The organism is Candidatus Nitrospira nitrificans, assembly GCF_001458775.1.
In the GTDB taxonomy this organism is placed as follows: domain Bacteria; phylum Nitrospirota; class Nitrospiria; order Nitrospirales; family Nitrospiraceae; genus Nitrospira_D; species Nitrospira_D nitrificans.
In genome coordinates, this window is record NZ_CZPZ01000001.1 from 346,029 (window position 1) to 403,699 (window position 57,671).

At 57.1% G+C, this 57,671-nt stretch carries 48 protein-coding genes and 2 tRNA genes (1 of these 50 only partly in view); 8 read left to right on the forward strand and 42 right to left on the reverse strand.

Annotation, left to right across the window (positions count from 1 at the left end; translation table 11 throughout):
- A protein-coding gene (locus tag COMA2_RS01480) for a PilZ domain-containing protein (protein WP_175304327.1) crosses the window boundary here: on the reverse strand, window positions 1-318 show its 5' portion. It extends 81 nt beyond the left edge of the window; the window shows 318 of its 399 coding nt (coding positions 1-318); its start codon is at window positions 316-318; the stop codon falls past the left edge of the window.
- A 292-nt stretch (window positions 319-610) separates the two neighbouring features.
- Window positions 611-1,897, reverse strand: a complete 1,287-nt coding sequence (locus COMA2_RS01485; protein WP_090894005.1) for a DEAD/DEAH box helicase — start codon at window positions 1,895-1,897, stop codon at window positions 611-613.
- Window positions 1,898-2,947: 1,050 nt separating this feature from the next.
- On the opposite strand from COMA2_RS01485, the gene COMA2_RS01495 reads away from it, so the two are divergent.
- Window positions 2,948-3,211: an RNA recognition motif domain-containing protein gene (locus COMA2_RS01495; RefSeq protein WP_175304328.1), complete on the forward strand. Its 264-nt coding sequence runs from the start codon at window positions 2,948-2,950 to the stop codon at window positions 3,209-3,211.
- Window positions 3,212-3,281: 70 nt separating this feature from the next.
- Here the strand turns inward: COMA2_RS01495 and COMA2_RS01500 are convergent, their stop codons facing one another.
- The 8 genes from COMA2_RS01500 to COMA2_RS01540 all read right to left on the reverse strand — a co-directional run bounded on the left by COMA2_RS01500 (window position 3,282) and on the right by COMA2_RS01540 (window position 18,235).
- Window positions 3,282-3,683 (reverse strand): hypothetical protein, encoded by a 402-nt coding sequence (locus COMA2_RS01500; RefSeq protein ID WP_139076966.1) that lies wholly within the window; start codon window positions 3,681-3,683, stop codon window positions 3,282-3,284.
- Window positions 3,684-3,868: 185 nt separating this feature from the next.
- Window positions 3,869-12,670 (reverse strand): GH36-type glycosyl hydrolase domain-containing protein, encoded by an 8,802-nt coding sequence (locus tag COMA2_RS01505; RefSeq protein WP_217490573.1) that lies wholly within the window; start codon window positions 12,668-12,670, stop codon window positions 3,869-3,871.
- Window positions 12,671-12,734: 64 nt separating this feature from the next.
- On the reverse strand, window positions 12,735-13,415 hold the full coding sequence (locus COMA2_RS01510) for an MlaC/ttg2D family ABC transporter substrate-binding protein (RefSeq protein WP_090894015.1): 681 nt from the start codon (window positions 13,413-13,415) through the stop codon (window positions 12,735-12,737).
- A 1,041-nt stretch (window positions 13,416-14,456) separates the two neighbouring features.
- Window positions 14,457-15,125 (reverse strand): Crp/Fnr family transcriptional regulator, encoded by a 669-nt coding sequence (locus COMA2_RS01520; RefSeq protein WP_090894019.1) that lies wholly within the window; start codon window positions 15,123-15,125, stop codon window positions 14,457-14,459.
- 74 nt (window positions 15,126-15,199) lie between these two features.
- Entirely contained in the window at window positions 15,200-15,403 is a 204-nt protein-coding gene (locus COMA2_RS01525) for a hypothetical protein (RefSeq protein WP_090894020.1), read from the reverse strand.
- Between the two features lie 989 nt (window positions 15,404-16,392).
- Complete coding sequence (gene nuoI / locus COMA2_RS01530; RefSeq protein WP_090894022.1) at window positions 16,393-16,965, reverse strand: NADH-quinone oxidoreductase subunit NuoI; 573 nt, start codon at window positions 16,963-16,965, stop codon at window positions 16,393-16,395.
- Window positions 16,962-17,603: a phosphate-starvation-inducible PsiE family protein gene (locus tag COMA2_RS01535; RefSeq protein ID WP_090894023.1), complete on the reverse strand. Its 642-nt coding sequence runs from the start codon at window positions 17,601-17,603 to the stop codon at window positions 16,962-16,964. Before COMA2_RS01535 ends, nuoI begins: the two co-directional genes overlap by 4 nt.
- A 332-nt stretch (window positions 17,604-17,935) precedes the next feature.
- Entirely contained in the window at window positions 17,936-18,235 is a 300-nt protein-coding gene (locus COMA2_RS01540) for a hypothetical protein (protein WP_090894025.1), read from the reverse strand.
- A gap of 621 nt (window positions 18,236-18,856) precedes the next feature.
- On the opposite strand from COMA2_RS01540, the gene COMA2_RS01545 reads away from it, so the two are divergent.
- Window positions 18,857-20,671 (forward strand): APC family permease, encoded by a 1,815-nt coding sequence (locus tag COMA2_RS01545; RefSeq protein ID WP_090894026.1) that lies wholly within the window; start codon window positions 18,857-18,859, stop codon window positions 20,669-20,671.
- A 23-nt stretch (window positions 20,672-20,694) separates the two neighbouring features.
- Window positions 20,695-21,732, forward strand: a complete 1,038-nt coding sequence (locus COMA2_RS01550; RefSeq protein WP_090894028.1) for a PKD domain-containing protein — start codon at window positions 20,695-20,697, stop codon at window positions 21,730-21,732.
- 256 nt (window positions 21,733-21,988) lie between these two features.
- On the opposite strand, the gene COMA2_RS01555 is transcribed toward COMA2_RS01550, so the two are convergent.
- Window positions 21,989-22,579: a DUF2059 domain-containing protein gene (locus COMA2_RS01555; protein ID WP_090894030.1), complete on the reverse strand. Its 591-nt coding sequence runs from the start codon at window positions 22,577-22,579 to the stop codon at window positions 21,989-21,991.
- Window positions 22,580-22,695: 116 nt separating this feature from the next.
- Window positions 22,696-24,252, reverse strand: a complete 1,557-nt coding sequence (locus tag COMA2_RS01560) for an aKG-HExxH-type peptide beta-hydroxylase (RefSeq protein ID WP_090894032.1) — start codon at window positions 24,250-24,252, stop codon at window positions 22,696-22,698.
- A gap of 502 nt (window positions 24,253-24,754) precedes the next feature.
- On the opposite strand from COMA2_RS01560, the gene COMA2_RS01570 reads away from it, so the two are divergent.
- On the forward strand, window positions 24,755-26,185 hold the full coding sequence (locus tag COMA2_RS01570) for an Rqc2 family fibronectin-binding protein (protein WP_090894035.1): 1,431 nt from the start codon (window positions 24,755-24,757) through the stop codon (window positions 26,183-26,185).
- A 155-nt stretch (window positions 26,186-26,340) separates the two neighbouring features.
- Window positions 26,341-26,847 (forward strand): response regulator, encoded by a 507-nt coding sequence (locus tag COMA2_RS01575; RefSeq protein ID WP_175304329.1) that lies wholly within the window; start codon window positions 26,341-26,343, stop codon window positions 26,845-26,847.
- Window positions 26,848-26,937: 90 nt separating this feature from the next.
- Here COMA2_RS01575 and COMA2_RS01580 read toward each other — a convergent pair whose 3' ends face one another.
- The 12 genes from COMA2_RS01580 to COMA2_RS01630 all read right to left on the reverse strand — a co-directional run bounded on the left by COMA2_RS01580 (window position 26,938) and on the right by COMA2_RS01630 (window position 36,647).
- A complete protein-coding gene (locus tag COMA2_RS01580; protein WP_090894037.1) occupies window positions 26,938-27,600 on the reverse strand; it encodes a 2OG-Fe(II) oxygenase in 663 nt (220 codons plus the stop codon).
- A gap of 133 nt (window positions 27,601-27,733) precedes the next feature.
- Window positions 27,734-28,078: an RNA recognition motif domain-containing protein gene (locus tag COMA2_RS01585; protein ID WP_090894039.1), complete on the reverse strand. Its 345-nt coding sequence runs from the start codon at window positions 28,076-28,078 to the stop codon at window positions 27,734-27,736.
- Between the two features lie 226 nt (window positions 28,079-28,304).
- On the reverse strand, window positions 28,305-29,096 hold the full coding sequence (locus COMA2_RS01590) for an ABC transporter permease (protein ID WP_090894041.1): 792 nt from the start codon (window positions 29,094-29,096) through the stop codon (window positions 28,305-28,307).
- Window positions 29,093-29,503, reverse strand: coding sequence for a hypothetical protein (locus COMA2_RS01595; protein ID WP_090894043.1), 411 nt, complete (start codon window positions 29,501-29,503; stop codon window positions 29,093-29,095). The genes COMA2_RS01590 and COMA2_RS01595 overlap by 4 nt, the downstream gene beginning before the upstream one ends.
- Complete coding sequence (locus COMA2_RS01600; protein ID WP_090894044.1) at window positions 29,500-30,237, reverse strand: ABC transporter ATP-binding protein; 738 nt, start codon at window positions 30,235-30,237, stop codon at window positions 29,500-29,502. Before COMA2_RS01600 ends, COMA2_RS01595 begins: the two co-directional genes overlap by 4 nt.
- Window positions 30,238-30,256: 19 nt before the next feature.
- Entirely contained in the window at window positions 30,257-30,967 is a 711-nt protein-coding gene (locus COMA2_RS01605; RefSeq protein ID WP_090894045.1) for a cytochrome c3 family protein, read from the reverse strand.
- Window positions 30,951-31,469 (reverse strand): molybdopterin-guanine dinucleotide biosynthesis protein B, encoded by a 519-nt coding sequence (gene mobB / locus COMA2_RS01610; RefSeq protein ID WP_090894047.1) that lies wholly within the window; start codon window positions 31,467-31,469, stop codon window positions 30,951-30,953. The genes COMA2_RS01605 and mobB overlap by 17 nt, the downstream gene beginning before the upstream one ends.
- Before the next feature lie 80 nt (window positions 31,470-31,549).
- Window positions 31,550-32,848, reverse strand: a complete 1,299-nt coding sequence (locus COMA2_RS01615; protein WP_217490575.1) for a molybdopterin molybdotransferase MoeA — start codon at window positions 32,846-32,848, stop codon at window positions 31,550-31,552.
- Window positions 32,845-33,816, reverse strand: a complete 972-nt coding sequence (locus tag COMA2_RS01620) for an Mrp/NBP35 family ATP-binding protein (protein WP_175304330.1) — start codon at window positions 33,814-33,816, stop codon at window positions 32,845-32,847. The genes COMA2_RS01615 and COMA2_RS01620 overlap by 4 nt, the downstream gene beginning before the upstream one ends.
- A 15-nt stretch (window positions 33,817-33,831) precedes the next feature.
- Window positions 33,832-33,987, reverse strand: a complete 156-nt coding sequence (locus COMA2_RS20005) for a hypothetical protein (protein WP_175304331.1) — start codon at window positions 33,985-33,987, stop codon at window positions 33,832-33,834.
- 111 nt (window positions 33,988-34,098) lie between these two features.
- Entirely contained in the window at window positions 34,099-35,100 is a 1,002-nt protein-coding gene (tatC, locus tag COMA2_RS01625; protein ID WP_245630800.1) for a twin-arginine translocase subunit TatC, read from the reverse strand.
- A gap of 38 nt (window positions 35,101-35,138) precedes the next feature.
- A complete protein-coding gene (locus COMA2_RS01630) occupies window positions 35,139-36,647 on the reverse strand; it encodes a Do family serine endopeptidase (protein WP_090894048.1) in 1,509 nt (502 codons plus the stop codon).
- A 266-nt stretch (window positions 36,648-36,913) separates the two neighbouring features.
- Here COMA2_RS01630 and COMA2_RS01635 point away from each other — a divergent pair, with 266 nt between their 5' ends.
- The 3 genes from COMA2_RS01635 (at window position 36,914) to COMA2_RS01645 (ending at window position 39,557) form a co-directional block, all read left to right on the forward strand.
- Window positions 36,914-38,776 carry a caspase family protein gene (locus COMA2_RS01635; RefSeq protein ID WP_090894050.1) on the forward strand — a complete coding sequence of 621 codons (1,863 nt, stop codon included), beginning with the start codon at window positions 36,914-36,916 and terminating at the stop codon, window positions 38,774-38,776.
- 76 nt (window positions 38,777-38,852) lie between these two features.
- Entirely contained in the window at window positions 38,853-39,116 is a 264-nt protein-coding gene (locus COMA2_RS01640) for an AbrB/MazE/SpoVT family DNA-binding domain-containing protein (protein ID WP_090894052.1), read from the forward strand.
- A 6-nt stretch (window positions 39,117-39,122) separates the two neighbouring features.
- Complete coding sequence (locus COMA2_RS01645; protein ID WP_090894054.1) at window positions 39,123-39,557, forward strand: PIN domain-containing protein; 435 nt, start codon at window positions 39,123-39,125, stop codon at window positions 39,555-39,557.
- Window positions 39,558-39,855: 298 nt separating this feature from the next.
- Here the strand turns inward: COMA2_RS01645 and COMA2_RS01650 are convergent, their stop codons facing one another.
- From COMA2_RS01650 to COMA2_RS01735, 18 genes are all read right to left on the reverse strand, one after another.
- Window positions 39,856-40,683 carry a hypothetical protein gene (locus COMA2_RS01650; RefSeq protein WP_090894056.1) on the reverse strand — a complete coding sequence of 276 codons (828 nt, stop codon included), beginning with the start codon at window positions 40,681-40,683 and terminating at the stop codon, window positions 39,856-39,858.
- A gap of 565 nt (window positions 40,684-41,248) precedes the next feature.
- A complete protein-coding gene (locus COMA2_RS01655; protein ID WP_139076972.1) occupies window positions 41,249-43,087 on the reverse strand; it encodes a hypothetical protein in 1,839 nt (612 codons plus the stop codon).
- 357 nt (window positions 43,088-43,444) lie between these two features.
- Window positions 43,445-43,891, reverse strand: a complete 447-nt coding sequence (locus tag COMA2_RS01660) for a c-type cytochrome (RefSeq protein WP_090894060.1) — start codon at window positions 43,889-43,891, stop codon at window positions 43,445-43,447.
- A 391-nt stretch (window positions 43,892-44,282) separates the two neighbouring features.
- The gene (locus tag COMA2_RS01665; protein ID WP_090894062.1) at window positions 44,283-45,203 is read right to left on the reverse strand and encodes a helix-turn-helix domain-containing protein; all 921 of its coding nucleotides are present in this window, start codon (window positions 45,201-45,203) and stop codon (window positions 44,283-44,285) included.
- Window positions 45,204-45,210: 7 nt separating this feature from the next.
- Window positions 45,211-45,894 carry a tetratricopeptide repeat protein gene (locus COMA2_RS01670; RefSeq protein WP_090894064.1) on the reverse strand — a complete coding sequence of 228 codons (684 nt, stop codon included), beginning with the start codon at window positions 45,892-45,894 and terminating at the stop codon, window positions 45,211-45,213.
- Window positions 45,891-46,805, reverse strand: a complete 915-nt coding sequence (locus tag COMA2_RS01675) for a PfkB family carbohydrate kinase (protein WP_090894065.1) — start codon at window positions 46,803-46,805, stop codon at window positions 45,891-45,893. Before COMA2_RS01675 ends, COMA2_RS01670 begins: the two co-directional genes overlap by 4 nt.
- Window positions 46,806-46,807: 2 nt before the next feature.
- Entirely contained in the window at window positions 46,808-47,707 is a 900-nt protein-coding gene (gene mtnP, locus COMA2_RS01680; protein ID WP_090894067.1) for an S-methyl-5'-thioadenosine phosphorylase, read from the reverse strand.
- Window positions 47,708-47,720: 13 nt separating this feature from the next.
- A complete protein-coding gene (miaA, locus tag COMA2_RS01685) occupies window positions 47,721-48,722 on the reverse strand; it encodes a tRNA (adenosine(37)-N6)-dimethylallyltransferase MiaA (protein WP_245630801.1) in 1,002 nt (333 codons plus the stop codon).
- Window positions 48,723-48,805: 83 nt separating this feature from the next.
- Window positions 48,806-50,578 (reverse strand): DNA mismatch repair endonuclease MutL, encoded by a 1,773-nt coding sequence (gene mutL / locus COMA2_RS01690; RefSeq protein ID WP_175304333.1) that lies wholly within the window; start codon window positions 50,576-50,578, stop codon window positions 48,806-48,808.
- 64 nt (window positions 50,579-50,642) lie between these two features.
- Window positions 50,643-51,404 carry a tol-pal system protein YbgF gene (gene ybgF, locus COMA2_RS01695; protein WP_090894072.1) on the reverse strand — a complete coding sequence of 254 codons (762 nt, stop codon included), beginning with the start codon at window positions 51,402-51,404 and terminating at the stop codon, window positions 50,643-50,645.
- A 4-nt stretch (window positions 51,405-51,408) separates the two neighbouring features.
- Window positions 51,409-52,809 carry a tol-pal system protein YbgF gene (gene ybgF / locus COMA2_RS01700; RefSeq protein ID WP_090894074.1) on the reverse strand — a complete coding sequence of 467 codons (1,401 nt, stop codon included), beginning with the start codon at window positions 52,807-52,809 and terminating at the stop codon, window positions 51,409-51,411.
- Between the two features lie 64 nt (window positions 52,810-52,873).
- Window positions 52,874-53,587 carry a peptidoglycan-associated lipoprotein Pal gene (gene pal / locus COMA2_RS19665; protein ID WP_139076974.1) on the reverse strand — a complete coding sequence of 238 codons (714 nt, stop codon included), beginning with the start codon at window positions 53,585-53,587 and terminating at the stop codon, window positions 52,874-52,876.
- Window positions 53,588-53,666: 79 nt separating this feature from the next.
- Entirely contained in the window at window positions 53,667-55,007 is a 1,341-nt protein-coding gene (tolB, locus tag COMA2_RS01710; RefSeq protein WP_090894076.1) for a Tol-Pal system beta propeller repeat protein TolB, read from the reverse strand.
- Between the two features lie 3 nt (window positions 55,008-55,010).
- The gene (locus COMA2_RS01715) at window positions 55,011-56,105 is read right to left on the reverse strand and encodes an energy transducer TonB (RefSeq protein WP_139076976.1); all 1,095 of its coding nucleotides are present in this window, start codon (window positions 56,103-56,105) and stop codon (window positions 55,011-55,013) included.
- A gap of 13 nt (window positions 56,106-56,118) precedes the next feature.
- Entirely contained in the window at window positions 56,119-56,562 is a 444-nt protein-coding gene (locus tag COMA2_RS01720) for an ExbD/TolR family protein (RefSeq protein ID WP_090894079.1), read from the reverse strand.
- Window positions 56,559-57,260 carry a MotA/TolQ/ExbB proton channel family protein gene (locus COMA2_RS01725; RefSeq protein ID WP_090894081.1) on the reverse strand — a complete coding sequence of 234 codons (702 nt, stop codon included), beginning with the start codon at window positions 57,258-57,260 and terminating at the stop codon, window positions 56,559-56,561. The genes COMA2_RS01720 and COMA2_RS01725 overlap by 4 nt, the downstream gene beginning before the upstream one ends.
- A 73-nt stretch (window positions 57,261-57,333) precedes the next feature.
- Window positions 57,334-57,411: transfer RNA gene (locus tag COMA2_RS01730), tRNA-Asp, on the reverse strand.
- Between the two features lie 131 nt (window positions 57,412-57,542).
- Window positions 57,543-57,618 (reverse strand) — tRNA-Val (locus tag COMA2_RS01735).
- Between the last annotated feature and the right edge of the window lie 53 nt (window positions 57,619-57,671).

A 57,671-nucleotide genomic window follows, 5' to 3' on the forward strand; every position in this document is an offset into this window, starting at 1 on the left:
TTCAAACTCGACTCCGTAGGTGTGTTCTTTCGCCCACCGAACCGTGGCGGTTTCGATGACCATCGATGCCGCCTGATTGGGCAATCTCAACCTCATGGCGATTCGGTCGCCTGGCGTGATCACCGCTTCCGTCATGACGCGCGCTCCTTTTGCCGACACGTCGTAGACAATCCCCAGCCCCTGTTCGACCACCCCTTTCCTCAGCAATCCGACCCTGGCCAACGAACAGGGAAACGGAGCCGACACACGCACCCGAGGATATTTGCGCAATTGTGGGGTACTCTGTCCGGTGATGACCTTACAGTCTAGATCGTCCATGTTGTTTTCTCTTTCGCCGGGCCTGTGACATTGTTGTACTTGGTCGACCGTGTACATGACGACCGAGCCGGCCTCGTGAATGCCAGCCTGTCGACGTGATTCTTATGTCAGGCGGACAGCGGCGAGTGCGATCGCGGAAGAAACCGCGCTCTTGGGCAAGTGAGCGAGACCCGATCACCGGGCTCCATCGACACTTCAGTGCCCGCTTGTATGCCGCTAAAGACCTGCGCAAATCCACCTCGTGAGACACACCGTATCTCACGAGGTATCGTTTGGGAACTATTTTTTAACTTTATGCATGTATTGAAGGCGAAGCCTTGCGCGGGGATGAATCGGCATGAGCCACTCGAGGGTTGGGACGTCGGTGTCGGTTGGAAAACCTTGATCGACTTGGAGTAGAGCGCTCGTCCCGATGCGCCGAACCGTCTTCGCCCTGAATCGCCGGCAACGAAGCACCGCTTCCCGGAGCGAGCGGGACGGCATGTCCCAGGAGACGCTCGATATCTCGAAGTTGCTGCCGGTCTTCGCCTGTTACAAAACTTGTGGCGCGACCGGTCGTCTTCATTCGAGCCGTGCGGCCGATGCGATGGACGTAATCTTCCGGGCAATTGGGCAGATCGAAATTGATCACGTGGCCGATGTTCGCGACATCGATCCCTCGTGCGGCAATATCCGTCGCGACCAGCACACGAAATGACCCGCGTCTAAAACCTTCCAGCGCGGCGCGTCTCTGCGAGAGACTTCGGTCTCCATGCAGCACGGCCACTCGATGGCCTGCGCCACCCAGCATACGTCCCAACCGATCGGCACGGTGCTTGGTCCTGGTGAAAACCAGAGCCGTATCCTGATCGGCCTTCAATAACGACAAGAGAAGATCGGGCTTCTCGGCATGGGATGTGTAATGGATCGCCTGCGTGACCCCATCGGCTGTTGTGGCCGACGGCGCGACCATGACGCGCACCGGATTGTTCACACTGGCTTGAGCCAATCGAGCCAGATCCGTAGGGAGGGTGGCCGAGAAGAGAAGAGTCTGTCGCTCTTCAGGCAATGCGTCAAGAATTTGATTGATTTGAGGGGCAAAACCCATATCCAACATCCGATCCGCCTCATCCAACACCAAGATCTTAATGGCGGACAAGACAATCGTGCCGTTCCACATATGATCAAGGAGACGGCCCGGCGTCGCTATCAAGATGTCCGGTCGTTGTCGCAAGCCCCGCACTTGGGCTTGCATATCCGCGCCGCCGACTATGACGGTGGCGGAAATGCGGCGACTGCGGCCGAGTTTCTCGATCGTAGTCAGGGTCTGCAGTGCCAACTCACGAGTCGGCGCTAAGATCAATGCCTGCGGCTGCCCCTTCGGCAACGCGGCGAGTCGTTCGACGATCGGAATGACAAAGGCTGCGGTTTTACCGGTCCCGGTCTGAGCACATCCGATGACATCTCGCCCGGCGAGCGCGGGCGGAATAGCTTGTTCTTGAATGGGCGTGGGTGATGCGAACCCGGCATCAGCCAGGTCCCGGAGAAGCGCCTCGGACAAACCGAGCGCGTGAAAATTGGCGTGAACAGACGTAGTCACTACGTTATCCTTTCAGTATGATCGCATTATGACGGGATCAGAGAACCGAGGGGAGAGACAACCGAGAAGGGTGCAACTCCAAACTGGACCTGGTCGCGATGCGATCGCGAAGTCCGATATAGTTTGAACATCTCCTCGCCGGACCACCACGAGGTAAATGTAGCGTTACCATACAGCATGGCCCGCCCAACGTCAACCGGTTCTTCGGAATGCGAGGGAGGGCAGACCATTGACAAGCCAATGCCTTGTCGCGTGTCCTACACAATACTGAGCCGCGCGAGGAGGTTTGACTCCTTCAGAAATTACATGTTAGAGTGAACCTCGTTGTACGCTATTTCCTCTCCGGGCACTCCTCGTACTCACTCCCAGTGTTGACACGATAGTCTGTGTAATGTCACCAAGCTGATGCTCCTCCGCCTGAACGGCAGAGGCCTGGCATCCTGATAGCTTGGCCAGTCCGTTGGTGGAGCTGAAACAGAGCTATTGAGTTTCTCTGTCAGGCAACCACTGACTTGAGCTTCGTGTTTCTATAGAAGGGCGATCCATGAATCTCGCTTCGGTTTGGAAAAGTCGTAAAGCAGGAAAGAAAAAGTCCGCCCATAAACCGAAAATCCGCTGGCAACTTCTCGGGTTGACTGATCCCAATTCGGTCGACAATACATCCTCAATCGACGTCATCAGACGCGAAGTCGCCTCGTTGGCGAGACATAGCTTTGGAGAAGATACCCGCTTGCGTTCCACCACCAAGACAAGCAAATCCCCAGAGATGAGGAAGAAATCATTCAGTACCAGGCGCCGTGGAGATACGGACCAAACAGGGAACGGCGCCTGAGCGATACCGTACCGGTACATAGTGAAGAGAGAAGACGTGCCCATATCGACTGTTCAAAGCTTCGTCCAATGGCTCATCCACAATCCTCTCGGTGCGGGCCGCATGGTTGTCTATCGCAGAAATAATTGGTGCCCTCCTCCATAACCACGTTGAACCGCGAGACGAGCATGAGACCTTATCTATAGAGATGCTCGTATCATCCAACATGATACATGATCATGAGTAACTGCATCTTGTATGTCGGTGGCCTTGCGGAAGCGACTTCCGACCGTCAACTCCGCGACTTATTCGGAACCTATGGCGCCGTCGTGCGCGTCCATGTCGTCCGATACAAACGCAGCGGAAAATCAGCCGGTTATGGTTTTGTGGAAATGGGCTCGGACAAGCAAGCGAGCCACGCCGTCAGTGCCCTAGAAGGCGCATCGTTTGCAGGCAATTGCTTGCGACTCTATGTCACACCTTATGCATCCATTCTTGCCTAAGGTTCCCCTCAGATTAAGGACAGGGCGATTTACCCATGCGTCACCTGAACGTCGAGCCACAATCGACACGCTATTTCATTTTTCTGCAAATCTCGACGGTCGCTTCAACTTGACCATCTCTTGGACTGACCATCAACAGCATCCCTTTGTGCTCCAGGGCTCTCTTAAACAACATGGCATAACCGGCATCGTATTGGCGTTCCTCGATCGTGGTCTCGCCGCTTTTGCGATCGTATGAACGTTCGAAGACAAATGCGTCCACTGTCTGCGTGCCATTCCCGCGCGCTTTGCTCGTGACGCGCCAGAAACGATTCTCCGGATCGATTATCCCGTTCGAGGTGTCCAGGGCGGCATTGGAACACAGCTTGACACCCTTCGACACCTCCACATATTCACCTCTATCCACGAATTGAGCGAAGCCTGACAAGGGAAATCCAATAATCATTGCAAGAACGAGTAAGTGGTTAGACATGTGATCCTCCGTCGTCGAGATAGTGGAAAGCCATTTCAGCGGAGCGGACACATGCAAAGATGTAGGAACATGACCGCACCCCCCATACAGTCGCGCTCACTCCATCCACTAACGCCCCGCACCCGCACCAATACGAGATTCTTGGCAACCAAACCGTAGGCTTATCTTGTGCCTTAGAAGGTCGATCATCCGAGCACAACGCGAATGTGGTGCTCGCCTTCCTTGACGAGAGGGATATTGTCGCGGCTGATTATTTGCTTTCCATCAAGCTCCGCCAGTATCACGCCGCGGCTCACATGGCGCGGGTTTTCCACCGCGATGTCATAGACCGCCGAATGATACCGGAAACGAATCGAGTACCCCGGCCAGTGGCGCGGAACACAAGGATCGACGGAGAGCGTGGCGCCGCGCAAGCGGAAACCGAGCATCCATTCCATACCGGCCCGGTAGAGCCAACCCGCCGCCCCGCTGTACCAGGTCCATCCCCCACGTCCTACATGCGGGGGCTCGCCGTACACGTCGCCGGCGACGACGTAAGGCTCGACTTTGTAGCGCTGGACGCTCGCTCGCGAGGAAACCCGATGAACAGGATTCAACAGACGAAACAACTCGCCGGCCTTGTCACCTTCACCCAATGCCGCGAAAGCCAGCACGGTCCAGACCGCCGCGTGGGTATACTGACCGCCGTTTTCTCGGACGCCGGGGACATAGCCCTTGATATAGCCGGGATCCCTCGGCATCTGATCAAAGGGTGGTGTCAACAGACGGATCAGCCCATCCTGCCGGTTCACAAGATGCCGTTCCACCGCGGCCATGGCGCGCGCGCCGCGGTCCGGATCCGCCGCGCCGCTGATCACTCCCCAGGTCTGAGCAATGGAATCGATGCGACATTCCGGGTCTGCAGCGGAACCGAGCGGCGTCCCGTCATCGAAGTACGCGCGACGATACCACTCCCCGTCCCACCCATCTCGCTCGATCGCGGCCTTCAACGCACTCACATGCAGCCGCCACGTTTCGGCGCGAGCACGCTCCCCGCGCTGAGCCGCCACCTTCGCGAACTCCCAGAGCACCGTGTGCAAAAACCACCCGAGCCAGACACTCTCCCCTCTGCCCTGCTGGCCCACACGACTCATCCCGTCATTCCAGTCTCCGGTACCCATGAGCGGAAGGCCATGACTGCCGACGACCAGACTCCGATCCAACGCACGCGCACAATGTTCAAAGAGGGTGGCGCTCGTCCGGGACACACGCGGCTCAAAGTAGGATTCAGATTGCCCCTCAGCCAATGCCGGTCCTTCCAGAAAGGATACTATTTCGTCCAGCACGGTCATATCGCCGGTCACTTCAAGAAATTGGATCACCGCGTACGGCAACCACAGCAGATCGTCGGAAATGCGGGTACGCACACCGCGTCCGGACGGAGGATGCCACCAATGCTGGACGTCGCCCTCGACAAACTGCCGCGCGGCCGCCCGCAGCAGATGCTCGCGCGTGACATCGGGTGCCGCCACACTCAGGGCCATGACATCTTGAAGTTGATCCCGGAACCCATAGGCCCCGCTCAACTGATAGAACGCCGCGCGTGCCCAGACGCGGCACACCAGCGTTTGATAGAGCACCCATCGATTCAAGAAGATATCCGTCGCGCGCTCCGGCGTATGGACCTGTACGACACCCAAGAGGTCGTCCCATCGGCGGGTGACCTCTCGCAAGAGCCCGTTCACGTCCGCCCCACGATAGCGATCGAGCAGGAAACGAGCCTGCTCACACCCCGCTGTCTGACCAAGAAACCACACGATTTCGGCGCGTTCGCCTGCATCCAACTCAATCGACACTTGAAGCGCCCCGCAAGGATCGAGCCCCGCGCCGACCTTTCGGGACAGTTCTCCTCCTGCTTGCAAAGCCAAGGGACGATCGAACGTCCCGTGACGACCGAGAAATTCCGTCCGATCACCGGTCCACGACGTATGGATTCCGGCAAGATCGGTAAACGCGATGCGTCCGGCGAACTCGCCGCCGAGCATGCTGCGCGCAAAAAGCGCCCCGGTCTTCGGATCGATCTCGGTGATAATATAGGGTGCGGACTCACTGCGGGAACTCCCGAGCACCCACTCCACATAGGCCGTCACTGAAAGACGTCTCGATCGGCCGGACATATTCTGCAGTGTCAATCGAGAGATCTTGATTGGATCTTCAAGCGGCACGAATTGCAGCAATTCGGCCAGGACACCATGCGAACCATGATGGAAGCGGCTATAGCCCTGTCCGTGACACGCGACATAGGGTGCCGGATCATCGCGAATCGGCAGCGCCGTCGGGCTCCAAACCTCTCCGGAATCGTCATCGCGAATATAGAGCGCCTCCCCCGACGGATCAGACACCGGATCGTTCGACCAAGGCGTCAGCTGATTCTCGTGACTGTTCAGCGACCAAGTAAACCCGGAGCCGGACTCCGACACGAGAAATCCAAACGACGGGTTTGCGACGACGTTGACCCAGGGCCGTGGTGTCCGAAGTCCTTCGCCGAGAATCGTGACATATTCGCGTCCCTCATCTGCGAAGCCGCCCAAGCCGTTGAAGAATTCGAGTTCACGCTCAGGCACCGGCACATCCAGGCGTCTGCCCGGTCGTGGTGAAGACGAGTTCGTCGACGTCACACGGCTCCTGCGCGGCAGGCGAGAGACCTGCTCCGCCAACGTGCCGCGCCGGCCGAGTAGGACGACCCGAGCAACCTGCTGCAGCAGGAGCCGATCCTGTACGGAGAGCAAGTCGGTCCGCAGAAGATATATACTTCCCCGCGCCCCTCCGGCATCCGGGCAGAGCCGCAGCCGACTGCCCCGCACAAGCCCTTCCAACGAACCCTGCAATCCCTGTTCATACGACGAAGCCTTCTCATTCAGGATGATCACATCGGTCGATAACTGTCTCATCCGCCAGTATTCATGCGCTCGGAGCAATTGCCGGATGATGTCGACATCATCCGCGTTGTCGATGCAAGCCAACACAATAGGCAGATCGCCTGAGATACCATGCGCCCACAGCGCCGCGCGGTCCACCGTACTCCGACTCAGCGCTTCAGAGGATGGTCGCAGCGAGACGTCGGAATACAGCACGGCATTGGCGAGTTGCTGGAACAGTTGCGCCTCGTCGTTTTCGATACCGAGGTGATGCAGTTGCACCCGCGCTTGCGTCCAGGCCAGCGACAGGGCACGCTCAAATACTCTCGGGTCGCTGTACTTGTCGGCCAACTCCAACACGTGATCGCGGGTAGAGCCGACAATGGTTGAAAACACCAGGCGTACGGTCCCGCCTGCCGGCACCCGCACCGTACGGCGCAAGCTCATCACCGGGTCAAGCACGGATCCGACGGTATTCGAAAGCGGCCGCCCATCGATCATCGAGACCGCCGTGCGGACATGGTGCCCTCGTCCAAGAAACCGCGCGCGATCCGTTTCATATTGCAGGGCGCCCACGGTGTCTCCTTCGACCACCACCACCTGGGCCACCCACACCGTCGCTTCTTCATCCGACCGCCTTCGACGCGTCGCGAGTACCGCGCCGACCTCCGGCACGAATTCGGTTTGCACGAACAAATTCGCAAAAGCCGGATGGGCCACATCGGCAGCCTGTGGAGCCAGGGACAGCTCGGCATAGGAGGTCACTTGTAGATCGCATGCGCGCGCTCCCATGTTGGTGACCGCAATGCGCCGCACTTCGGCATCATCCTCGGACGACACCACGACCTCGAGCGTCGTGTTCCAGTCGTTGTCCCGCCGGATAATTTCAGCCCGCTCTTCGGTAAAAGACACTTCATAGTCATCGGCCTCGACGCCGCTGGGCTGATAACCGGCCGACCAGACAGATCCGGTTTGGATATCGTGCAGAAAAATATAAGAACCCCAGCAGTCCCGCGTCGCATCCTCGCGCCAGCGCGTCACCGCGATATCCCGCCACCGGCTGTATCCAGACCCGGATGTCGTCAGCATGACCGCATATTGCCCGTTGGACAACAGATGCGTCCGCGGTGTCGCCTCATGCGGCGAGGTGAATCGCCGCATGACCGGTGGTATGAGGTCGCGGACTTGCGCCGCGGCAGCGACTTCTTCCGCGCGCGGGCGTGTGACCGGCACATCGCGCGGAGTCCGTTCCTGGAGCAACAGTTCAGTAGCTCGGACGATCGGCTCGGCATGAAAACGGTTCCTCATCAGTCCATTGTTCAAGACATTCGCGATCGAGACCAACGACATGCCCTGATGATGCGACATATAGGCCCGCACGACGGCCGCGTCTTTTCCTTCCGGCACTCGTGTCCCTGTGTAATCCAGCGCTTCATAGAATCCGTAGGTTCCTCTCCCTCCGGCCTCGGCGAGGCGCCCGAAGCCTTGCGTGGCTTCCGTAGGACTGATCATCGCCGCAAGGGCTGTGGCATAGGGCGCGATGACCACATCCTCACTGAGGCCTCGCTTGAGCCCCAGGCCCGGCACGCCAAAGCTGGAATACTGGTACGTCAAATCGAGATCACGCGCATTATAGGCCGACTCTGAAACACCCCAGGGCACGCCTCGCTCTCTCCCATATTGAATCTGCCGACGGACGATCAACTCATACGTCCGGCACAGCAAGCTGCCTGCCGGGAAACGCATCACCAACGCCGGCATGAGGTATTCAAAGATGGAGCCCGACCAGGATACGAGCGCCGAACCGTCTCCCACTGGTGTCAGGGCGCGGCCCAGGTGAAACCAATGCGATGACGGCACGTCGCCCTTGGCGATGGCGATAAAGCTCGCCAGCCTGGCTTCCGATGCCAGCAAGTCGTAACAACTGGGGTCCAGGCTGTTCTCCGGCATGCGATAGCCGATGGACAACAGCTTGCGGGTGGGATCGAAAAGAAATGTGAAATCCATGGCGTGAACCATGTGCTCCGCATGCTGCGCGATCGTCGCCAGACGGCGGACCAAGCCCGTGATGTCCGCACCCGCTTGCCGTATGGCATCAGCCAGAAGGGCGATTCTCGCCAAGCTGGCCCGATCCTGCGAGGGACGACTCCTCGCCTGGTCACGCAAATGATCGAGCGCGCGAAGCGCTTCCGCAAACCGCTCAGGGGCAGCCGCCAGCGTGGGAACGGGTTGAAAGAACGGCGCAATCACCGCCCACTCCGGCGATGGCCCCGACGGATGGTCGAACAGCGCCGCCCGATCTTTCGCGCTGAAGCGCACCCAGGGAAGCAACAATTCCGCGTCCCGGAGATGGCTTTCCACGCAGGCCCGGACTGCATCGGCCCACGCGCGCAATTCCCCATCGGGCTCATCACCGCGCTCCTGTCCCAGTGCCTGAGCCATATCCGCAACGGTATGAGACAAGACCGTGAGCCGGCTAAGCCTGACAGTCCAACCCGCAGCATCAACCGGCTTCGACAAGAGCGCCATGGCCAACGCATCGACGGCTTGGCTCAGCTGCTTCCTGGTCACCGTGTGGGTCTGTCGCCGATCTGGAATCTCCTCCAGCGCATCACGTAACAGTTGAATGGCATCATCGATCCCGGCAAAAACATGGTCGTTGATGGAAGATTGCTGAATCAACTCGCGGCATCCGTTGCCGACGACTAATAAATGGCCCGCGAGGTTTCCGCTGTCGACGGTGGACACATACTTGGGATCCAGCGCATGCAGGGTACGCGTGTCGTACCAATTGTAGAAATGCCCACGAAACAGATCGAGACGCTTCATGGTCGCCAGTGTGCCTTCCAGTCGCTCGGCAGCATCGAGGGTCCCCAGCCATCCGAGATCACGGGCGACCAGAGTCGAGAGCAGGTAGAGCCCGATGTTGGTCGGCGAGGTCCGGTGGGCGACGACAGGTTTCGGATCTTCTTGAAAATTATCAGGCGGCAGCGCATGGTCTTCCGAAGATACGAAGGTTTCGAAAAATCGCCAGGTCCGGCGCGCAATCAGTCGGAGTGTCCGCGCATCGGCCGGAGAAACCGGTTCGGTTCCCATGAGTCGAGGCGGAAGACTGACCCACCGGGCCACGGCAGGGGCCGACATCCAGAGCAATACGAACGGAGCGGCGGCGGCCCAGGACTCATCTCGTCCAAACATGACCACCCCACCAGCTGCCACGAGGGCGAGCATCACCCCGCCGGCCATGCGACGATACATCCCAGCCAAGTCGCACGTGTAGGCATCCTCGGCTTGAGCCGCGGTCACCCACTCCAACATCCGCCGGCGCGTAAAGGCGAGCCGAGCGAGCGTACGAAGAATCGCATCCGTCATAAGCCATGCCTGATGCATGAGGAACGTGACGGTCAACGCAATCTGCCTCCCGGCCAACGTGAGGTCTCTGCCGGCTCCACGGAAATGGCTTCGCAAGGCAATCCCGGATCGGCGCGGGTAGAGCCCGAGCACGAAGGACAGCAACGAGGGAATCGCGATGGTGGCGAGAACGAACCCGGACCAGACCCAGGCGGATTGGGCCGGTAGCATCCATCCGACGATCAGTGTCAGAACCGCCGCGGGAGCCGAGAGGGTACGGCGGAGATTGTCGAGGATCTTCCACCGGCCGATGGGGGGGATCACCACTGGACCATTCGGTTCAGCCCCGGTATGCCCTCGCCCGAACAGCCATGGCAGCAACTGCCAATCGCCACGCGCCCATCGATGCTGCCTGGCTGCCGCCGCTTCATAGTGAGCGGGAAACGCCTCGAACAGCTCAATGTCGGTCGCCAATGCCGCGCGCGCGAACAGCCCTTCGAAGAGATCGTGACTGAGCATCGCATTGTCCGGCACCTTGCCTGTCAGCGCCGCCTCGAATGCGTCGATCTCATAAATGCCTTTGCCCGTGTAGGACCCTTCCCGAAACAAGTCCTGGTACACATCCGACACGGCCGATGCGTAGGGATCGATCCCACTGGGCCCGGAAAACGTCTGTTGGAAATACGAGCCCTCGCCGCTGCCCGGAAGCGACGGGGTTATCCGCGGCTGTACGACCCCATACCCTTCAAGCACGCGCCCGGAGCGCGGATCGAATCGGGGCCGGTTCAGAGAGTGAGCCATGGTGCCGATCAACCGGCGCGCCGCTCCGCGCGGTAACCGCGTGTCCGCATCCAATGTGATGACGAACCGGACCGATGGGATCGACTCGGGGAGCTGCCCGCCGACGGACATGAACGTCGTGCTCGTCGAGCCGCGCAGCCATTGATTCAACTCATGCAGTTTGCCTCGTTTCCGTTCCCATCCCATCCACACCTGCTCCGATTCGTTCCAGGCGCGCCGGCGATGCAACAGCACAAACCGCGGACCGCTCCCCGCCGCGGGACCGTACCGCTTATTCAGCCGCGCAATCCCCTCCACCGCGCTGTCCAGCAGTTCGACGTCACCCGGAATACTTTCGTGTGGGGCATCTCTCCAGTCGGAGAGCAAGGCAAACCGCAGATCGTCATCCGCATTCGCGAGATAGTGAACTTCCAATCGCTCGACCAGCTCATCGATGCCCTGCCGGCTCGTCAGCAAGGCGGGGACCACCACAATCGTGCGCAATTCTTTAGGAACGCCGTTCTGCAATGCCATCCGAGGCAATGACCGGGGTCCGAGAATCGCCATGACCGTACGATTGAGAAACGCCATGGCAAGGTCCGAGGCCGGCACGAGCGCAACGAGACTGATGAACGCAAGACCCGTGAGTGTCACGCCTACTTCGGCCGCATGCCATAGCGGTAACGCCAGGACTATGGCGGTCATCCCCGCTAGCGAGCCCAGATAGCCCAGAGCCGGAGCCCGGACGTACCATCGCAGGATCAGGCGTTTCCAGGACACCCTGTAGCCGAGTTCTCGTTCAAATGTCCGGCGGCCCTGAGAGATCAAGTAATAGCCGGGGTCCGTGAGCCGGTCCCGCTCCGGCTGCCCACTCGCATGCAGCTCAATCCCCGCCAGCCTGGCACGCTCCACGACCCGCGCGGTCACGTCGTGTTCCGACAACCCCGTACCGCGGGAAAGATCCTCGATCGCATGGCGATAGGTATCCCGCGTGGGAAAATCCATCTCGGCATAGCGGGAATCGCCACGCAGAATCTTGTCGACCAAACTGACGCTCTCGAAAAAGTCCGCCCAATCAAACGCGGACGTCAACCGCATGCTCGTAATGATGTTGCGAACCGTGACGCTCGTGGCCGCCTGCTGCTGATGCTCCGCATGCACCATGTCGTCGGCGGTGGTGCCCTGCCCGGCCAAACGTTCGTCGAGCCATCGCAGCACCGGACGGACCTTGGGGTCCAGGTCACGGAGTCGCTGAACAAGCTGCACGGCGAACGCAGTGGCCAATGGTCTGCGCTCAAAACGGCGGAGAACAGTGGCCGGAGACTCGGGGGCCGACACCCCGGTCCCCAACAAGCTATCCGCCAGTTCGTCGGCTTCCAGCCTGTCAGCGCGGCTCTGGACGATCCTCTCAATCAACCGGCGGAGGTTCTCCACCAGCACGACACGCAGCGAGATCGCCACTGCCCACAACTCACCGATTGTCAGCGGTTGCACACATTGATACGCCGACACAAAGCGCCGGAGCATGTCGGGATCGAAACGACTATCGGTGTGAGCCACGAACGCCCAGGCCACGCCAAAGACCCGTGGGTAATTGTTCAAGTGGCCCGATGCGAGTTTGGGTAATTGTCTGTAGTACCCGGGAGGCAAATCGTCGATGATTTCGCGAAGTTGCTCGTCGACGATATGAAAATTGTCGATGAACCATTCGGCTGCCGGAGTGATCGTTTTCTCATCACGAATCGTACGAGCGATCGCCTGATACGACGCCACCAAGACTCGTCCATTCTCAAGGACTCGTGGCGTAAGCAACCGTCCCACCCGCGCATCATCAGTAACGACCTGTGCCGCCGCGAGACTTGCCGCATGCTGTTCGAGCCGTTCGGCGCCGAAGAGCTCGGCGCGAATCGGTTCTTCCAGCTCGGTACGATTGCCGACAGGTGAAAACATGGTATCCATGGGCGTTCCAAGGCGACATTCGGTTCACCACCGACAGGCCCACTCGCCGCTTTTGCGCGCCGAACTATGGAGCCGTCGTCGTTTCAAACGCTTTTACCACGAGGGTCTTCTCTTTCATCTTGTTTACCAAACCGGCGTAGGAGTGGGTGCGGATAATGCTGGCGAACTGCGCATGGTAATTGCTCACGATGCCGGCGCCGTCAATGACCACATCGTACACATGCCAATGGCCGACCCTATCGGCTAAGCGAAAATCCAGACTGGTGTCCACCTTGCGGCCCGATAGCTTCAATCTCACCTCGGCACAGTTCTCTTCGTGCTGTTCAGACAGGTAGAGCACCTGCTCGTCGGTATAATTATCAATTCGACCGGCAAACGTGTCTCGGAGCAACTGAACAAAGAGGGCAACAAACTCCTGCCGCTCGGTGTCCGTCAGTTCTATCCACGGCTGGCCCAGAGCCCGTCTGGCCATATCTTCATAGCTGACACGCTGCCTGATCACGTGCTCAATCTTCCGGCGTCGTTCCACCGAGCGGCCCGGTTGATTCAACTCTTCACTGTTGAGAATATGGATCACCTCATCGATCGTACTTTTCACCGATTCCGTGGCGGTCTGTTCAGCTGAAGCCGCGGCGGTCCCGATCAGCAGCACAGCCATGCTCGCCATCACCCACCAGATCATGCCGAGACTCGTTTGGGACCGATTGAATTCCTTACCAGCGGCACGGTTGGATATCTGGCTCATAGGTTAGTTCCCCCACGTGTTCCGTCCTGCGACTCAGAATTTTGGCTTCCTGTCTTTCAACGAATCGCCACCTTTTTTCAGTAGGTCTCCTCCTGGAGTACCTCCTGTGCGGTTCCTTGCCGACTACCTGCGCTCCGACCACTGCCGGATTCTTCGCGCCCTCATTTGTCTTTGATAGCATTATGTCGTCGGCCAGCTCATGACCGCCCCTCATCGGCTCGTCGCGCATATCCTCGCAACTGCTTTCTGTAACTCACGAGCAGACTGCGATGCCTGCAATAACGCTCCCGCCGCTCCCAGCACCTCTCCGGTCACAAAAGCCTATCGCGCCGAAGGGATACCCTTCTTCGCGGAGTGATTTCTTTGTCCTGATGTTTGCTGTCGCGGAATGAGGGACGGCTGAGCACCTACGCTCGAGCATAACGAGAAGCCGGCTGATAATCTGGTCAAAACAGCTCAGACGAAGAAATAGAGAGGACGGTATGCCGCAATGGCCATGGTGGAACCGGCCGTCGCATGGTTCAGGCGATTCTCCGCTTAGCCTTCCTACCAGCCAATTCTACCCGCACCAGTCGCAGATAGGTCCTCTCCCGTCGAAGGTTCTCAATCTGCGCATGGACATCGGCCAACAGACAATCAATTCCCCCCACCCTGATCGTCAGACCGGCAGACCTCTCGCAAACAGACTGACGTCTGTCCTCACCGCTCACGACGCTCGCCGATGTCTGAGATAAACCTGGCGCATCGTGCTCCCAAAGCTTCATTTCTGCCTCATTTTTAAGGCCTGACATAGTCCCAGCTCCTTCCAGGCTCATGGCTTTCGCTGTAATGCTTAGTCCCTCGCGAGATTTACCCGATCTCCGCATGCGCTTTTCTTGCATCAGAAACATCCGCACCTGCCTTCCCCGGGATAAGCATAATGGAGCGGCCAGCTACAATCTGTTCACAATTGCTCAGTAGGGAACGATTGCAAATGGAGGCAAGGTTGAACGTAGCCAGGCTTAGCTTTACTGGATCATAGATGCAGAATCGAGGAAGACCCTAGTCGTGGAGCACAACATTGAGAAGAGAACTATTCACGTGCAATACGCCGTTCCGGCGCGACCCGCCTTTATAATCAATGAACCCCAACTTGCGGAACTTATTCATAAAGAAACTGACGCGCGAACGGGTAGTGCCGATCATTTCGGCCAACGTCTCCTGACTGATCTTCGCAATGACCGTCTCCGGCTTGTTTTCCTTCCCAAAGTGGGCCAGCAACAGCAGCGCCCGCGCCAGCCGCTTCTCGCTGGAATTAAACAGTTGATCCACCAAATCCTCTTGGACTCGGATCGAGTGTGTCAGCAAATAGGACATAAAGGCCTCGGAAAATCTGGGTTGCTCCTGAAACATGCGGAGCATCGTGGCTTTCTCGATGCGGAGAATGCGGGAGTCTTCCATGGTGGTCGCGGTTGCCGTACGGACCGTCTGGCCCACGAGGCAGGATTCTCCTAAAAAAGCGCCCCGCTCAAGAATCGCCACGACGGCTTCCTTGCCCTGTTCCGAGATCACGGTCACTTTCACCTTTCCCGTCTGGAGATAAAACACCACATCGGTCGCATCCCCTTGTGAAAAGATAATCTGCTTCTTGGAAGACGAGAGAATCGTCACGCCTTTGTCGGCCTTACTCAGAAATGTGTCCAGATTGAACGGCGTTCGTATGCGTACCATCACTCACCTACCTCTACTGTTCAAAGCGACCGAACCAGCCATGCAGGAGACACGACGGTGTCATCAACGGCGATTTACAAATCCTGAGGTGACGGGGTGCGTGCCCCCGCCACGGTTTTCATGGAAAGACCAGGATCCGACGTCGCCTGCATCGACGCCTTCAGCTCCTGGATGGCCGTCGCGACGTCCTGCTCCGTCGATCCAAACCGGTCTCCCATTACCTTGATGGCCTGAGCAATCGCTTTCTTCATCTTTGAAATCTGTTCTTCTGTTGTCATAACCCCTCTTTCATCTATACATCTCCTCAATGGATCGCACGGCAAGAACTCGTCAATCCCACATGGATGGGAGGATAGCTCAACTGAGCAAGAAGAGCTATCCCCAGATGCGCGTCACCGTGCTGGAGTTCTTGGATACGACGATCTTCGATCTCCGAACGACAACTGCATCGCCTTTCTCGATCCCTTGATCGAATCCTGGAATATCGACCTTACCAACTTTTGCTATTGAGATTGTCCTGAACCGCCGAGTGGCGTCCGGGCTCCCACAAGACGTGCGAGTTCATGGAACGAGGGCCGGACAAGACTTCAGGGGAGGAGCCTGAACTGAAAGAAAGCCTCCGCATGATGATACACCGTATCGGCACGTGGTTATTTTGTCAGCACATGAGTCAACAGCAGCGCCACGCCCCATGCGATCGCATACGCGAATAAGAACAGTTCCATTGCCATCTCGCGCCGAAAATCACGCCACTTATTCATGACTCTCTCCCGTTGTCAATCAACCGCCCGCGTACCTGCGTCGATGATCGCCGCTATGACGACCGTTCCCGAGAGACCCGCGGGCCAGATAATCCCTCATGATCGCCCTCGATCACTGTTCCAATGAGGTTCACCTCACAGTGCCTTTCGCAGCCCTGGCCGGAGGTGACCCAGGAACACGTGCGCGATTCCGACTTGGTTGGCCATGACTCATGCGATTGGCTTCGATCCCTGAGTCCGTCGTCTCGCCACACAGGAGGCACCGCCACCCCGACACACGGTCCTGACTCGACGAGTCTCTCATATCGACTTCGATCATCAACCCATGGCAGCGTGAACAGTACATGGCACCTCCGTATAGGCTCGCGCTACAATACCCTTCTCAATGTCGCATTCCAGATCAGACACGCATACACGGAATCAGATGTGGTTCGAGGGAAACAATACCACCATATCTCCGCCATGAGATCCCATGGCCCGACCATGTCAGGCCTCCTTCCAGGTGACTAGCACGCCTTGGCTGGATGGTTCGATGAGGCGACATTGAAGACCGCCAGATTCGGATGTTGGAACTCCAGCCGTTTCTCGCGTGTCTGAAACGTGCGATCTCCGATCGCCAATAGTTGCTGCTTATTGAGGAGCAAGTCCCGCTTGTCGTATACCGCCCACTCGTATTCCTTCGTCATCGCAAGAGCATCGACCGGACAGGCTTGCACACAGAGGCCACAAAACAAGCAACGCGTCATGTCCATCCAATACTCTCGCGCGTATCGCTTCGTCGGCTCATCCGGCACTTCGGCGCTCACCACGGCAATGACGCGAGAGGGACAGGCGGCCTCGCAGAGATCGCACCCGACGCACTTCTCGGTCCCGTCGTCATACCGTAGCAAGGCCAACATGCCGCGATAATTGTCAGGCAGAATCCGCTTCTCATGCGGATACTGCAACGTGATCGGCTTGTAGTGAATGAGATGGCTCATCGTCGACTTCATCCCCACAGCAAGCTCATAGAAGGTGATCAGCTTGATCCAAGCCGTGAATCCACGATACTGTCTTGCCCATCTCTCATTCAGCCTCATGCGAACTCTCTCTTGAATCTGACGAGTTGTCCGTTGATCTCCCGCAGGTACGACTCCACTTCATCGCCCTTGCGAGCAGAACCCTGACCCATCTCAGTTTCTTCACCCATGGCCGGCGGAGAGGCCCGACGCGACAGATATATCGCGATAATCAATGCCACGACGACGAGCACATTCGCCCCAAGATCCATGAGATAGCGGTTGAATACGAGATCAGTCAGTTCGTCCATATATGAAATCTGAGCTCCTGTCGTCAGGATGCGTCTTGTCGAGGCAATCACGCAGATATATAAGAACGGTTCCAGGGTAATCACTTTGGTCTTGAGAAAATTAATGGTGGTCCTGAACAGCTCCAACAGAATGATGACCAATAAGAGATCATGTGCCAGCCCAAGGACTGCGGGAACCGCGGCTGATCCCACTTCCATCGCAAACACGTACCAGGCACGGACGAACAGCACGATGCTGATCGCCAGGAAACTCAATCCGGTCGTAAAGTAACCAAACCCGTCAAGAGCTTCCATCATACCGATCGTCCTATCACCCAGCACACCATTGAGGAACGACCATCGGTTTGTCGCCCTATGTGTGACCGATTCGACGACTTTCTGCATCATTTCTCCTCGCATACTGCGCATATCCTCATCTTCCCCCAACAGGTGCGCCGCCCTCCCATGGTCGAACAGCTCTCCATGCCACAGAATTGCGTCGCACCTTGTCTGTGGTCTGACTGCGCAATCAATACCGTCTATCTTCCTGCTCCTCTGGGATGGAGGCCCAAATTGTAATCCCCCACAACAGCACGATAATCCCAACCAAGCTATAGATCTGATACATATTGCTCACCTCGCTTTCAAATGCCACTTCGAGTTTGCTCGTTCCCTTCTACTCATTCTTTGTCTCAGTCTCTTCAACGCAAGCAGGGCCAGGAAGCGGCTGCCGGCTATCGGGAATCTCCCGTGATCAACATTCAGAATTTCGGCGCCGATCGCAGCGTTTTCCTCACTTCATCCTCACCTGCACAGCTTTGTTCGGCCAGCATGCGTTGCCCGGCACTGGCGAACGCGGGAATTCTGGCCATGCAAGCCTTGAACGTATCCTCCACGGCGCCCGAGGCCATGACGCCACGCTCTGTCGACGGCGCGAACCCCACAGTTCTTTCCACAAGCAGATCTGCCGCTTGAACAGGTTGAGTCGACCCTATCGACAAGACGATAAACAGCGCCACGATTGAGACAACAACTCCGGATGTGATCGTTGGAATTCTCATGGTGACGACCTCCTCATATGTGTTAGGGGCTCAGCTCGGACACCCCAGGGCAGACCCCACGCGATGGAGCGTATGTGCCCCGCGACATCAGAGACCCACTGAACAGGCACAGAAGACACGAAGTCTGTGAAATGCGGCATTCGCATCTTGCACCGCCTGACCCAATGAGACTCACGATGTCGAAGAAGCTGCGGAGACTGGGGAATCAGACGCGCGGGAAGGATGGGAGCGCGAGAGATGGGACAGCCGACGTTGCGGTGAACGTCATAGCATCACCCTACAAGTCTCCAGTGTTGCTGTCAATGCTTCGGAATGGAACCTGTCCTGTAACGCAGTGATTCTATGGCGCTATATTTCTTTTTCAGACGAGCATCATTAGTCTATGAAGAGGAGATATCCGGCACCTATTGTTTCTGTTCCAATATGCGCAGTCGCCGCGCCGGCTGCCTTGCCCAAACCGCTTCATTTCTTGTCTCGTAGGAATCTCCCCGACCGAGGAACGATTTCGGAGGCGCCGGCGTGATCATCACAGATATAATTGCTCCAGTCATGAGTCTTTCGACCTATGGTCGAGAGCATCTGAACATTCACCCTCTAAGAAGTTTGTGCGATAATCACCCCATGATCCTGAAGCGCTGGCTCGTCGGCGACCCTCTCAAGACCGCCCAAGCAAGGCATGAACGGCTTTCTAAAACGATTGCCCTTGCCATCTTCTCATCGAACGCGATTTCCTCCGTCGCCTATGCAACGGAGGAGATTTTGCTGGTGCTCATACTCGCCGGAGCTGCTGCAGTCACCTGGTCGATCCCCGTTAGTCTCGCGATTCTGTTCCTCGTGTTGGTCCTGACCATCTCCTATCGCCAGATCATCTACGAGTATCCAGAAGGAGGCGGTGCCTATGTCGTCGCCCGATCCAACCTTGGCGATCGGCCCGCTCTGGTGGCGGCTGCGGCACTGATGATCGACTACATCTTAACGGTGGCCGTCAGCGTTGCGGCCGGTATCGCCGCTCTTACTTCAGCGATTCCAAGTCTGTTTATCCACCGAGAAGCCCTAGGACTGGTCGCCATTCTGTTCATGATCGTTATGAATCTCCGTGGAGTTCGAGAATCTGGCAAGTTTTTCGCCATTCCTACCTATTTCGCCATCGGAGCACTGGGCATTCTTGTCGTTGTGGGAACAGTTCGATCTTTATCCAACTCTGGAGCCCCCCCTCTCACGACAAGCCCTGTCGAGGCAGAAACACTTACGCTGTTCTTAGTGCTCCGCGCCTTTGCGGCGGGCTGTTCTGCAGTCACCGGCATGGAGGTCATTTCAAACGGGGTCAAAGCCTTTCGCCCACCAGAGTCCAAGAATGCCGCAACCACCATGATCTGGATGTCGACCATTCTGGCTTCGCTGTTCATGGGCATCAGCTGGATGGCCTTTCACTATGGCATCTTGGCCAAGGTAGATGAAACCGTCGTTTCTCAGCTGGCTCGCTTGACCTTCGGCACCGGCCCCATCTACTACGCCATACAGATTGGCACCATGGCCTTGTTGGTGTTGGCAGCCAACAGCGCTTTCGCTGGATTTCCGCACCTGGCATCGATCCTGGCCCGCGATGGATTCATGCCCCATCAGATGGCCACGTTCGGCGATCGCCTGGTTTTTTCGAACGGCATCATCATCCTAGGGTTCTTCGCCTGCCTCTTGCTCGTCGTGTTCGAAGGAGATACGCACGCATTGATTCCGTTGTATGCCATCGGCGTGTTCCTGTCGTTTACGCTCTCTCAAGCCGGCATGGTGAAACAATGGCTCGTCAAGAAGGGGACCCATTGGCAGACAAAACTGATTGTCAATGGGGTCGGCGCCGTAACCACCGGCATCGCAACGGTTATCATCGCCAGCACCAAGTTCATGCAAGGTGCCTGGATTGTTTTCCTGCTCATCACAGTCCTTCTCCTCATGTTCCAGGGGATTCGCTCGCACTATAAGGCCGTCTCTGAACAGATCGCACTGGACCGTCGAGGTGAACGCCCTCCCTTGCCGCGACGCAATATCGTGATCATTCCGATCAGCGGCTTGAATCGCGCGGTCATCCGTGGGTTGGACTATGCGAGAAGCCGGCCTGGTGAAATTCGCGCCGTGTTCGTTGACGTCGACCCAGCAGAAAGTGCCAAAGTCAAAATCCAGTGGGCTCAATGGGGAGGTGGCGTCAATTTGATTGCCCTCTCCTCGCCCTACCGCTCAGTCCTGGGATCGTTATTGGACTACGTTGAAGAAGTGCTCGAGAAGGACCCTGATGCCTGGATTACCGTCGTGATCCCCGAAATTCTTCCAGCTAGGTGGTGGCAGAACATCTTGCACAATCAGCGGGCACTGATGCTGAAAGCGGCACTGCTCTTCAAAGATCGAGTGATTCTTATCGACGTTCCCTACCATTTGACGCGATGACGATGATTCGTGAAGCGTGACTCGTGAAACGTGACGCGCGGATTCGGACCTTGTGCCTCGTTCCCTTCGCCGCTTGCTTGGCCATGGCTTCCCCTGTTCATGCCTTCACCATCACGGAGCCGGCGGCAGGAGCCACGTTGACCGCTGGAAGCACCGTGATCGCGCATGTAGATCTCGGAAAAGACACCGGTATCGTCAAGGTCCGCTACTACTGGTACGGTGAGCAGGATGAGGTCCTGGTTGAACAGGATGATTCGACGACCACAGGCTTCATCGTGGCGCCGATAGCGATGATCGGCTCCGCCGAACAGGAACCCGCCTTTGGTGGTCCACTGAAAGTGCCATCGAACGGCATCGGACCGATGCGATTGTTGGCAGTGGCCGAAGTCTCCCGTGGACGATTGGGAACCAGATCCGTCTTCGATGAAATCATCGTGAAGGTTGAACCCTCCGCCGCTCTCACCACTATCGATTTTGAGACGGATAAGCCTTTGCAACTGGGGCGGGCTGGACAATCATCCGCCTTCGGCCATGTCGATTCACTGGGCAAGGTCTTTGAGCTTCCCGTCGTCGCCGACTTTGTCGACGGCATCACCCGGCGCATCAGCACACCAGCCAGCGGGACGAACTACGAGTCTTCAAGTCCAGAAGTCATTAGAGTCCTGCCGGGGGGCCTCTTACAGATCGTCGGCAACGGCAAAGCCACTGTCACCGTCACCAATCGCGGCAAGCAGGCCTCGCTCGAGATGGACGTCAATGTGAACGAGGAGCCGAACCAACCCCCGGCCGCCGATGCGGGGATGAACCAGTCGGTTAAGGCTGGTTCCAGAGTGAAACTGAGCGGCCTCAAGAGCCGTGACTCAGAAGGTGATGCGCTCTACTATAGTTGGAGTCAAGTGCGCGGCAGCAAAGTCCCGCTGCTCGACGCCAACAATTCAGAGGCCTCGTTCCTGGCGCCGCCCGTCTCAGAGCCACGAACATACCGCTTCAAGTTACGCGTGACGGATAACAAGGGAGCCGACAGCTTGCCGGCGTTTGTGGACGTGACGGTGGAGCCGTAGTCCATCGTACAATAGGCCGGTACGCTGGACGGTGTGCATGCAACAGCTTGCGGACTGATCAGTTCAAAACTCTGTCAGCCTATTGATGAAGGAAAGCTCCGTCTGGAAGAGCTGAGCAAGCGCGAGGGGTTGACTGTTGAGCAGATGGTCCGGCTCGGTATCAATGACTTCATCGGTCGGCCGGATGAATCCTTCCGTGCTTTCAGCCGACAATTCTTCTCGCAAAGATGAGTCGGACCCACCATGATGGGGTCGGCTATGCTCCCTGCTTCCCCTTGCCTCTCGCCACCACGGCAACGACCTGAAACAGCTTCTCGACTCGGGCCTTATATTGATTCATGAATTGCGCCGTCCACATCGTGTTGTATTCGATGGCCGCACTCTTCTTCATGCCTGCATCTTTTTCACCAAGTGGAGAGGAATAGTGCGCGATGAGACGATCCAGTTCGTCCTCACCGAAACTTCTCGAATAGGCTTGTTTCAAATGCTCGTGGAGGGACTCAACCTGCCCGATCGACTTTCTGATGTCCTTCAAGAAGGCATCGAGAAGCCGTTCGATTTCCTTCTTTTTTTCACCCGTCACATCGGAATAGGTACTGCCTATGGATTTCCTTATTTGCTGCTCGTATTCGCCAATATATTTCTGGGTCAGCGCGTCATATTCCGCCTCGAGTTCCGAGATTCGGATCAGCGTCAGCAGTTTTTCAACCTTGACGGCCTTTGCGTTCTCAATGGCGGCCGCTTCGTCCACGGCAATCAGACCAGAAACCGGCATCACACAATAGAACCACCCGAGTAATGCCGTAAACGCAATTCCCACATGATGCACTCTCTCGATGCTGTGCATAATGCTCACCTCTTGCCCTCGAGTCTACCCTCTATGGACTAATCGTCAAGAAATATGGAATCTTCCGGCATCAGATCTTGAGCGGCCGGACTTCGCCATTGGATTCGGCGGGCACGTCACACCTTCCCCAATCGCATCGGGCCATAGGTGTGGCGGGCTTGTTGGAGTTCTTTGATGTGTTTCCGCAGGGTCGAACCGAACGTCGAGCGAGACACTTCGCGCTTACATCGTTCACTCTCACGTTCGACATGCTCAATTGCTTCGGTGAGCTGCCCGACCAAGCGTCGACCCGAACCGGTCAACCACCCGAGATGACGATCGGCATAATGCAGATCTTGCAGCGAGTACCGAACGGATTCGACTTCCTCCAAGCAACGAAATCGAGCCCGTTGCAAGTCTCGCTGTGTCAGGCCGGCCTGCTTCCATCTTGCCGCCCCGCCTCGACCCGACCCCCAGGATGAAAGCCGCTGGAATAAGAGCGCGCCCATGGTGAACGTGAACGTGGCGTGAAGAATCCCACGCAACGGTCGGAGGCTCCGTCGCCATGGCGAGTAGAAGATCTGCTGGTTATGGTCCCCATGGTACATGACATGTTTTCGCAACAGGAGATTCAAATGGTGATGGCTGTTCTCATGAATCAGATCATCGATCAGATCCAGATTGCCGCGATCGAAGCAGTTGATGAACGACAATCCCGGTCGATGCCGATAGCTGAAACTGACCACACCCTTCGCCCGCAGCGGAATAATGCGAGAGGTCAGCAGTGTCAGCACATCATGGCCTTCAGGCCACGCAAGCCGGATGGTCTGCCACGCACGGGTAATCCGTGCAATCTGTCGCTGATTCGTAGGCTTCACTGTTCTAGGCTGGCGGTTCCTCCCATAGACAAGAGTCGGACCAACGGTAAGCGGGGCATGCTCGTCATCGATCGCAACCGCTGGCGCATGGTGCAGCCACTGCCATTGTCCCTGCCCACCCCACCCTGCCCAGACCGAGGAAACCGTCTTTCCAACCTTCACCGAAATGCCGGCCGGCTCCACGAGAAACACCGCGCGTCCCTCCGCCCGGCCGATCGCCCGCTGTACCCTTGGTGGCGCCGCACACCAGGCGCCGTCGATTCCCACGAAGATGGTGCCTGGGAGTTCGGCTTTCTCAAAATTCTCCTTCAAGTTTCCCCGCACGTCCCTCCCTCGCTGCCGCCACCACGTGCCCGACAATGCCGGATCGAACCAGAGAGCCTCCTGGGTCAATTCCTGCGCCAACCGCCGACATAGCGTGAACAGGCGCTTCTCCAACCCACGCGCTTGAGGTCGGCCCGTGGGAAAGAGATCATCCAGGTAGCCATGCTCAAAGAACTGTTCCTGACACTCGTTCAACAATTGTGCTGCAAACTCCGGCCGATCCTGTTCACCCTTCAGCTGACAGCGCACATCCAAGAGATACACGAGGTCATTCAGCGTCTCGATCCATCCGACCACTTTCCAGTTGGAGTAGGCTTTCGGCTGGAGGCTGGAGTGGAGGCGGTCAAAGAACCCGGTTGGAAGCCCGAATTCTCCGGCCGAATCAGCGTGGTGGGCATGCATTTCTCGGCACAGGTCGACAAACAGCCGCCGCATGGAGAGGCGAAATTCATCCCGCAATTGCGCAAGCCGCTGTGAATCGAGAAGGAGCATCGTGGAACGAGCACGCAAGAGATTTGGAGGAACTCTAACGTAGCGGAAGAGTGAGCGCAAGCGAGAGACCGGACAGGGAGACACCCGAGACTATCCGAGCGCTTCGTGATGCTCGGACGACCTTCGTCGCCCTCGTCCGTTGAACCGCGCCACGGCGATGGATGAATAGGTCTTCCGTATTGCCGCAGGCGCTACAACGCGGCGAGCGCATCCACATCGACAGATAGCATTTCACCCACCCCGCCCCGAGCTGCTCTGGCAACTCCTGCCCGGAGGTACGTTGAGCCTCTGAGTGATGCGACCTGCCTCGCGAAGCCGCTTCGGCAATGCGAGGAACGCCGCCGGAGGACTTTTTCAGCATTCTGTCGGCACTCTTGCGGGTTTTCATGGCAGATCGTACAGTGCGGACGAATGCAGCGCGCAATGTACGTGATGAGATGATCCTCATGAAACCAAATCGAGACACCGTGAGCCGACAAGCCGACGATGAGATGGATTCCTCATGTTGACCGCGTCGGATGTCACAGAGGTACTGACGGAGATTTCCCCTCTCCTTCGTGGCGGCTGGATTCAGAAGATTCAGCAGCCCACAGACCGTACCCTGGTGCTGGATGTGCGTGTACCGGGGCAGACACATCGGCTGTTGATCTCCTGTCAACCAGACACCGCTCGTGTGCACATTACCACCCACTCGCCGGTCAATCCTCCGACACCTCTACCGTTCTGTCAGTTTCTCAGAGCCCATGTCCAAGGAGCGCGGATCGACGATATTCGTCAGATCGGGAATGACCGTATCGTTGAATTGCAGATTGCCGGGAAAGAAGGATCGCACAGCATCGTGTGCGAATTGACCGGCAACAAGGCGAACATCCTGGTCCTCAATGCCGAACGTCGCGTACTGAGAGATCTCTCTCGTCAACACATGCTCACCGGACAGGCCTATGCCCCGCCACCGCAGCGCAACGCCGCCCACGATGCGACGCCCAGCCGTTTCGCACGTACGGTCAGAGATAGGCTCTCTGTTTCAGAAGCGATCGAGGCGTATTACCATAAACAGGAGACCACACGCTCCGCCGACCGGATCAAAGAAGCCCGTCTGCGCGTCCTCAAGAAAGCCCTCAAGAAAGAGCAGCGACTCATTGCGGCCTGGCGGAACGACCTCTCACGCGCCACCGCCTATCGCGACTATGCCCGATATGGAGAATTGATCAAGGCCAATCTTGGAGCAATCACGAAGGGAGCCGACCAGATTGAAATGACGGATTATTTCGATGACAGGCTCCCCACCATCACGATTCCACTCGATCCGATGAAGTCAGCCCAGGGCAATATGGACGACTATTTTCGAAAGCATCGCAAATATCTTGCCGCTGAGCGTGAACTCAAGCCGCGCATCGCGCAAGCCGAATACGGCGTCGAGCGGCTCCGCCGAGAGCTCACGCACATTGAGCAAGGAAGCTGGACCCCGCCCCCCGTACCTCCCGCGCATCTGAACAGGGCCATCCCCAAGGAACATCGCGCCATGGATCAACGCCGTGGTCCGTTCCGTCGATTTACCTCGACAGATGGGCTGCCGATTTTTGTCGGACGCAATGCTCGAGAAAATGACGAGCTGACGTTCGGGTTGGCCAAGAGCGACGATCTCTGGCTGCATGCTCGAGGGACGCCAGGATCTCACGTCGTCGTACGACTGGGCAAAGGGACCGAGCCCCCGCCGGAAACCCTGCGGGACGCCGCCACGCTGGCGCTTCTCTATAGTGACCTGAAGAAAAGCGGTAAAGGCGATGTGATCTACACCAGGCGCAAGTGGGTCAAGAAAGCGAAGGGCCAGGCGCCCGGCGCGGTGATCGTGACCCAAGAGAAGTCACTGCACATGAACCTCGACAAGACCAGACTTGACGCGCTGAAAACTCGAGGAACTTCTGAGCAGTAACTCGTTTCTCGCATGGTGACCGTTCACGGCGCTCGGAGGGTGATGGCAACCATCACGTGTCATGTCTCCGTCTTAATTTCACACGTCTCCACATGAAGGAATAATGGTTTTCCTCGCCGTATGCGGTGTTCAGCACTATGATGGACGGAGAACTTATGGAAGATCAACGAAGCACCTCATCATCAAACGTTTCGGCGACTGTCCTGGTCGTCGATGACGAATCGTCGATCGTCACACTCTGCAAAGCACTGTTGGAAGGAGCGGGGCTGACGGTACTCGAGGCCGACGGCAGCGCCGAGGCGCTCAAGATTTGCACTCACCACGAAGGTCCGATCAATCTCCTTCTCACAGACCTTGTGTTACCGCCGCGAGGTTTTCAACTTGCCTCGACCTCCAATCAATTTCCGCACGTCAACGGTCATGAACTGGCCGTTCGTGCGACCATGATTCGGAAAGGCCTCCGAATTATTTTGATGTCGGGGAATCCTGATAAGGAACTCGCCAGTCACGGGATCAAGCGGGGAACACTCCCGTTTTTGGCAAAGCCGTTCGAGCGTGACCGCCTGATCGCCCTCGTGCACAACGTGCTCGCACAGCCGGCGCCGACCCTTGGAATAGAAGACCGGCCCCGCGCAGCCAACGATACCCCCTGGTTCGGTTGAACACCAGAAAACGCGGCAGATGAGGCGAGCGTTCACTGAAAGCGATCGGCATCCGCTCCATCCGTGGATTACGCTTGGTTCTCTTGTATTCTAGGAATGCTCTGTCATGAACCATCCGGCAATCGATAACCGCCGGTGCTCGCCGGCGGTCGGGTCCACGCGGCAGACTCGGTGGAATCGAGGAACAGTAAACATGACCAACGATCCGGGGCGAGGTTCGATACAGTGCGTCGGTATAAGATTGACAGGCTCCCCGGCGCGATCCGCTCGTCGCTCATAGATGATCAATTCCCCTCCCCAGTCAGGCTGCCATTCCTCATGAACGTAGGTCACGACGGCGATCCGACGTTTAGGCGCTCGACGGCCTTCCACGAGCCGACCCTGGTCCGTGTCGTCATGAGTCAACAGACAGTCGCCGGCGGCATAGGAATAGTAATTGAATCCCACATGACGTCCGATGATATTCGGGAACGACTCGATATGATCTCGAATGCAGGGAAGCTCTAGCCGCGACAGAAATCGCCGCCCCTCCTCTGAACCGAGTTCAGCTTTCGCCCAGTTGCCGGAATTCGGAAAGTCTGCCCGAACATGTGGCAGATCGGAAAGACTTTTCCAGGATGCTCCGTTCATCTTTTCCCGAAAGAACCGTCGCTCGTCCGACGACCAGAAGTTTTCCACAACAAGCACCGGATTTCTCTGCAATGAAACCGACGACAAATCCGCCGGCGCAATCGTTGATTGAGCAATGTTCATGCTTGATCATACGTCCAGTGAGGACGTATATCCTCTCTCTACTTCACCGTATCATCAGCCGGTCCAGTTCACAAAAAAGAAGGGGGCACCACATTCTGTGGCACCCCCTCCGTCCTGTGTCTAGGCTGTTGGACTACCAGCGATCGCGCTTTCCACCACCGCCACCACCGCTGCGACCGCCGCCTCCACCGAATCCACCGCGCCCACCACCGCCACCACCGGTACGCGGTTCTTGGGGACGTGCTTCATTGACAGTCAAAGTCCGGCCACCCATCTCCGACCCATTGAGGGCTGTGATCGCCGCTTGCGCTTCGGAATCCGAGGACATTTCCACAAAGCCGAATCCACGGGATTGGCCGGTGAACTTATCCGTGATGATCCGCGCCGACGCCACCGCGCCATGGGCCGCGAATAAGTCACTCAATTGCTGCTCGGTCGCCGAATAGGGCAACCCACCGACATAGATCTTCGAACCCATCGGGGTTCCTCCTTTAAAATAATGACATTGTCTTGAACACGAGGAACGGGGAAGGAGCGGGCCGAAGACGCGATCGATGCAGCGACTTAGGTCTGACTTCCGACAAGATTCCCGGACAAGGCAACATCGGCATTGTGGGTCTCCTCTGATAGACACTCGGTATCGCCGAGACCCAGGGCGACATGAGCCTGCGCTACCCTAGCACAGAGCTATTTGGATTACAATATCACTCCCCTACTCGAACCAAGAGCCCGTGCTCCTTACAATAGTCGACCGTCCGATAGAACCATGCGACAACGCCGACGAGAAACGCCCCGTTCAAACACACCGCCCAGGCAAGATCGCCAAGAGGCGGAGCTCCGGCACTCAGGACGGTTCGCATGCCCTCAAAGATATGCGCCGCCGGATTCGCCCATGCAATCACCTGCAGCCACGTAGGCAATACCTCCATTGGATAGAAGACACAGGAAATCGGCTGAAAGAGAAACACCATGCTCCAGGCGAGCACTTCAGCCTCTTGTCCGAACCGCATGATCAATGAGGTCGTAAACACGCCGATAATCCAGCCGGTAATGATCAAATTGAGCACGAACGGCGTCAGCCATACCCCGACGATCAAGATGTTGTACGAATAAAAAAGAAGGGCACTGCCCACCATGACAATCGACACGACCGCCACCTTCATCACGCTCATGGCCATCGTGGCGGCCAAAAACTCGCTCGGTTTCAATGGACTGGCGAACAGGTTCATCAAGTTGCGCGCCCAGAGCTCTTCGAGAAAAGCAATCGTGATCCCCTGTTGCGACCGGAACAGCATGTCCCAGAGAATCAATGCGCCCAAAAAAAACGTTACGAATCCTGGAACCTGGCTTTGATATCGGGCGAGATAGAGCGTGATAAACCCCCAGATCACGAGATCCAGAAAGGGCCAGTAAAAGATTTCCATAATGCGGGGCAAACTGCGTCGATACAGGTACACATGCCGGACGATCAATGCCGTGATGCGATGCAGTTTCATCGGCACGTCTTCTGGTCATGTCCATCGTGACACCCACCGCACCCGTGGTGCATGCCGAGCAAGTCCTCTCTAAGATATCGGACCCCTGCGGCCAGATGCGTTCCCGCCCGTTGTCCGTCCGGCATCCGCCGTAGCCAAAGGCCCGCCAGCACCGTCGGCATCCCCACGAGCCCCGCCGCAAATACAGGCGTCATACGTTCAAAACCGCCCATCCACCACAGGAGAGCAATCGCCAAGGCAAGCGGCACACATCCTCCCACCGCGCCCATCAATACAATACGCCGGCCACAGGTACGTCGGCTCAGACCGACCAGGCCGATTGCCAACCAAAAGAATCCCCAGGCCGCGCTGAGCGCAAGCCCTCCGGTCACGAATCCGGCGACACTCTCGATTACTACATCTGTCACGATGTTGCCTGCTCCCGTGCAAACTTCAAGAACACCTCTTCCAGATCCGCCTTTCCAAATCGGTCGATAATTTCCTGCGCCGTTCCTTCTGTCACGATGCGTCCGCGCTGAAGAAAAATGATGCGATCCGACATTTCTTCCATTTCTCGCATGTTATGGGACGTATAGAGGATGCTCAGGCCGGATGCTCGCCGCTCTTCTTTGAGCCACGACCTGATCTTGTCGGCGATATCGGGATCCAAACTCGCCGTCGGCTCGTCAAGAAACAGGATGCGCGGCTCGGTCAGAAATGCCTTCGCCAAGGTGAGTCTCGTCATTTGCCCCGACGACAGTTTGCGGGCAATCTTGCCGCGAAACTCTTCCATCTCCAGTTTTTTGACGATGTCGTTGACGCGCCGAACCACATCGGAAATCCCGTAGAGACGCGCCACGACCCATAGATTTTCTTCCACCGTGAGCGACTGGGGCATGGAGATGTAGGTGGACGAAAAGTTGACCTGCTGCAGAATCTCTTCGCGATGCGTCGAAAGATCCAGCCCGAACATGTGAATAGAACCCGCCGTCGGGGTCACGAGTCCCAGGAGCATCTGAATGGTGGTGGTCTTTCCGGCTCCGTTCGGGCCCAAGAGTCCGAGAATTTCCCCCGGCCTGATTTCGAAGGACACCTCATTGACCGCCGTAAAGTCGCCGAACCGCTTGGTCAGGGCTGACGCTTTCAGTACCGGGATAGCCATCGCGTCGACAGAATCGGGATTAGTTGAACAATAAGACACCGCTGATCTTCTCCGCGATATGACAAGTCTCACATTTCCGGTCTAACACTTTTCCGCCATGCTGTGCCTTCCCATCATGGCAGCGGAAACAATCACTGAGCGCCCTCGCGCGAAGATAGGAACCGTCCGGATGAGTGGGATACCAAGCTTGGCTGTCGGTCGAGACATGTCCGCGTGGAATGACAATGGGATATCCCTTGATGGGGGCATCGTGCACCACCCCGGAATGACAGGTCGTACAACCTTCATCCTGTCCTCGGACGCTGAACGCCTCCATATGGCGACGATGATTCATGACCAACCCCACCTCCTTCACCGGTGATGGAAGATCCCGCGGCGCTGTCTCGGACATGCGAAGGATATGACGATGGCAACTGAGACAGACTCCGGAATCCACCTTGGCCTTGAGATTGTGCGCGTCGGTCGGCGTTCCAAAGACGTAGATGGCTGTATCCCTGACTCCCGCTACGACCTTATCGGACAACCAGCCTTGCACACCGGGCCTCACATGACACTCGACACAGGCGACGTCCCTATGGGAAGACTTGGCCCAGCTCTCATACGCAGGGGCGATCGTATGGCATCCGGCGCAGAACGTCGGATGATCGGTAAGCGGTATCGCGGCTCCGACCAAAGCCATCGCCCCGATGACGAGAGTCAGCAGCAGCGTGGCCTTAGGCTTCCAGCTCATGCTCCCGTCGTCTGCGAGGGAACTGCTTGATCAAAAGGGCGGCGACCCCGGTCACATCGTCCAGATGGAGCACCGGCACAGGCAGGGTGATCGGCTTGTCGGACACCACCGCCAGGAGACCGTCGGGAGAGTATGAAATTTCACCGAGCTGATCACGAACGATCATGATCTTCGGGTATCCTTCACTTTTCCACCCTTCGGCGATAATGAGGTCGTAGGACGCATCCAAGAAACGATCCCGTACTTCCTCCACCTTCAGCTGTTCGGATACGTCGGCAAACAAGGCAAGACTCCCCTTCGAGACCACCACGACGCTACCGGCGCCGGCGCGTTTATGACGCCAGCTGTCCTTCCCTTCCGTATCAAGATCAAACCCATGGCCGGCATGTTTCACCGTCGCCACACGATACCCGGCCTTGACCAATTCAGGAATGAGACGTTCGATCAAGGTGGTTTTGCCGCTGTTCGACCGGCCGATGAATGAGACGATGGGAACTGGCATTGAAATCAATGATCAATGGTCATTGGTCATTGGTCCAGGAGAAATGACGACCAATGACTAATGACCATTGACTCCCTGGATTAGCAACAAGAGAGACTCGGCGCGCTCGAGTGCTGATGCTCCGCCTCGGTGGGCCATCCCTCACCGCTCAATACCTGCACCGCCACCTCGTCGCCGGGGTTGAGCCGCTCAACGTCCACCGGCACATCGATGAGGCAATTCGCCTTGACCATCGAGGTGAGAATACCGGAGCCCTGGTTTCCGGTCGTTCGAACCTTAAACACACCGTCTTCTCTTGTGAGAATGCCGCGCAGGAAATGTCGGCGATCGCCCCGCTTGGAAAATCGTTCTTGGAAGAGGGCCTGAACCACCGGCCGTCCAGAGGTCCGACACCCACTCATTTTGAGCAACGCAGGCCGCACCAATTGCTCGAAGGTCACCATCGACGAGACCGGATTGCCTGGGAGCCCAAACGCGAGCTTCCCTTGGATCTTCCCGAAGGCCAACGGCTGACCCGGCCGGATGGCGAGTTTCCAAAAATTCATCTCGGCGCCGAGCTCACGAAAGACAACCTTCGTAAAGTCGTAATCTCCCATCGACACGCCGCCGGACAACACAAGAATATCCGCGCTCAGCCCCTGTGAGATTTTTTCTTTCAACGCCGCCGGTGTATCGCGGGCGATACCGAGCAAGAACGGAATGCCCCCCGCTTCCTGCACAGCCGCGGCGATGCCGTAGCTGTTCGAATTGATGATCTTCTCTTCGCTGAACCGCTCGTCCAAGTCCGCCAACTCATCCCCAGTCGAAAGGATCGCTACCCGCGGCCGCTGGTAGACAAATACGAATGACTTTGCAAGGATCGCCAACATCCCGACCTCGCCGGGACGAATTCTGGTCCCTTTCGCGATGATGCAGTCCCCTGTCTTGACGTCTTCACCTTGCGGCCTGATGTTGGCTCCTTTGGGTTCCGCCTTGAACACGCGGACTGAATCAGGCATCTGTTCCGTATCTTCGACCTTCAGCACGGTATCCGCTCCTCTGGGGATCGGGGCTCCGGTCATGATCCGGATAGCCTGACCAGGGCCGACGGCTTTTGACGGCATGGTCCCGGCGGGAACGTCCTCAACGACCGAAAGCGTGACTGGTTTCTGAACGGCGTGCTCCTGTTTGATATCGTCCCATCTGACGGCAAACCCATCCATCGCTGAGTTGTCCCATGGCGGATTATCACGCTCAGCGACGATGTCTTCACCGAGGACGCGACCCAAGGCGTCCAGAATCGAGATTTTTTCAAGACCCAACAACGGCGCAGCATCGAGGACTATCTGTTGCGCATCGGAGAGTTGAGTCAATCCGGTCATCGCATCCGCAGCTTTCACTGACTGTCTCCCTTCAGCAATCCTGTCGTGGTCCGTCCCACTTTCAGCAACGAGGTACTCTTTTTACAGAAGGCTTCAACCTGATTGGCGATCTGGTGGTACGCTTCCGCCGTCGGTGAGTCGGAGTTGAAGAGGGCAAAGGGTTCACCCGCGTCGGACTGAGTGACCACATCGGGATCGAGCGGAATCCGTCCCAAAAATGGGACACCCATATCGAGCGCGGACGCTTCCCCGCCACCCTTTCTGAATACATCAATCTGCGTATGGCAATGCGGGCACTCGAGCCCGCTCATGTTCTCCACGATGCCGACGATCGGCACCTCGCTGTCCTTACAAAATGTGACCGACTTCCGGGAATCAAGGAGCGCCACTTCCTGCGGCGTCGTGATGATCACGGCGCCGCTCACCGTACCGAGCAGATCGATCGTCGTGACCGACTCGTTCCCGGTTCCCGGCGGCAGATCGATCAGGAGAAAATTCAAATCCTGCCAATCGACACCCCCGAGCAGCTGATTGATGAATTCGTACTTATAGGCATCGCGCCAGATAATCGGATCATCCGAGTTCTGCAGCAGAAACGACATCGAGGCGATCTTCAAATTGTAGGCTTGGAAGGGAATAATTCCCCCGGAAGTGCTGACTTTGAGCTTCTGACCCTCCGCGCCGACCATTTTGGGAATGTTGGGGCCATGAATATCCATGTCACAGATCCCGACATGCCATCCCTTGAGCGCCAGGCTCACCGCGATGTTGGTCGTGCACGTGCTTTTCCCCACCCCGCCCTTATTGCTCATGATGAGCACTTTGTGCTCGATACGCTCCATCCGCTTGGCGACCAGCCATCGGCTATGCCCTTCTTTATCCTTTTGGCATCGCTCGTTTTCGTCGCAGATGGCACAGGCCCACATATACGTACAGGCGTCGCTGTTTCCGCTTCCGGTATTGATGACGTTCAGTTCACGTGCCATAGAATGTCATATCCTTCATAAGTACTGCCCGTCGCTTGCATGGGCTCGCAGGATGTTCAAAAATGCCAATGTTCTCACCCCATCCAACTCCGGCGCACCAAGACGCGTCGTTCCGCGGGCGCGGCCGCAGTTGACCGACAGGCTTTCCATGTTCCTGTCTGTCCGTTTCACGAGATACGCTCGCCTCGCACGCCTCGCAGACTCGTCGATGCGGGCTGAGCGGGCTTCCCGCACTTCCAAGCGATGCGAGAACAAAGCCGGCGGACTTTCCTCAACACCCTGTCAGTGATGACGTCCTCCGGGAACGCCGACATAGTCATCACCCGAAGATTTCGGCATCGACATGCCCGAAACCGTTCCCCCGGCCCCTACCCCGGCCATGGCGACCGTCGGGACACCTGCGGGCTGGCTTTCAGCGGATGTTTTTTTGCCGAACACCTTCGCGCCAAAGATGCCGACCCAGTAGAGAAGAAACATGGGCCCAGCCATCAGCGTCTGATTGAACGGGTCGGGTGTGGGCGTCAGAATCGCGGAGACGACAAACGATCCCAACAACGCCCACTTCCAATACTGAATCAGGAACGGCGCATCGACCCAGCCCAACTTGGCCATGAGCGTGATGGCCAACGGCACCTCAAAGATCAGGCCAAAGACCGTCAAGAACCACAGGGCAAACCCGACATACTGGGCGATCGAGATCTGCGGCACGAATCCGGCATTCACTCCGTATGAAATCAAAAAATTCAAGGCGAACGGAAGCACGAAGAAAAAGGAAAATCCGACCCCGGCGTAGAACGCCAACGTGCTCACACACACGAACGGCCCGACAAACCGCCGCTCCTGAGCATGCAGTCCCGGAACGACGAACCGCCAGATCTCGACCAAGAGATAGGGCATGGCGAGCACGACGGCGAACAGTCCCGCGACCTTGACGTTCTGCCAGAGGGCCTCCGCCGGAGCGAGAAAGACAAACGGCACCGTCGGCAAATCGGTGGGTTCCCAGGTCAATTGGCTCGGCACGAACATATTCTGGAGCGGGACTCGCAACCATTTGACCAAGGTGTCGGCATAAAAAAACGTCCCCATGAACACGACCGCCAGGCCGATCACCGCACGGGTAAGCCGGACTTGGAACTCCACGAGGTGCTCCATGACCGGCATCTTTTTGTCTTCCAGCGGCTTGAAGACCGAGTCTTGCAGCCACCGGTTCAGCTTGTTCAGCACCGAGCCTCGCAAGTTTCGGAATCCGTCGACCCGACGATCCGGCGATTGGTCTTCCGACAATCAACAGATCGACAGATCAACAGATTCCTCTGTGCTTCTTACTTCGGATTGACCGCGACAAACAGACTGTTCCCTTGCCGATTGACCAACAGCACGGCAAGTTCGTCTTTTTTGATCTTTTCCGCGGCCTTTTGATAATCGCCGAGCGTCTTGACCGGCTCGTGATTGACTTCTTGGATGACGTCACCACGCTGGAGCCCGGCTGCCTCTCCCGGCCCACCCGGTTCCACGGAGGTGATGACGACTCCGGCCGTCTTCGAGGAAATGTTCAACTGACTCATCAACGCGTTATCCAACGTTTGGACACGCAACGACGCGAGTACATTGTCCGGAAGCTTCATCGTTTCGCCCGCGTCTTTCGGCGGCGCCGAATCTTTTTTGGCCAGCAGTTCATCCGATGGGCGTTCGGCGACCTTCACCGAAATCAGTTGCTCCTTGCCTTCGCGCAACACTTTGACCTGTGCGTCTTTTCCGACCATGGTTCGTGCGACAAGATTGCGCAGCTGACTGACGCTCTGCACCTCCTTGCCGTTAAAGGCCACGACGACATCGCCGCGCTTCACTCCCGCGGCATGAGAAGGGCCATTCTCATTGACATCGCTGATCAACACCCCCTTCCGCTGCTCCGGGAGTTTGAACGATTTCGCCAAGGCCGGCGTAATTTCCTGGATCGCAACACCCATCCATCCACGGACGACCTTGCCCGTCTTCTGCAGGCTATCTACGATATCGAGGGCGATGCTGCTGGGAATCGCAAACCCGATCCCTTCCGATCCGCCGGTTCTCGAGAAGATCGCGGTGTTGATGCCGATCAGATCGCCATTCATGTTGACGAGCGCTCCGCCGGAATTTCCCGGATTGATCGCCGCGTCGGTCTGAATGAAATCCTCATAGTCCGCAATGCCGACATTCCCCCGCCCCAGGGCGCTGATGATGCCGAGCGTGACGGTCGAGCTCAGGCCAAACGGACTTCCCACCGCCAGCACAAGATCACCGACTTGTAGTTTTTCATACTCCGCCCATTTCAGCGACGGCAGATCCTTGGCCTCAATCTTGATGACCGCCAAATCCGTCTTTGGATCGGTGCCCACCACCTTTGCCGAAAACTCGCGCCGATCGCTGAGGGTCACCGTAATCTGCGTGGCTCCTTCAACGACGTGATTATTGGTCACGATGAACCCATTGCCATCCAAGATGACTCCGGATCCCGCACTCTGATCCGGGCGGCCATGCGGCTGGGGTGGACCATGTGGGCTTGGCGGCGGAGTCGGCAATTCTCCACCTCCCGGCTCATCCCCAGGGGGAGGGGTCCCGAATGGATTAGGAGGCATTCCCCCGCGTCTTCGGCTCCCTTCTCCTCCACCCGTCACCGCGATATTTACGACAGCCGGGGTGGTCTTTTTCACGATCTCCGAAAAACCCTGAGCCCAGGCCGGAGGGACACCAGCAGCTGAGACGGGTGATACGCATCCACTTCCGACAAGAGCACAGACGGCCAAGCCACCACCGATAAGCATGTTCGTCGCTTGCTGAGTCCAATTGACCATATCTGAATTCCTCCAGGATGTGACTCTCATCGAGAGTGCTAATGAGAACGAGCATCTCCACACAGTGAACGCTTCATATTACACCACTCTTTCAACAGGCTTCAAAGAGGAAAAGTCCCTTTACGAGCAAAGTCCGTCATGAGAGAGATCTAATCAAAGACCTTCTCATCGCCCCAAAAACATCCATTCAACTCATACCGTCCTACCAGCCGGACAGTTGCCTTTCATCTGATGTTTCCAGTACGGTGGCGGGCGGCCGCAGCGAAATGATCACCATAGGCCATGCGGTGATTTCAACAAAACGACTCCATCATACCAGGCATGTCAGGCTTGTCACGGGGGCGGGGATCGCCTGCCTGTTGCTCCTCGCCGCTTGTGTCAAACCTCTGGAATTGCCTCCACTGGGGGACCCGTTGCCCGCCAGCGCCAAGCTGGACATTGCCCCATCGATCAAAGACTTGACGATTCGTTATAGCGATTCCTGCGGACAGCTTCAGGAAATTCCGCTGGGCGATCGACTCCAGGAGGCCGTCCGGGAGGGCATTCGGCGAACGTTCACTACGACGGTAGACGACGGCACCGACGACACCACCACACCAGACTATAGCATCCATGTTGATCTCGTCGATTCATCGTTCGACCTCAACAAGGAGGCCCTGTACGACCGAGCCCCGGCGAACATACAAGTCAATGCCATTGCCCGCATCTCTGATCGAAAAGGGACGTTGCTCCGTCAAGCGGACATCAAAATCGCCCGTCAGGAACGGTTGCGGCTTGAACAGCTCTCCAAAAACTGCAACTATCTGATCGACCCCTTCATCCGCGACACCGTTATCGATTTTGCCACGCGCGTCTCGCTGAATGCCAGACAAGCGGCCGGTGGCCAGGAACCCGCTGCTTTGATAGAGCCGAGCCAGGCCCCGATAGAAAACTTGAGAGCGCCTTCGGCTTCCATCTCGCCGAATCTTCAATTCAAGGCAACGCTCCTCGACGAAAACAGCAACCTGATCTTTGAAGGGGGCGAGCATATCCGCGTACGCGTGGATATCGTCAACACTGGGACAAGCCTGATCGACCAGGCATCGGCCTCGCTCTCCGGCACGCCGACCATCATTGAACGGTTTCCCGCTTCAACCTTGAAGATTCCACCTCTGCAACCCGGTCAAACGAAATCCCTGGAGTTCATCGCCACCCTGCCCACGACCAAGCAGGCCCATCAGGCCCTGATCCAGGTCACGGTCGCTGAATCGGGAGGAGCCGCGGCGCCGCCCCAATCCCTTTCCTTGACCATTCAACCGGCCGGTACCAACCAGGACGATGTGAACCAAATTCCCGCCCTAGCGCCTGGTTTCCACCGGCCTCAAACCTACCTCGTCTCGATCGGGGTCGGAGCCTATCGCGATCCAAAACTCACGCCACGCCGTTACGCCGCGATGGATGCGGAGACCGTCGCCGCCTATTTTCAATCGCTCGGCGGTGTGCCCTTGCCCAATATCCGGCTGTTGCACGACCAGAAGACTCTCCGCGCCGATCTCCATGAAACATTGTTCGGCTGGCTGCCGACGCACGCGGCCAAGGATGCAATCGTAATTGTCTATTTCTCGGGACAAGCACTGGTGACGCCGACCGGCGACGTCTTGCTCGCTCTTTATGATGGCAGTGCGGCGGACTCGGCCCGCCTCTACCCGCTCAATGATCTGGAATCCGCCTTCGCCAGGCTCAAAGCCAAACAGGTCCTCTTTCTCTTCGACGGCAGGGTGTCCAGACTACGCGGCGAGACTAAAGGGAAGACCGCGGCACCCCGCTGGGAACTCGCCGGAAGCAATACGGTCGGACTGATCGGAGGCGAAGACTTGACGAAGGGACTGGAAGACGACCAGCATCGCCACAGTCTCTTCACCTACTACCTCTTAAAAGGACTCCGAGGAGAGGCCGATACCAACCGCAACGGAACCGTCACATTCGGAGAACTCGCCGGCTACGTGCGCCAAAAAGTCGCCTGGGCGGCGAAATCCCGGTTCAATCAGGAGCAACGGCCCTTGCTGCTTCCCCCGCTCACACCGGACGACCCAGCCGCCTCACTGATCCTGACTGCCCTGCCTTCGCTTAGCTCTTCTGAACGGCCGTAATCCTCTCTCCAATTAGAGTAATACGCAGGTTCAAAGCCATTTGCAGAATGGGAAAACCGATGGTATATTTTATACCATGAAAACAACCATCGATACTGCTGGGCGTTTGGTGATCCCTAAGGAATTGCGGCAAGAAGCAGGACTTCAGCCGGGCACCGAGCTGGAAATCCGTTGGCGACAGGGACTGATTGAAATCGAGCCGACGCCGCTTTCCGTTAAACTGAAGAAACGTGGCCGGTTCCTTGTCGCGATGCCGAATCAGCCGATCGAGCAACTCCCGAAGGAGACCGTCGAGCGGACACGTCGGCAACTCACCCGCGACAGAGCAACCTCCTCCTAACCTCATATGGGTAGCTTTCTCCCCGACACCAGCGTTATGGTCGCCACGGTGTGCACGTGGCATGAGCATCATGAGCGAGCCATTACGGAGATGGAGCACCGACTTATGGAGCGGGAATCCCTGGTCATCGCCACGCCCGCCTTGGTCGAAGCTTACGCCGTACTCACCAGACTCCCGCCGCCTCATCGATTGTCGCCGCAGGACGCGATCGCTCTCATCGAGACCAGCTTTCTCACAGGAGGAGCGCTCGCAGGCTTGGACAACAAAGCCTTTCGTCCGCTGCTCAGAGAGGCAGCCGACCACAACATAGCAGGTGGTCGAACCTATGATTGGGTGATCGCAGCTTGCGCTAAGGCCGCGCGCGTCAAAACCTTACTTACTTTCAATGCGCGGGACTTTCTGAGCTTTCATCTGGACGGCATCGACATTCGCATCCCTTAACCCGCAAACACACGACTGCTCGTCATGTCGTCGACTCAACAGCACAATCGCTGCCCTCCCCATGTTCGGCAGGCCAATCCTCCCGGCACATTCGGGCAACAGCAATAGCCATCGCCCCAATAAGGCAACCCGGAACTCAGCTCAAAGGACATAACCGAAGAGGACTATCATCTTGCGTGGGCTTGGATCATTCCACTGGTATTCTTCGGTAGCGTCAAGAATCGAACCAGCTTTCGCGAGGCGCAATACAAGATCCAGCCACAGTTCCCTTCTCTCATCCTCCGACTTTCCTGCCCTGTCACTGGGTCGCAGACGGGGACGCATCAATCACCGACTGGCTCGGTACAAGCGGATCGTACGGCGGCTCGAAGCCAACGAGAACATTCTTCAATCGCGTCACGTGGACCGACAGCCGGTATACACCGTTCCAGTAGTTCGTCCAGGGGCCATAGCCGCACGTGCCGCCGTCGATCGTGAGTATGGCGCTGCAGGAGTCAACCACAAGGTTGTCCTGCCGTGTTTGCCCGACGGCGAGACCTGCGAGATCCGCGACCGTGTAGACCTTCCGAACGCTGCCGACGCTGTTGAATTCATCGGCTCCACCGCTTAGGCAGTTGCTCGATATGTCACCCTGGCCTCCGGTAATACAGAAGCCGACGCCTTCCAATCTTGTCAGGGATTCCCAGAAAGCCCGCCCGACGCCATCCTTCTCGACCACGGTGAACGTCAACGTGAAGGGAGCCGGATGTCCGGCATCGGCGCAACTCCACTTGCCGTCCTTCACGTCGTCGACGGCGGGCAGAAGGCACGCGTTCTCCGGATCGATCGTGACCTTTTCGTCAGAATCCATGTCGCCAAGACCCTTCTGGATCCAAAGCTCATAGGAGCCAATGCCGCGGACGCCGTCGACATCGGCAATGACGAGGATCTCATCCGAACCAGGCCAATCAAACCCGGTTTCATCCCGAGCTTTCACCTCGGTCAGCTCTACCTTATATCTCGCCTCGTAACGCCAGAGCTTTGCGTCCGCCGATGGGCGTGAATCCGACTGGGCGGTATCCTCCGTAGCCACACCCACCAGACCCGCCCAAAAGACAAATGAAAGACACAGAAAGAACATGCGCATAGGGTCCTCTCAACGAGTTCGTCCGGTCGACGTCAGAGCCGGGCGCAGTGTAGCAGAATTCCAAACGGCAAAATACTGAAGGACGAATTAGGATAGAAGGTCGAAATCTTTAACCAGACCGGCTCTCGAAGAGCCGGAAATTGTCCAGCTACTTAGCTGCCGACTTCGTGCTGGTGGTAAGAGGGACGGAAGCGCGCATACTTCAAATTCTCTATGGAGTCATGAGCTACACCCAGCATCACATTGGGGGAGTTGCCTTTGGGGGGCAAATCTCGAATCATACATGGCGTAGAAATCACAGTCTCCGTTTCCCGTTCGCCCCCGCCACCGCCACTCTCACAACCTCCGGTTTCCCAACGTCATTCACATGCTCTACGTGGAACTGACGTTCGACCTTCCCTCATTTCCATACCTACGGGGAAGACGACGAGTATCGATCGATTCGTTTCCCGCCCAGATCATTACCTTGTGACAAAAAAGAGGGCGGGAAGTTGCCTCCCCGCCCTCTTTTGATCTGTTACCGTTGCGGCAGAGACGATAATTCGCCTCTGCCGCAACTCCATTCTTATTGGTTACTAACCTGCAGCTGAATACTCCCCGTATCAGCCATCACAGGATTGATTGTAACGGTGTATGTGTCTGTTGAAGCCAGTGTGACAGGGTTGAGGGTAAAGCTCGATGCTGAGCTCGTCATCCCGGCTTGCAGAATACCGTTCGGACCATAGAGACTTACGGTCACGTTGCCGAGCTTATTGTTCGTGACCTTGATCGTGGCCTGTTGACTCGTGGTGCCCGAAAACGTATACCGCCCATTCTGGCCGGGGCGGCTGAGCGTGATGGGCCTAGGTGCCGTGTTCATCTTTATTGAATCCGAAACCTCGGTCGAGAGAGTCAACGTCATGTTGCCCGTGTAGCTACCGACCGGATCGACGAGAATCGTGTACGTACCGGTCGTCGGCAAGGGGTCTTGGTCTTCGAGCCCGCCGCCGGCGGTACCGACAGCGGTCGAAGCTAAGATGGTCCCCTCCGATGTCATAAGCGTGACGGAGCTGGATGTAATACTCACGGACGTAAGTCCAAGGTTGACCCATTGCCCGGCCTTGCCGTTAAACGTATAACGAGCCGTCTGGCCCGGCTTGGTGATACTGACCGGCACGGCTGGTCCATCAAGCCCGATCGTGGCGGTGATCGGAGAAGAAAGGGCCAGCGTCATGCTGCCGGTATAGTTGCTGACCGGCACCACAACGATACTGTACGTCCCCGTTACAGGCAAGGCTGTCAAAGGATCGAGACTACCGCCGCTCGGACCGATCGTCGTCGACTCCCACTTGCTGCCGTCCGGCTTCATGATCAATACCGTACTCATGGGAATTGACACCTTGGTCACACCGAGATTGACCCATTGGCCAGCCGTTCCGTTAAACGTATAGCGCGCCCGTTGGCCCGGCACAGTCAAAGCCGGCGTGACCGTCACTTGGTCGGTTATGGTACCGGTCAACTCCGGAGCGTTATAGAGCGCGAGCTTGGCCCTCCCGATATAACTCAGATCCGGATCAACCAGGACAGCATAGGTCCCGGAAGTCGGAAGAGCCTGTCCCGGAATCATGACACCCCCGCCGGCAAATGAGAGCGGCTGGCTCAGGAGAGTCCCATCTGGTTGAATGATTGAGACGGTACCACTTCGAATGGTCACATCGCTCAGCTGCAAACTCACTACTTGCCCGCTGGTACCCGAAAAGGTATACCGAGCGTTCTGCCCTGGTCGGTTGAGGGCAATCGGCACCGCCGGACCGTGAGGCATTATTTCTCCACTCAGCTCGCTTGAAACGTCGACAGTGACACTGCCGGTGTAATCGCCCGCTGGATCGAGCAAGATCGTATAGGCTCCGGTTACCGGCAGTTCGACGAGGTCAATGCTACTGCCGTTTATCTCGCTGGCAGAGATCCAATTACCTGTCGAATCGCCGGTCGTCAGGTAGGATGTGGCGTCTGGAAGAACCTGGGTCTGTGTGGAGAGTGGCCGAGTGCCCATAGTCGCATAATACTGTTTTATCGCGGACTGTTGAGCGCTCACTATGCCGCCATTGGGTTGATACACTGTAACCTTGAACTGCGTAAGGCTGGCGCCGTTAAAACCGATACTGACCCTCTGGCCGGCCGTTCCGTCGAAAAGGAGGACGGCTTTTTTCTTTGCGCTGGTAATGGTGGCTTTGACAGGTTCTCCTCCAACTACAACCTGACCCTTGTATTCGACGTCCTTAGCCGAGACACCAGGCGGTACAGCACTTTCTCCAGCGTAACTCGTACCGGAGTCGGCACTCCACATACCTCCAGCTGATACAAGCGCAAGCGATAACGTAACCACTGCTTCGCGGAACTTCACCCACGGCCATAGGCTGTCCATAGTCGCCCCTCCTATTGATAAAAACCGACGGCTCTTAGTGGTATGTTACCTCGTGTAAGTTGGTATTGAGATGTAGGCTAACGCGCGGACTCTACCCTTTTTTGTGTCCGAGACGCAATCCCCTTAGGCCCCTCTTCACTGATTGCCTGTACGCCCCCCCGACTGAGGGGGATCAGACCAAGGAAGCCCCCTGCGCCTCATTTTTCATAGATATTGGTGAAATATATGGGGTTAGCCAAGCGAACACGAACTCGTCTGGGATGGACAGGCGTGGAGGGGATCGGCTGACAATTAAAGAAGGGTGGAGAATTGCCTCCCCACCCTTCTTCGTTCGACTCACCAGCAGCTTCTCAGCAACTACTCGCCCTTGCAGAAACTCCGCTCATAGTTGATGACCGCCCAGGCTTCTTCTTCCGTGATCGCGGCAGGGATCAAGGACACCATCCCCGTTCCGGGGCTGCCGTTCTTAATGACCCAGAAGAGTTCGCCGTCTTTCCGCTTCTTGTGAAACTTGCAGTTGGTGAAATCCCGCGGGCTTGGATTCAGGATTTTCCCGGCTTCACCCTGACCATCCCCGAGCTTACCATGACAATTGAAGCACGTGCCCTTCCCCTCGTAAATCGCCTTGCCTTTGGCAAGACTCTCCGGAGAAGACGCGACAGGATTTTTCATGGCTTTCGCATCCGCCATCTGATCCGGCGGAACGCGAGGCTTCAACGGCTCTTTTTCTTCAGCCCCCACGACTGAGACCGAGAGCACCATCACTGCTGCAGCGAAACCTAAACACTTGGACAGATACCCCATTACACGTCCTCCTTTGTGTTGAACCCACCGAGCCCGATTGACACTTCGGGCCGCCGACTCGTTTTCGCAATTATCAAGATCCAGGTAAAGCGCTAAACTATACCTATGCCTTTCAATTCCTGTCAAGAAAACATCCCCCGCCTTTCTCTGTCACCCACATCCGCTTCTTCTTACCTGGGGAAGATCAAGCCTCATGCCAGGATGGGCTCAAGAACGAGGCGAGAAAATGTTGGCATTTACGTGGTTCACCATACGCTCATCCCGTATTTCCATCGAGTTTGTGACACCTTTGCGCCTCACCACGCCCTCAGTGCCCCACCAACAGCGGCGATAAACGGAGCATGCTTCACTGACGGGAAACAGGCATGGACGCAATAGGCGGGACGAAGAGCTACCGCTTCAACACGATGTCGCGGGCGACTTTGCCGCTCGGACCGAAGGGCTTTTGAGGTTTGCCGTTTAATTCGGCCTTGACTCCACCGGCGTTCCCAAGGGTCAAGATGAATTGGTCCTGTCCCTTCCAGTGGGCTTTTTCACCAGGCCGTAGCAACGATTCCTGAGGACTTCCGTTATCAATCTGTACCACGACCCAGCTCAACTCTGTCGCTTCCAAATCCAATGCCAGCTGGCCATCCCCAACACTCTCCGTGGCGTTCAGCGCAATGCCAGCTAACGGGCCGTCGCTGCCGGGAGAAGCCGTCGAAACCGTTTCCGCCTCTGATCTCACGGCTACGCCGGCGGGTGTGACAGATTCCTGTCTCGGCGGGGCTTCGGTCGTGGTCTTCACCGTTCCGGAAGGCGTCTCGATCGGTTTCAGCACCTCGGCAGTATGTTCGGGCTCACGGGTTGTTGGGGCCGGCATCTCTTTTGCCGTTTGAGTCGTGCGTTTCGTCGTCGGACCTTGCTCGGCAGCCCCACGTCGAAAGACCGACGATTGTTCTCTGCTGAGGAGAAAGATCAGCGTCAGGACGGCGATACTGATGGCAATCGTCACCGCTTTCCGATTGGACTGGCGTTTCCGGTCTTCTTCAATCTGTCGCACCTTGAGCCGTTCACGTTCGTCCTGTTTCTCGTAAAACGAGCCGGCAGATTGAATAAACCGGTGAATCGCATCTTCCTCATCCAAGCCCAGCGATCGGGCGTAGGAACGGACAAACCCCTTGGCAAAGACTTGGTCGGGCAACTTGGCGAAATTCCCGTCCTCGAGCGCCTTGACGAAATCCGTGCGAATGCGGGTTTTTGAGGCCACCTCATCAACCGTCAACCCTTTCGTCTCCCGGACTTGCCTGAAAAATTCGCCGACCGACTCCATAAGTCTCCTACTTCACTCGCGTCAAGAGGTCCGCTGCAGCCGCCGCCGACTCTCCACCACCCTTATCCAAGGTGGCCACTTTTTTCAGAATATCACGGGCTCTGGCCGTATAGCCCATTTTATAGTACACCCGACCGAGCTCAAGATGAGTCATTGCGGGTGGAACACTGGGAGGACTCGCGGACACGGCGTCTTCCAACGCCTCCATCGAGCCCTGAAGATCGCCCTGGTGTGCGAGCGCACGGCCGAGATGGAACCGAGCGAGGTCGGGTGTCGGATAAAGAGGATTCGCCAGGGCCAGCCGGTAGGATTGAATCGCCTCCTCCCACCGATCCTGATTGGCCAAAACTTGTCCCAGATACGTATGCGCTTCGGAGTAGGTTTCATCGGTTTTAATCGCCGCGCGAAATTGCTCTTCCGCGTGGGATAATTTGCCTTGCAGCGCATACACGTGTCCCAGAGCGTACCGTGCCTCTTTATTGGCCGGATCCAACTGCACGGCCTTCTGGAACGAGACGAAGGCCTTTTGACGATCTCCCGGAAGGCTGGCGACACCCTCTTGATAATGCCCTTGCGATTTTTGCACCAGGTCTTTGTCGGTCGCACACCCTCCCAATACACTCAGGAGTCCGACACAGATCAGCGGGGGATAGGCTCGCCACCGACCAAAGGACCGATCGCATCCGGTCATCGAACATCCTCAAAGTGCGTGAGCCGCTTAAACTCGGTGAACCGAGCCTGAATCTCTTTGTAATCCAGGATTCGTAATCGGTCAAGACTAAAGGATTCTACGGTAAAGGACGCCATCACGCTCCCAAAGATGATGGCTTGTCGCATGGCCTCCGGAGACCGGTTTCCGGTCGCCGCCAAGTAGCCCAAAAATCCGCCGGCAAAGGTATCGCCGGCGCCGGTCGGATCCCGTACGTCTTCGAGCGGGAAAGCCGGCGCGCCGAAAATCTGTTGGTCGTTGAACATCAGCACGCCGTACTCGCCCCGCTTGACGATGAGATGCTTGGGCCCTCGGGACAGCACGAGCTTCGCCACTTTCATCAGATTGGAATCCTGGCCCAATGCGCGCGCCTCACCATCGTTGATGATCAGGACATCCACCTTCTCCAGCACCTTCCAGAGCGCATCGCGCTGGCCGTTGATCCAGAAATTCATGGTGTCGCAGGCTACCAACGCAGGACGTTTCACTTTGTGCAACACGTCGAGTTGAAGCTCCGGATGGATATTCCCCAGGAACAGCACGTCCGGCGCGAGATAGTCTTCAGGAATCTGAGGACGAAACGTTTCAAACACGTTGAGCTGGGTATCCAAGGTATGGGCTTCGTTCAGCTGGTGCGTGTATTCCCCCTTCCAGCGAAAGGTTGCCCCCGGGCGCCGCTCGAGCCCCGCGAGATCGATTCCACGGCTCTTCAGAAACGCGATATGCTGTTGGGGAAAATCCTCGCCGACGACGGCGATCAGCGCGACGGACGTGAAGAAGCTGGCCGCCGTCGAAAAATAGGTGGCCGACCCTCCGAGAATCTCGGTGCCTTCGCCGAACGGAGTTTTGACTGTATCGAGCGCAACCGATCCCACGACTAACAGCTTTCCCATGACTAACGGATTCCTTTCTTTGGTGACAGGGCACGGTCAATGAGGAGGGAGAGTTTCTTCCGCGCAGCTGACGGAATTCGGTTCGGCGCCGTCAGAATGGCATGATCCAATGCCCGATGACAAGGACAGTCCATCGGATGAGCGAAGGACGGCATCACCGCGCGTAGTATCTGTTTAGCCAAGGCGACGTTACGATGGAGCGTCCCCAACACCGCCTCCACGGTGACCGCCTCTTCTGTCTCATGCCAACAGTCATAATCGGTCACCAGCGCCAAGGTCGCATAACAGAGCTCCGCCTCACGAGCCAATTTCGCTTCCGGCATATTGGTCATGCCGATCACATCGACGCCCCATTGCCGATAGAGCCGCGATTCCGCTTTGGTTGAAAACTGCGGCCCTTCCATGCAGAGATAGGTCCCACTGCGATGCAACGTGGCGCCGACCCTTTCTCCGGCCGACAGGAGAACCTGTGTCAATTCGGCACAAACCGGCTCGCCGAAGGCGACATGCGCCACAATTCCATCATCGAAAAATGTGGAGACCCGTCGCTTGGTCAGGTCGATAAACTGGTCCGGCACCACGACGTCGCCTGGGTGAATCGATTCCTTCATGCTGCCGACCGCGCTGACCGAAATCACATGGGACACCCCTAGCGACTTGAGCGCGAAAATGTTCGCGCGATAGTTGATCCCGCTCGGATTCAACAAATGCCCGCGCCCATGTCGCGAAAGAAAGGCGACCCGAATCCCTTCAAGCGAGCCCACGGTAATCGCATCGGACGGCGCGCCGAAGGGTGTCCGGACGCGGATCGAGCGAGTGGAAGTCATCCCTTCAATGTCATACAGTCCGCTGCCTCCGATCACCCCGACGGTCACCGGCTTGTCCTGTTGTTTTCTCTTCATACGGATCCTTTTCCTAAGAGGCTCGCTTCACCGCAGCAAGCCGTGTCTGTTGTCCGAGAGCGCTCACAAATTGTTCGATCTGTGCGATCACTCGTTCTGCCGTTCGCTCACGGGGCTCGCTGTCTTCGATCGACAACCATGTAACGCCCGCTTCACGTCGAAACCACGTCATCTGCCGTTTGGCAAAATGTCTCGTATCGCGTTTGAACAGGCGCACCATTTCGGCGTAATCACACTCCTCCGCCAAATAGGCCGCGACCTGGCGGTAACCGAGACCTTTCATCGCCCCGAGCTCCCGACCGTATCCCTGGCCGAGCAACGATCGAGTCTCTTCTACCATTCCATGAGTCAGCTGCCAATCGATTCGTTCCTCAATCCTGCGGTAGAGAGTCTCTCTCTGTCGTTCGAGGCCGATCAGAAGCGCGCAAAACGGAGTCTCGTCAAACCCGTGTTCGGCTTGCACCGTCGACAAGGGGCGCCCCGATAGCCGATACACTTCTACCGCTCGCATGACCTTGGATTCATCGTTGGGGTGTAACCGTGCCGCCGTTTCAGGATCAACGCGCATCAGCTCTGCATAGAGACCGGTTCGCCCCCGTTCGTCTCGCAATTTCTTGAGGTCTGCCCTCACCAGCGGGTCGGCCTGGGGCGCTGGACACAACCCTCTCACCAAGGTCCGGAGATACAACCCTGTTCCGCCCACGACGAAAGGCAACCGCCCCGCACCGTATAAACGTTCGATTTCTCCCATCGCGACCCGCCGATACCAACCGGCGTTGAACGTTTCGCCGGGGTCGACTACATCGATCAGCCGATGCGGCACATCCTGACGCTCTTCCGCGGTCGGTTTATCCGTTCCGATGTCCATTCCGCGATACACCTGACGCGAATCTGCGGTCAGAACTTCGGTGTCGAAATGTTTGGCCACCAATAACGCAACCCGGCTCTTTCCGACGGCTGTCGGCCCCAGGAGCACAACCAAAGGCCGGTGGCGACGCACACCTTCTGATAGCATGTTTATATCAGCGTTGCTGAGATATGGTTAGCATGAGCACGGCACGCTCGCCCACTGTCGATCGCCGATTTCTCTGCCACGACCTACCAGCCGGCTCGTCCGAACATGTTCTCGAGATCCGTGATGCTGAGTCGGAAGGATGTTCTCCGCCCGTGTGGACAAGTTGTGATCTCTCCTTCGGTACGCCAGTCCTCAATCAGCGCCTTGATTTCTTCCGCTTTCATCGAGCGACCGGCCCGAACCGCGCCATGACAGGCCAACGATGCCAGGACCGACCGCACTCGCGCCTCCAGATTGGGAGCGCTGTCCCATTGCGTGAGATCATCCATGAGATCGTGCAGAAACGTGGCAGGATCAAGCTTGCCGAGACCGACGGGAATCGCCCTGATCAAGACGGTTGAGGAGCCAAACGGTTCAAGTTCCACCCCCAACTGCTCCAGGTCATGCTGGTAACGCTGAAGCACTGCCGTCTGAGATGGCGTCAGTTCGACAGGATCAGGGATCAACAAAGGCTGGGCCTGAATGCCACGAGTCGTCCATGCGCGATACAGCCGCTCAAACAGAACCCGCTCATGGGCCGTGTGTTGATCAATCACCGTCAGATCGCCGCCGACTTGCGCGACGAGGAACGTCCGATTGATTTGCCCCAGCGCAGTCACCTCAGCGGAAGGCACTCGCCCGTAGGGCTCCGCCGCTTCGCTCACCAACGGCAATTGAGTTTCCTGGACGCGCGACAGGGTCATCGAGTCCGCTTCAACGGATTCGGCCACAGGGAGCGTGGTCACGATGGAACCCAAGATCCGTCGCACGGAAGACTCGGCGAACGCGGGGTTCCCAAGCTCTTCGGTCTTTCCACCGCTCAAGACATGGCGAACCGCTCGCCGTACGAGTTGGTGGATCATCTCGCTGTCGGAAAATCTTACTTCCCGCTTGGTCGGATGGACATTGACATCGAGACGGTCCGGGTCAATTTCCAGAAACAGCACGAATCGCGGCTGACTCCCCTTGGCGAGGAATGAGCCATATCCTTCCCCGACTGCATGAGACACGGCAGCGTTACGCACAGGACGGCGGTTGACAAACAACTCCTGAGGGATGCGAGCGGTCTTTGCATGGACCGCATCCACAATGTACCCGCTGAGCTGAGCCCCGGGGACCGAGGCTTTGATCCGGAGACTGTGGTCGAGAAAGGTGCGCCGATAGACCTGGGCGATCCGATCGTCATCCGACGAAGCCGATGGGTAATTGAGAATCTCCTCGGCATTGTGCGTCAAGCGAACATGGAGGGACGGCCAGGCAAGCGATGCCTGCTGGACGACCCGACTGATATGCGAGAACTCCGTGATGGTCGATTTCAGGAACTTCTTCCGGGCCGGTTGATTATAAAACAGCTCTGCGACTTCGATACGTGTTCCCAGGACCGGAGGAGCCTCGGTGATTCTCTCGATCGCTCCCCCCACGACTTCCAACTCTGTCCCCGCGTCGGCGAATGGCGTCGCCGTTGTCAGCCGAACATGGGCCACTGCGGCGATGCTCGGTAGGGCCTCGCCCCGAAAGCCCATCGTTCGGATGGACCAGAGGTCCAGATCGGACCGGAGCTTGCTCGTGGCATGCCGCTGAAACGCGCATGGAGCGTCTTCCCGACTCATGCCCGCCCCGTCATCGGTCACCCGAATCAAGGAGAGGCCTCCGTCCTTCACGTCGATCGTGATGGACCGACTTCCCGCATCGATACTGTTTTCGAGGAGCTCTTTGACGACCGCCGCCGGGCGTTCGACCACTTCTCCGGCTGCAATGCGACCGATGACTTCTTCAGGAAGAACACAAATCCGACCACTGCCGTCGGTTTTCAGCACGACACGATGCTCCTCATGAGTGAAAGGGCGGTGACCAGGTAGGGACGTCGCATCATGGCGACGGTCATCGGATTTCGGCCAACTTATTCTTCGCCAACTTTGACTCGTCCGATGAGGGGAACTCCTCAAGGACTCGCTTCAGATTTTTTCTCGACCTGCCGAGATCGCCGGTCTCTGCCGTCGCTAAGCCAAGCTTATACAACGCCGCGGGAATCTTTTCGTTCCCCGGATATTCCGCCACGAGAGAGTCGAACGTATGGATGGCCCGCCCATAGTCTTTCAAGTTGTAATACGACTCTCCCAGCCAATAGTGGGCGTTCGGAGTCAGAGACGTACCGGAAAAATCCTTGATAAACCGCTGGAACCCGGCGACCGCAAGTTCGTATTTCCCATTGAGGTAATCATTATAGGCCAGATTGAAGGCAGAGGTCGGCGTGATACCGGACACTATCCCCGCCGGTTCGGCAAGCGGCGTCTGCTTGACGGGTCTGGAAGCGCGCGGCTCAGTCGGGGAATCCGCCCTGGCAGATGCCTGGCTGGCGACCTCTTCCAGCTTTGCCAATCGACTTTCAAGCTTTTGAAAGCGAGTCGCCAGATCATCAAATCGCACCTTCGCGGGATCGGTCTCCTTACTTCGCTCGACGGTTTCCAATCGGCGCATCACGGCATCCACCCGTTGATGATCCTGATCCTGCGTTCGGGAGATGGTCGAGAGCTGATTGCGCATTTCCATAAAATCGGCATGTTTGGCGCAGCCCACCAGCACGACCGTCGACGCCAACAATCCCCATGCCGCGGAATGAGACACAAGTGTACGGACATGCATGTTGCTACCGCACCTCCTTGAGCTGCGCTAGTTTATCCGAAGCCTTCCCCGCCTCAACAGTTTTCGGGTAGAGGGTGACGACCTGTTTAAAGGCGGACGACGCTCGCCTTTTATCTTTTAATGCCAGATAGGCATAGCCCTTTTTCAAGATTGCAGCGGGCACCTTTTCGCTGCCGGGATAGTCGATCTCCACTTTATCGTAGGCATCGATCGCTCGCTGAAACTCTTTCTTGCCGAAGTACGACTCCCCCAGCCAAAACCGGGCATTCGGCGCGAGGGTGGAGTTTGGATACTCATCGAGAAATCCGGCGAACCCTTGCCGAGCGCCTTCCAAATCCCCGTCCCGAAACAACCCCAATACCCGCTCATACCGACCCCGATCAGGTGGATCGGCGCTGGCTTGAACCGGTTCAAACTTCGGTGCTTCTTGAGGAGGAGAGATCGTTGTTGAACCACCCGTCGTCTCCGGGCCCGCAGACAACTTTGCCGTCTCGCCTCCTTCTACCGTGGGCTCATTGACTCCCGGTGCGGAGTGGTGCGCGGGTTTGTGAGCCGGCTGAGGAGAAGCAGGCTTATTGGATACCTGCTCAAGAGCTTTCGCCAAGCCATCGATTCGTCCATCCTGCTCATCAAGGCGAGCCGTGACTTTTTTTCCGACAGCTTCAAGCGCCCTCGTAATGGAGACCACGCTTCGGTTGACATCTTCCGCATGGGTGGCGGTCGCTTTTGAATCGACATCGATTTTCGACGTCAAGTGCTTGGTAACCTGCTCATGCTCGCCCACGCGATCATTCAGTCCGGTCAGCGCCTCCCGAAATCCCGTCAGCGCCTGATTGAACTGCGTGAACTTGAGAGAGATCTGTTCAATCTTATTCTGGTGCTCGGCTAACTCCTTTTGATGCCCTTCCATCTTGACATCGACGCGTTTTGCCAACCCCTCGTTCGTGCGCTGGACGACATCGATGACCTCTTTTTTCAACGTCTCCATGGCCTTCGAGAGCTCGTCGAGCCGGGCCGACACCTTCACATCCTGCGTCTCGAAGCTCTTCTGCATCCACAGATACCGCGTGCTGCTGTCGGCTTCGAGCTTGGCCGCCAATTGTTCAAGTTTTTTTGTCTGCTGCTCCAACTGGGCCGACCGATGCTTGAAGTCCTCCTGTTTCCCCTGGAGCTCTCGTGCCTGGTGCAGAGCCTTATCCAGTTCTCCTCGCAGCTGCGGCAGTTCAAATTCGCGCAAGGTCGAAATTTCCTGGCTCTGCCTGGCTCTGGTCTGGGACAGCTGCTGCTGAAGATCTTTTTCGGCTTTCTTCAGGTCGGACTGCTGCGCGACACAACCGGGCAGAAGGAGACCGCCCACGACGATACCGAGAAGCACACCATGCGCGGTTCGTAGTTGAAACGTCATGTTCTGAGATCCAAACGACCGCTTACGATCAGGATACGTTCAGGCGAGCGGCGCAATCGGCTCACTACTTTCCTGTCTTGACAACGAGATGTCCACGGCGATTCTGCGAATAACACGATTCTGTATGTTCCGTGCAGAACGGCCGTTCTTTGCCGTACGAGACGACCGACAAATACGTGGGAGCCACCCCCAGCTCGACGAGGTAATTCCGAACGGCTTTCGCGCGTTTCTCACCCAACACCAAATTATACGCCGACGTGCCGCGCTCATCACAATGGCCTTCGATTTTCAGCTGTGCGGTCGGATTCGATCTGGCCCATTCCGCATCGCCGGCAAGGGCATGACGCCCTTCGTCGGTGACTGAAAAACTGTCATACGCGAAAAAGACGTCCCGAAGTCCGGCTGCCACCGACGCCACCTGCTCCGCACGAATTTCAGCCAACTGACGAGCGGCCGAGCCGGAATCCGCTTTGGCAACCATCGCGTTGGCATGGCCGGCACCGCCCGGACTCCCTGTATTGCCGGCCTGTCCGCCCAACCGTTCTTCCGAAGGATTGCGATCCAACCCCCGCAAGTTATTCGACTCATCGCGTCCGGAGAACGACGTGTCGGGAAAACCTGAACTCGTGCCGTCTTTGCTCCCCCCTCCCTTGGCCATCTCGTCTTGCAACGCCTGTATATCCCCCCCGGATCGAACCGCCTTCTTCGAGCAGGCCGGCATTCCCAGTACGATAATCCCAAGGATCAACGGCAGACAGCTGACTGGTATTTTTTTCATTGGATTCCTTCCCTCCTGTGAAATACCGTCCCTTTTTCTTACAACCTAGGACGATTGCCGTCAATGCCTTCCTGGAAATTTACGAGGCCGGGGACCAGGACGGTGCGCTATTGTGCGTGCCGGTGAACGTAATGCGCTCGAGATCTTTCCCGTCGGCATCAATCATGTAGATCTGACTCTTCCCCTCCACCGTCGAGCTGAAAACGAGATGCCGTCCGTCCGGCGACCAAGACGGAGAATCATCCACGCCCAACCCTGTCGTGAGTTGTAGCCGTTTCTGACCGTCGGGAGTGATCACACACAGTTTGTACTCTTTTTTGGGAGTCCGGCACACATAGGCAATCCAATTTCCTCGAGGCGACCAGGCCGGCGCCGCGTTATAGTCTCCTTCGAACGTCAATCGACGCACATTGGATCCATCCGCGCTCATGAGGAAAATCTGTGGTCCCCCGCTCCGATCGGACGTAAATACGAGCTCTCGGCCCGATGGAGACCATGAGGGCGATAAGTCCCCGGCCGCATGCGTGGTCAGTCGTTGAACGGCTTTCGTCTTGGTATCCAATCTGTACAATTCTGCATTCCCTTCATGGCTTGATGAGTAGGCCAGCGAATTCCCGTCGGGAGAGAGAACCGGCGTGATATTCAACCCTCCTTGAGCGACGAGTGTCCATCGCTTCCCCGTGGCCAGCTCGATCATGTCGATATCCTGCGTGTTCCGATTGCGGTATGTCGTGAAGACCAAAAATCGGCGATCCGGCGACCAACGTGGCATCAGATTCAAAAACCCATCGGCCGTCAGCTGACGCGGATCATATCCATCGTAATCCATCACGAATAATTCACGAGCCGTCCCCAATTCCGAGACATAGGCGATCTTCGTCCGGGCGATTCCCGGCTCTCCCGTATAGCGAAAGACCAGCTCATCCGCAAAGCGATGGGCCATGAGGCGAGCGACCGATGTCGAGCCGACATAGCGTTTCCCGCCCACGACTTCATTGTTCCCGGCGTCATACACATAGCCATCCATGCTGAGATCGGCGTCCTTGCTCCCACTCTTCATTCCCGCCTGACCCCACACAATGACCGACACCCCATTCTCGGCAGCTCGTTTGAACGAGGGATCGGGCTCAGCGCCGAGGTGACCGACCTTAATGCCAAGGCTCGGCAAATCGACCAGCGCAAAGACCAGCGAGCGCCGCACGTCCGCCTTGAGCACGTCTTCAATGCGCGTGCCGAGCTTCACGCGCGCCTCGGGTGACTCCGACCCGCCCAGATTTTCAATCCCGGCGATCCCGAGCGGAATCTTTTGAAAATCCGATCTCGTGGCTTCAAGAAAGACATCGGCGGCGCCGGATTCAATGATCCACGCCACACCGATCGATACACACAGGCTGACGAGCACGACAACTCGAAACGTCATGGCTTATCCTTGTGGCTCTCCGACGGTAAAGGTGAAATGGGCATCAAAATACAGATCCGTGATATCAGATGGAAACACCGGCAATGGGTTGGCGCTGATCACAGCCCGTTTCCCGGCCAAATCATAGTACTCGTTTCCGGACGATTGTTCGATCGTCACACCGGTGACCGATCCGTTCTTATGGAGTCTGAACTGTATGACAACGACATACGCATGGCTGGTCAGATCCATGGGCGGGGCATTCCAAGCATTACTGATTCGCTTCCGCACAAGCGCAAGATAGGCGTTAGAACCAGGAGCCATTCCGGGAACCTTCAGCGCGGTGTCGACAGCCTTGGCGCTCTGGGCCTTCGCTTCAACCTGAGTCACAGGTTTTGTCGGCACATCCACCGGCGGCGCTGCTTTCGGCACCTCAAGTGTCTTGATTTTCTTCAATTCCTCGTCTAATTCCTTCGCCACATCTTCCGTCAAGGATGAGGACGGAACAGAGGCAACCGGCTTTTTTTGCGTCGTCTCCTTGGTTTCCGACACGACCGGCACATCCGGCAGCTTCATCGCAGGCGCTTTTTTTGGTTTGTCCTCGGGACTGATGTCGCCGCGTGTTGGAGCATCCGGAGGCAACTCAATATCTTTCATGATATCGCGCATCAGATCATTCGAAGGCTTTGCGGGAGTCACTGGTGGAGAAACAGGCGCGGCGGTCACCGGCGGAAGAGGCGCGGGCGCTTTCACAGGAGGAGCGAATTTCGACGGTTCAATAGGTTTCGGCTGTTCAACGGATTTGGGTGGCGTAATGGTTTTCGCGCGCTCGATGGGCTTCGTCTGCTGTACCGGCTTGGGTTGTTCTATCTCTTTCTTAATCGGCGGACTTTTCTGAGGGTCAACGGCCTTTTCCGGAAGCGTCGGCAAACTCGCGAGGGAAATCTCAATCGACGTCAGAGGCCGTTCACCATGCCGTGGCAGTCGAACCCAGCCCACTATCACCAGTATGCCGATATGAAGGACCAGAGAGACGACGACGGCAAGGCCCAAGCGACGAGTCAGTCTCGCCTGCCATTCATCATCCGAAACCATGCCGGCTGATGCCCAAGCCTGCACCGTGGACCTTATCCTACTGATTGTGTTGGGATGGCGTACCCTCACTGACACGTTCAGGTCCGGTGGGATCAGTCACCATGCCAAGTTTCTCGATACCGGCTTTTTTGACTCCATCCATCACCTGAACCACTATTCCATATGGCACGTCGCGGTCGGCGCGCAAATACAACGAGACATCGACATGCTCTTCTTTCATCATGCGCAACTTCCGTTCCAGCTGAGCCACGCTCACCTGATCTTTGTCGAGATAGAGGCGTTGATCTTTTTCGATCGTCAGCACCGCTCGAATTTCCGGCTTGATCGTGTTCGACGCCGAAGTCGGCAACTTGATGTCCATGCCTCGATAGAGCATCGGTGCCGTGACCATAAAGATCACCAGAAGCACCAGCACCACGTCCACAAGCGGAATGACGTTGATTTCCGCTAAAAATCGACGCTGCCTTGTCTCAAACATCATCCCTTCGCTCCAACGGAAACCGGAGCGACAGGTCTCGTCTGGGCTGGAATCAAGGCCAGGAGCTCCACCACGACCGAATCCATATGCATGGCGGCACGTCTGATGCGTACGAGAAAATAATTATAGGCGATGACGGCGGGAATCGCGGCAAACAATCCGGCTGCGGTCGCGATCAAGGCTTCGGAAACGCCGGGAGCCACAGCCGCAATGCTGGCTGTGCCTTGCGTGCCGATTTCCCGGAATGAGTCGATAATGCCCATCACCGTCCCCAAGAGCCCCACGAACGGGCAGATATTGCCGGTCGTCGCAAGAAACGGAAGGAACGATTCCAACTTGGCGATTTGTCCCTGGACAAGATGAGCCGCCGTCCGCTCCATCACATGTCGATCATACGCAATGGAACCGTGTTCGTTCATCTCGGTGGGGAGATAACCGATCCGTTGAATCACGGTATGAAAAATCTTTGCGCAGGGACTTCCGATCGTCTGTTGCGCATGCCGAGTGACATCCTCCACATCTCTGGCCCGTAGCAATACGGCCATAAAATGACGATCTTTTGCATCAGCGGTGCGAAACACGGCCAGTTTGTAGAAAATGATGGCCCAGGACGCAACCGAAAAGCAGACCAGGAGGACGAGGACCACCTTGGACACGATCCCGAGCGACAGAATGACTCCTAGTGGGCCGGCTTGAAACATACGAGTCTCTACTCTCCCTCCTCAGCGCTCATGAGTCCTTGGCAAAGTGGATTGTACCAAACTCTGAAGAAAATGGCGGGGCCGACGGGATTTGAACCCGCGACCTCCAGATTGACAATCTGGCGTCCTAACCAGGCTGAACGACGGCCCCGCAAAATCTATCGATGGCAGAACAACAGCACGACAAGACGAAGTCGTTGGTCGCCGATCAATTCCTGCGTGTAGGAACAGACCCTCCACACAGCAAACACACTTCCTGCCTCTGCGTACCACACTTTTACATGGTAGGCGGAACAGGGATTGAACCTGTGACCTCTGCCTTGTAAGGGCAGCGCTCTCCCAACTGAGCTATCCGCCCGATTTTCTTGGCAACCGCTGCGGAGGGTATCAAGTCCACGATTCCTTGTCAAC

Bases quoted from the DNA above. Each gene is read 5' to 3' on its own strand.
- COMA2_RS01495 (WP_175304328.1), top strand. From the start codon at position 2,948: ATGAGTAACTGCATCTTGTATGTCGGTGGCCTTGCGGAAGCGACTTCC.
- COMA2_RS01500 (WP_139076966.1), bottom strand. From the start codon at position 3,683: ATGTCTAACCACTTACTCGTTCTTGCAATGATTATTGGATTTCCCTTG.
- COMA2_RS01505 (WP_217490573.1), bottom strand. From the start codon at position 12,670: ATGGATACCATGTTTTCACCTGTCGGCAATCGTACCGAGCTGGAAGAA.
- COMA2_RS01510 (WP_090894015.1), bottom strand. From the start codon at position 13,415: ATGAGCCAGATATCCAACCGTGCCGCTGGTAAGGAATTCAATCGGTCC.
- COMA2_RS01520 (WP_090894019.1), bottom strand. From the start codon at position 15,125: ATGGTACGCATACGAACGCCGTTCAATCTGGACACATTTCTGAGTAAG.
- COMA2_RS01525 (WP_090894020.1), bottom strand. From the start codon at position 15,403: ATGACAACAGAAGAACAGATTTCAAAGATGAAGAAAGCGATTGCTCAG.
- nuoI (WP_090894022.1), bottom strand. From the start codon at position 16,965: ATGAGGCTGAATGAGAGATGGGCAAGACAGTATCGTGGATTCACGGCT.
- COMA2_RS01535 (WP_090894023.1), bottom strand. From the start codon at position 17,603: ATGCGCAGTATGCGAGGAGAAATGATGCAGAAAGTCGTCGAATCGGTC.
- COMA2_RS01540 (WP_090894025.1), bottom strand. From the start codon at position 18,235: ATGAGAATTCCAACGATCACATCCGGAGTTGTTGTCTCAATCGTGGCG.
- COMA2_RS01545 (WP_090894026.1), top strand. From the start codon at position 18,857: ATGATCCTGAAGCGCTGGCTCGTCGGCGACCCTCTCAAGACCGCCCAA.
- COMA2_RS01555 (WP_090894030.1), bottom strand. From the start codon at position 22,579: ATGCACAGCATCGAGAGAGTGCATCATGTGGGAATTGCGTTTACGGCA.
- COMA2_RS01560 (WP_090894032.1), bottom strand. From the start codon at position 24,252: ATGCTCCTTCTCGATTCACAGCGGCTTGCGCAATTGCGGGATGAATTT.
- COMA2_RS01570 (WP_090894035.1), top strand. From the start codon at position 24,755: ATGTTGACCGCGTCGGATGTCACAGAGGTACTGACGGAGATTTCCCCT.
- COMA2_RS01575 (WP_175304329.1), top strand. From the start codon at position 26,341: ATGGAAGATCAACGAAGCACCTCATCATCAAACGTTTCGGCGACTGTC.
- COMA2_RS01580 (WP_090894037.1), bottom strand. From the start codon at position 27,600: ATGAACATTGCTCAATCAACGATTGCGCCGGCGGATTTGTCGTCGGTT.
- COMA2_RS01585 (WP_090894039.1), bottom strand. From the start codon at position 28,078: ATGGGTTCGAAGATCTATGTCGGTGGGTTGCCCTATTCGGCGACCGAG.
- COMA2_RS01590 (WP_090894041.1), bottom strand. From the start codon at position 29,096: ATGAAACTGCATCGCATCACGGCATTGATCGTCCGGCATGTGTACCTG.
- COMA2_RS01600 (WP_090894044.1), bottom strand. From the start codon at position 30,237: ATGGCTATCCCGGTACTGAAAGCGTCAGCCCTGACCAAGCGGTTCGGC.
- COMA2_RS01605 (WP_090894045.1), bottom strand. From the start codon at position 30,967: ATGAGCTGGAAGCCTAAGGCCACGCTGCTGCTGACTCTCGTCATCGGG.
- mobB (WP_090894047.1), bottom strand. From the start codon at position 31,469: ATGCCAGTTCCCATCGTCTCATTCATCGGCCGGTCGAACAGCGGCAAA.
- COMA2_RS01620 (WP_175304330.1), bottom strand. From the start codon at position 33,816: ATGGCACGTGAACTGAACGTCATCAATACCGGAAGCGGAAACAGCGAC.
- COMA2_RS01630 (WP_090894048.1), bottom strand. From the start codon at position 36,647: ATGGTCAATTGGACTCAGCAAGCGACGAACATGCTTATCGGTGGTGGC.
- COMA2_RS01635 (WP_090894050.1), top strand. From the start codon at position 36,914: ATGATCACCATAGGCCATGCGGTGATTTCAACAAAACGACTCCATCAT.
- COMA2_RS01640 (WP_090894052.1), top strand. From the start codon at position 38,853: ATGAAAACAACCATCGATACTGCTGGGCGTTTGGTGATCCCTAAGGAA.
- COMA2_RS01645 (WP_090894054.1), top strand. From the start codon at position 39,123: ATGGGTAGCTTTCTCCCCGACACCAGCGTTATGGTCGCCACGGTGTGC.
- COMA2_RS01650 (WP_090894056.1), bottom strand. From the start codon at position 40,683: ATGCGCATGTTCTTTCTGTGTCTTTCATTTGTCTTTTGGGCGGGTCTG.
- COMA2_RS01655 (WP_139076972.1), bottom strand. From the start codon at position 43,087: ATGGACAGCCTATGGCCGTGGGTGAAGTTCCGCGAAGCAGTGGTTACG.
- COMA2_RS01660 (WP_090894060.1), bottom strand. From the start codon at position 43,891: ATGGGGTATCTGTCCAAGTGTTTAGGTTTCGCTGCAGCAGTGATGGTG.
- COMA2_RS01665 (WP_090894062.1), bottom strand. From the start codon at position 45,203: ATGGAGTCGGTCGGCGAATTTTTCAGGCAAGTCCGGGAGACGAAAGGG.
- COMA2_RS01670 (WP_090894064.1), bottom strand. From the start codon at position 45,894: ATGACCGGATGCGATCGGTCCTTTGGTCGGTGGCGAGCCTATCCCCCG.
- COMA2_RS01675 (WP_090894065.1), bottom strand. From the start codon at position 46,805: ATGGGAAAGCTGTTAGTCGTGGGATCGGTTGCGCTCGATACAGTCAAA.
- mtnP (WP_090894067.1), bottom strand. From the start codon at position 47,707: ATGAAGAGAAAACAACAGGACAAGCCGGTGACCGTCGGGGTGATCGGA.
- miaA (WP_245630801.1), bottom strand. From the start codon at position 48,722: ATGCTATCAGAAGGTGTGCGTCGCCACCGGCCTTTGGTTGTGCTCCTG.
- ybgF (WP_090894072.1), bottom strand. From the start codon at position 51,404: ATGCATGTCCGTACACTTGTGTCTCATTCCGCGGCATGGGGATTGTTG.
- ybgF (WP_090894074.1), bottom strand. From the start codon at position 52,809: ATGACGTTTCAACTACGAACCGCGCATGGTGTGCTTCTCGGTATCGTC.
- pal (WP_139076974.1), bottom strand. From the start codon at position 53,587: ATGAAAAAAATACCAGTCAGCTGTCTGCCGTTGATCCTTGGGATTATC.
- tolB (WP_090894076.1), bottom strand. From the start codon at position 55,007: ATGACGTTTCGAGTTGTCGTGCTCGTCAGCCTGTGTGTATCGATCGGT.
- COMA2_RS01720 (WP_090894079.1), bottom strand. From the start codon at position 56,562: ATGATGTTTGAGACAAGGCAGCGTCGATTTTTAGCGGAAATCAACGTC.
- COMA2_RS01725 (WP_090894081.1), bottom strand. From the start codon at position 57,260: ATGTTTCAAGCCGGCCCACTAGGAGTCATTCTGTCGCTCGGGATCGTG.